We start from the raw sequence: 57671 nt of genomic DNA, 5'->3' as shown, positions 1-57671 counted from the left end.
AGATCGGGCGCACGCAATCAGGTAACAACAACGTCTACTGCCAGGACTCCGAGTTGTCTTGGATGGATTGGTCGTTCGTCGAGAAGAACGCCGATCAGTTGGCCTGCGCCCGCAAGGTGACGCGGCTTCGTAAGAAGCATCCGGTTTTTCGGCGGCGCCGCTTCCTCCGGGGCCGGCCCATCCGCAGCGGTGAAGCCGACATCCACGACATCGCCTGGCTGACACCGGCCGGTCAGGAGATGACCGAGCAGGACTGGGACAACGATTTCGGCAAGAGCATCGCGGTGTTCCTCAATGGCCAGGCCCTCCCCGAACCGAATCGCCGTGGCGAACGCATCGTCGATGACTCGTTCCTGCTGTGTTTCAACGCCCACGACCAGGAAGTCACATTTGTCATGCCGCACGGCGACTATGCACAGCAGTGGACAGTGGAGCTGGACACCACCAGCCCGACCGGCGTGGCCGAGCGGGTGGTCGATCAAGGTGACGAGGTAGCGCTGCCCGGCCGCTCCGTGCTCATCTTGCGTAAGACGTTGTGACGTATGCCTTTTCCGGTCTCGGCAACCTACCGGTTGCAGCTGCGCGGCGCGTCCAGTGGCTTCGCGTTCACCCTCGGCGACGCTGAAAACCTGTTGGACTACCTCGATGAGCTCGGGGTGTCCCATGTCTACCTGTCCCCCGTGCTGACCGCGACCAGTGGATCCTCGCACGGTTATGACGTCACCGATCCGACGACGGTGTCGTCGGACCTCGGCGGCCCGGAGGGGCTGGCCCGGTTGTCGTCGGCGGCGCAGGCCCGCGGTATGGGCGTGGTGATCGACGTGGTGCCCAATCACGTCGGAATCGACCAGCCCGCGCAGAACGCCTGGTGGTGGGATGTTCTGCGGCACGGGCGGGACTCCGAATACGCCGGATACTTCGACATCGATTGGACGCTGGACGACGCGGGCCGAATCGTGTTGCCGTTGTTGGGATCTGACGACGACGCGGCCGATCTGACCGTGGACGGCGACCTGCTGCGACTGGGCGACCTGGCGCTTCCCATCGCCCCCGGCACCGGTAACGGCGCCGGCCCCGAGGTGCACGAACGCCAGCACTACCGCCTGGTCGGGTGGCGCAACGGGGTCGTCGGATACCGCCGGTTCTTCTCGATCACCTCGCTCGCCGGGTTGCGGCAGGAGGACCGCAGCGTGTTCGACGCCAGCCACGCGGAAGTCGCGCGCTGGTTCAGCGAGGGCATCGTCGACGGGGTTCGGATCGACCATCCCGACGGATTGGCCGATCCGGCAAGCTATTTGATCTGGCTGCGCGAGTTGGTGGGACCCGAGGCCTGGATCGTGATCGAGAAGATCCTGGCCGTTGACGAGGCCCTGGAACCCACGCTGCCGGTCGCCGGCACCACCGGTTACGACGTGCTGCGGGAGGTGGGCGGACTTTTCGTCGACCCGAGGGGCGAAGCCGCGCTGACCGAACTCGTGGGGTCCGCGGGGGTGGATTACGGCGCGATGCCGGACATGTTGGCGCAACTGAAGATTCGCGCCGCCACCGACACGCTGGGCAGTGAGCTGGCCCGGCTGCGGCGCAGCATCGTGGCGACCGCGGGTGCCGATGATCCGCGGTTGCCCGACGCGGTGGCCGCTTTACTGACTCACATCGACGTCTACCGGTGCGACTACCAGTCGCTGTCGGCGATCCTGTCCACCGCCCTGGCGAAAACCCAAGCCGCGCAACCCGACCTAGGTCCAGCGCTGGCCGTGGTGGCCGCGGCACTGGCCCGCGGCGGTGAACCCGCCACCCGCCTGCAGCAACTGTGCGGCGCGGTGACGGCGAAGGCGGTCGAAGACTGCCTGTTCTACCGCGACGCCCGCCTGGTATCGCTCAACGAGGTCGGCGGCGAACCGCACCGGTTCGGTGTCGGCGCCGCCGAATTCCACCAGAGTTCGGCCACCCGGGCCCGGCTGTGGCCCTCGGCCATGACGACGCTGACCACGCACGACACCAAACGCGGTGAGGATGTGCGGGCCCGGATCGGGGTGCTGTCGCAGGTGCCGTCGTTGTGGACGGAATTCCTCGGCCGCTGGGAGACCCACGCACCGTCTCCCGATCCCGCGACCGGACAGTTCCTGTGGCAGAACATCTTCGGTGTCTGGCCGGTGAGCGGCGAGGTCACCGGGGAACTGCGCGACCGGTTGCATTCCTACGCCGAGAAGGCGATTCGCGAGGCCGCCTGGCACACGTCGTGGAACGACCCGGACTCCGACTTCGAAGGCGCCGTGCACCGTTGGCTGGATGCCGTGCTCGATGGGCCGGTGGCCGGCGAACTGACCAAACTCGTCGGGCAACTCAACCCGCACGCCGCCAGCGACGCACTGGGGCAGAAGCTGCTTGCGCTGACCGTGCCGGGCATCCCCGACGTGTACCAGGGCACCGAGTTGTGGGACGACAGCCTGGTCGACCCCGACAACCGCCGCGAGGTCGACTACGCGGCCCGCCGCAGTGCACTGAAAGACCTGCAGCACCCGAAGATTCGCGTGGTCACGACGGCGCTTCGGCTGCGGCGCTCACGGCCGGACTGCTTCCTGCACGGCGACTACGTGCCGGTGCTCGCCGCGGGTCAGGCCGGCGACCACATCGTCGCGTTCCGCCGCGGCCCCGGCATCCTGGTGGCGGTGACCCGCTGGACGGTGGCGCTTGCGGACACCGGCTGGGGCGACACCGTGCTGCCACTGCCGGAGGGGTCGTGGACCGACCGGTTGACCGGTGCGATGGCCAGCGGACCGACGTCGGCCGCCCAATTGTTCGGTGAGTTGCCCGTGGTGCTGCTGGAGCGTCTTGATGACTGAATTCAAAGTGTGGGCGCCGAAACCCGAGTTGGTGCGCCTGGACGTCGACGGCGCGGTGCACGACATGATCCGCTCCGACGACGGCTGGTGGCACGCCGACGTCGACGCGCCACCGGATGCCCGCTACGGCTTCCTGCTCGACGACGACGACACCGTCCTGCCGGACCCGCGGTCACCGCGCCAGCCCGACGGAGTGCACGAACGCTCCCAGCTCTGGGACCCGTCCAGTGCCGCCTGGACCGACGGTGACTGGGCCGGCCGGTCCGTCGAGGGTGCGGTGATCTACGAACTGCACGTCGGCACCTTCACACCCGAGGGCACCTTCGACTCTGCCATCGAAAAACTGGACTATCTGGTGGATCTCGGCGTCGACTTCGTCGAGCTGATGCCGGTGAACTCCTTCGCCGGCACCCACGGCTGGGGCTACGACGGCGTGCTGTGGTACAGCGTGCACGAGCCCTACGGCGGTCCCGACGGCCTGGTCAGGCTGGTCGATGCCTGCCATGCCCGCGGCCTCGGGGTGCTGATCGACGCGGTGTTCAACCACCTCGGCCCCTCAGGCAACTACCTGCCGAAGTTCGCGCCGTATCTGTCGTCGGCCAGCAACCCCTGGGGCGAGGGCATCAACATCGCCGACGCGGACTCCGACGAAGTGCGTCGCTACATCATCGGATGTGCGTTGCGGTGGATGCGCGACTTCCACGCCGACGGCCTGCGACTGGACGCGGTGCACGCGCTGGTCGACCTCACCGCGGTACACCTGCTCGAGGAGATGGCCACCGAAACCGACTGGCTGTCAAGGCAGTTGGGCCGGCCGCTGGCTCTGGTCGCCGAAAGCGACCTCAACGATCCGCGGCTGATCACCCCGCGGGACCGCGGCGGATATGGCCTTACCGCGCAGTGGGCGGACGACATCCACCACGCGATCCACACCGCGGTCTCCGGCGAGCGGCAGGGGTATTACGGCGACTTCGGCTCGATCAGCACGCTGGCTCAGACGTTGCGCCATGGCTTCTTCCACGCCGGCACCTACTCGTCGTTCCGGCGGCGCCGGCACGGGCGTCCGCTGGACACCGCCGAGGAAACCGGGATTCCGGCGACCAGGCTGCTCGCCTACACCTGCACCCACGACCAGGTCGGCAATCGCGCGCTCGGGGACCGCCCGTCGCAGAACCTGACCCCGGGGCAGTTGGCCGTCAAGGCCGCGCTGGTGCTGGCCTCGCCTTACACGGCAATGCTTTTCATGGGTGAGGAGTGGGGTGCGTCCACCCCGTTCCAGTTCTTCAGCTCGCATCCCGAGCCGGAGCTGGCCGAGGCCACCCGCAAGGGGCGCAAAGCGGAATTCGCCGAACACGGGTGGGACGCCGACGAGATCCCGGATCCGCAGGACCCCGAGACGTTTCAGCGGTCCAAGCTCAAATGGGGCGAGCTTCTCGGCGGCGCGCACGCCCGTCTGCTGGCGGTGTACCGGGAGCTGATTGCGCTGCGGCACAACGATCCCGACTTCGCCGACCCGTGGCTGGATCACCTCGTCGTCGACTACGACGAGGACCAGCGCTGGATCGTGCTGCGGCGCGGGGCGTCGGCCATCGCATGCAATCTCGGCGCCGAGGATGTGTCCGTGCCGGTCGCCGGGGAGCTGGTGCTGGCCTGGGACGCCCCGGAGATCGGGAAGGACCACACCCGGGTTCCGGCCCATTCGTTCGCCATCCTGCGCGTTGCGCGAGCAGGCGCAAAGGCCCCGTAATCCAGCCGGGTTCAGGTACTTTCGCGTCTACTCGCGGGCTGGCCCCGGTCCCGCCGGAACGGCTGGAACCACCAGGGTCAGGTCGTTGCCGCTGCGCTCCACACGCAGGCCGGCTCGGCGGGCGACGGCAGCGACCGCGCCCGCGTCACCGGGCTCGGCCCGGGTGGCGGCCAGGGCACGGGCCAGCCGGCCCTTGTGTGCCTTGTTGAAGTGGGTGACCACCGCCCGCCGGCCGTCGGGGTACTCGGCCAACACATTCACACTGACCGCACCGGATGCCCTGCCCAGCGCGACGTATGAGCCAGAGCGGAGATCGACGATCAGGTGATCGTTGGCCAACTCGGCGAGCAGCGGCTCCAGCACCGGTCGCCACCGCGCGGCCAGCGTGGGCCTGCCCGGCAGTTTCGACGTCGCCGAGAGCCGGTACGCGGGTATCTGGTCGTCGGCGCGAAGCAGCCCGAACAAGGCCGACCCGATGAACAAACGGGCGGATGCACGCTTGGCCTCCGCCCCGCGCAGCGAGTCGATGTCCAGCGCGTCGTAGAGGACACCGGTGTAGCGGCGGATGGCCGGCAGCGTCGGTGCCACCCGCAGCGCCGCGTTGCGCTCGATCTCGGCGACCTGCGACGCCGAGACGCCCAGCGCCGATCTGCTTGCCGCCGGGTCCGACGCCAGCTCGACAAGCTCCGCCACCAGCGCCGACCGCACCGGATTGAGCTGCGGCTGGCTCAGACTGCTGAGTCGCAGAGGTGGGCCGTCGCCACCCGCTCGCTTGGTCTCCGACGGCGGCAGCAGCACGATCACGGGTGCAGACGTTAGTCGGCGCACCCCGCGGCCTCCTGCCCGGCGTCAGAAGGCTCCAAGAATCCTTCAAGGGCTGTGCGTGACGGTATCCCCATGACGACGATCGCCCCGCAGTTCGTAGCCCCCGCCTCCGCAGTTGAGCGCAACGCGATCCCCAAGATCAGCGGCCTTGCGGTGATGAGCGTGGTCCTGGGCGTCCTGCAGTACCTCGTCGCCTTCATTCCGTGCTGGCTGGTCACGATCCCGTTCGGAATCCACGCGCTGCACCAGACCGACAAGCGCGACGTTGCCGGCCGGGCGGCGGCGATCGCCGGCCTCTCGCTGTCGGTGATTCACTTCGCGATCTACACGTTCGTCTTCATCTGGCTGCTCACCACCAACTGACTCACACGCTGGCGGGACCGGTGCCATGGATGGCTTCCGCGACGGCGTCAGCCAGCGGTTCGATCTCGTCGTCCTTCAGGTCCGCAATGGTGATGCGCATGCCCGGTGGTGTGTCCATCCGAAACCGCGTGCCCGGCGCGGCAGCCCAACCGGCGTTGAGCAGGCGGGTGATGGCAACCGTCTCGTCGGGCACCGGAACCCAGACGTTCAGGCCGGACCGCCCGTGCGAGACCACATCCCGCTCTGCCAGGGCGTCACGCAATGCTTTGCGATTCTTGGCATAGCGCCCCCTGGCCTGGTGAACCAGTTCGGTCGCCGCTTCGTCGGACCACATCCGCACGGCGACATCCTGCAGCAGCCGGCTCACCCACCCCGGCCCCAGCCGCAGTCGTCCATGGACCCGCTCGACGGTCCGGCGATCTCCGGCCAGCACGGCAAGCCGCAGATCCGGACCGTACGCCTTGGACACCGACCGGACGAAAGCCCAGCGCCGCGTGGCACCGGCCAAGGTGTGCAGCGGCGCACCGGAGATTCTGGCGCAGTGGTCGTCCTCGATGACCAGCACGTCGCTGGTTTTCGCGGCCAGCAGACTGCGCAGCGCCTTCGCGCGTTCCTTGGACAGCGCCGCCCCCGTCGGGTTCTGCGCGCGGGTGGTGACGATGACGGCCTTCACGCCGCGGCGCAGCGCCCGCGCCATGCTGAGCACCACCGGACCCTCATCGTCGACCTTCACTGGCTCCGGCGAAAGCCCCAGTGCCGCAACCAGATCGAGGAGATTCGCCCAACCCGGGTCCTCGACCGCGACCCGGTCCCCAGGCCGCAGGTGGGCGCTGAGCACCCGCTCGATCCCGTCGAGCGCACCGCTGGTCACGGCCAGGTGCTCAGCCGGCACACCGTCGGCGCCCAGGTCTGCCCGGGCACGCTCGACGAGTTCGGTCGCCATCGCCGACTGCCCGTAGAGCAATGGCCGGTCTTGCCGAACGGGAGTCAACTGCACGGTGGCGATGGGCAACAGCGCGGGGTCCGGATTGCCCGTCGACAAGTCGCGGGCGCCTTCGGGAACCGCGAGTCCGAGCAACGACCGCGGCGTGGTCGCCGGCCGGTTGCGCACTCGCGTGCCGCGCCGGCCCGCGGTCTCGACGGCCCCTCGATCGCGCAGCAGACGGTAGGCGGCGGCCACGGTATTGGCGTTGACCCCGAGCTGCGCGGCGACCTCCCGGATCGACGGCAGCGCGTCGCCCGGCGCGAGGGCCCCCTGGGAAATGCCCTCCTCGATGCTGGCCGCTATCGACTCGGCACCGGTTCCGTCTATGGTGTATCGTACTGGCACAGTGATAATTATGTACTAGAACAAAAGCAAAGGCAAGTGCATGGATACGGCATATCACCCCACCCCACGTACCACGCCAACCCGCTACCGGGACCGGGCGCGCTACGACCGCGAGACGGTGCACCGGATCCTCGATGAGTCGCTGATCTGCCACCTGGCCTACGTCAAGGACGGACTGCCGGTAGTGCTGCCGACCATCCACACCCGCATCGGCGAGACGCTCTACATCCACGGCTCCTCCGGCAGCGGACCGATGCTGGCTGCTCGGTTGGCCGGCATGCCGGTGTGCGTCACCGTCACCCTGGTCGACGGACTGGTGCTGGCCCGCGCGGCGATGCACCACTCGATGAACTACCGATCGGTCGTCGCGGTCGGCGCCGCGCGCATCGTCGAGGATCCGGACGAGAAGGCGCAAGCGCTGCATGCCGTGCTGAACCACATCCGGCCCGGACGCGCCGACGACTGCCGGCCGCCGGACGCGCGCGAACTCGCCGCGACCGCCGTCCTAGCCCTCGACCTGGACGAAGTCTCAGCCAAGATCCGCGAAGGCGGGGTGTCTGACGACGCCGAAGATCTGACGCTGCCGTACTGGGCCGGTGTGGTGCCGGTGCGGTTGACCGCCGGCGCGGCGGTTCCGGATGCCGATCTGGACCCCGCTACCCCGCTGCCGTCGTATCTCCGTTAGACCGCTGAGCAGACGCGAAAGCCCCCGCTTAACGTCGTGATGAGGGGCTCTTGCGTCTTTGCGGCATCAGAGCAGCAGGTAGCGGTACGCCGGCGACCCGGGCAGCAGCGTCTCGACGTGCATCTCCGTCGCCCGCATCCGGGCCAGCAGCCCGTCCAGGTCCGCGGCCGATCCCAGTTGAATCCCGACCAGCGCCTCCCCGGTCTCCCGGTTGTTGCGCTTGACGTACTCGAACAGGGTGATGTCGTCGTTGGGACCGAGCACCTCATCGAGGAACCGCCGCAGCGCGCCCGGCTCCTGCGGGAAGTCGACCAGGAAGTAGTGCTTGAGGCCCAGGTGCACCAGCGAGCGCTCCAGCACCTCGCCGTAGCGGGACACGTCGTTGTTGCCGCCCGAGATCAGGCAGACCACGGTGGAGCCGGGTTCGACATCGGCTTCCAGCAGACCGGCCACCGACAGCGCGCCCGCGGGTTCGGCGATGATGCCCTCGTTCTGATACAGGTCGAGCATCGCCGTGCACACCGCGCCCTCGTCGACCGTGGTGATGGACACCATGTCGCCGGCCGCGGCCAGGGCCCCGTAGGTCAGCGTTCCCGCCCGCGCGACGGCGGCACCGTCGACGAACTGGTCCACGTGTTCCAGGGTCACCGGCTCGCCGGCGGCCAGTGCGGCCATCATCGCGGCGGCCCCAGCAGGCTCGATACCCAGCACCGCCGTGTTGGACGTTCGTTCGGCGAGATAGCTGGTGATGCCGGCGATGCAGCCGCCGCCGCCGACGGGCACCACCACCAGGTCCGGTTCGTCGCCCAGGGCGTCCAGGATCTCGACGGCGATCGTGCCCTGACCGGCCATGGTGCGCAGGTCGTCGTAGGGCGGCACCAGGGTGGCGCCGGTGCGTGCGACGTCCTCGCGGGCGGCCGCGGCGGCCATGTCGTACGTCGAACCGCCCACGATCAGGTCGATGAACTCACGGCCGTGGTAACGGATGCGGTCCCGTTTCTGCTTGGGCGTCTTGGCCGGCACGTAAACCCGGCCGTGCACGCCCAGCGAACGGCATGCGTAGGCGAAGCCCTGCGCGTGGTTGCCCGCGGAGGAACACACCACGCCGGCGGCCAGTTCCTCGTCGGAGAGCTGGACCAGCAGGTTGTAGGCGCCGCGCAGCTTGTAGGAGCGCACCACCTGCAGGTCTTCCCGCTTGAGGTAGACGGTCGCGCCGGTGATCTCCGACAGACGGTCGCTGTATTGCAGGGGCGTCGGGGTGACCACCGGAGCAATTCGCTTTGCCGCACCCTCGATGTCAGCCGCGCACAGCGGCAGCTCGCGAGGGTTCTGGCTCAGTTCGGCGGACACCGGTTAATGGTGCCATGCCGCCGGGAGCAACGTCTCAGCTCACCGGGGTAAGAACTAGCACCGGAGTGCCGCAGAGTCGCTCTCACCCGGCGCTTGGATGAGGCTGCGATCCGTGCGCGCATCTTCGGCTGCGTTGCCGTGACGCTGCGCCCCGTTTAAGTAGTGCACTACTGCGGATAGCGGCATCGGTCGGCGCGAGGCTTGGTATCGCCGGTGGTTCGCGCGCCGCCGGCCTCGTCCGAATCGACCAGGCGAGCTCCACGTCCCGAGGTGGTGGCAGGCATGTCGCATGTGAGCGTCGCTCCGGACAGCTTGATGTTGGCGGCAGCCGATTTGGAAAACATCTCTTCCGCGCTCGACGAGGCCCACCGAGTAGCGGCCCCGCCTACCCTTGCGCTGAGTCCAGCCGCGGCCGACGAAGTGTCGGTCAGCATCGCGCAGCTCTTCTCGCGGCACGCTCAGGACTATCAGGTGGTGGCCCGAGAGGCTACCGCGTTTCAAGAGCAGTTGGTTCAGAAGATGACGGCAAGCGCGTCGTCATATGCCAGCGCCGAAGATGTGGTCGCCTCGTTGCTGCAGGCGCTGAATGCAAAGGTGAACTATTACACCGACGCCGGCAATGCCTTGGAGAGCATTCTCTTTAACTATCCTTTTAAGCTGGCCCTGAACTTTATTATTATATTTCCTCTGATACCGTTTGAGCCAATAATTATACCATTATTTGTATGTCTGCAACTAGCACAGCTGTTTTCTGAGGTCATCACCGGGCAACCCATAAGCTACCGGCCTCTTCCGTGAGCGGCAATCCCGTAGCTGTTCACGCTGGGCTGAAAGATGGTATTCGGTGCCGGCCATTCGGCCTGAGCGCGTCAGAAGAGAGATTGAGATACACACAGTGTGCGCAATGACGAATTACAGGCTCGCAATACTGAGAAGTGACAGCAACGCACGCGAAAAGGTCTGGCAACTGAGCCCTCGTACTGCCTGCTGATGTGTTACGTGCAGACTGCGTTCAATTTGCACCCCGGGGCCGCTGGTAGCGTACTCCCTTGCTAGTGGCACGAGGAACAAACTATTCCTGACGCCGGGCCAGCTCCGCGATCACATTGACCCGCCGGCTCGCCGTTGCGATCTCGTCGGCGAACTCCCGGCGGCGCTTGGCGATGTCGGCCTGGTCGGCCCCGTCAACCAACTCCCGATGCCGCGCGAGCCGTAGCGCGGTCTTGAACAGCTCCATCGACCGCGACTCGGCGTTGGCGATCCGGCGCTGCAATTCCCACTGCTTACCGACCTCGAGACACTCGGTGAGAAACGCGTCTTCGTCCAGCGCCTCGTCCTCGAGAGCAGCCAGGCGGTCGGCCACGATGTGGTAGGCGTCCAGGAACGGCCGCAAGACCAGATGCGCCAGCAGCAGATCCGCGGACTCCAGCAGTTTCCGGACGTCGGCCGCGATCACTTCCTTGGACGTGTCCTCTACCGGGCCGATCAGCTTGACCTCATCGGCGAGCTCCACCTCGAACTGGGCGCGTGCCGAGAACAAGAACTCGAACTTGAGCAACTCCCGCAGGCCGAGCGCTTCGTCGCGCACCGCGGCGGGCGCCACGAAGCCGTCGCCCGAGCTTTCGGCCGTTTCCGAGGCCGCCAGTAAGGCCATCTCGGCGATCGCCCGGTCGACCAGGATGTGGATGGCGGTGTTGCGGTAGAACGCCGCGACCAGATGCTGATCGGCGCCGATTCCCCATACCGCTTCGGTGCCGGCGTCGTACACGCTCACCACTCCGGAGTTGACCATCTGGTGCAGGGTCCAGCGGATCGTCGAGCGGTTCGTCAGGTCCGCGGCCCCGGCCACCGCCCAGTTGCGGGCGTTGATGTACCGAGCCAGCGGGCTGACCGTGGCCAGCACCTCGCTGATGGACAACGAGCGGTCGGCGCCCAGCAACGCCAGGCTGACCACCGCGGTGGGCGTCACCGGGGTGGCGCGGTTGATGCGGTGCTCGACGTCGAGCGCGATGCGTTCGACCACCGTGCCGGTTCCCGACGGGTCGGCCCGCAATTCCTCCAGGCGCTTGCGCAGCGGAAGTGGCTCACCGAAATCGAGATAGGCGCGGCCCAGTCGCTCCCCTTGCTGACGGGACAGCCGCACCAGGAAGCGCAGGTCCTCCGGGCGCTTGGTCGCCCCGTAGGCCTCGGTGGTCATCGCCTCCACTTCGTGCAGCTGGTCGTAGACGATTGATGTCGGCACCAAATACACTTCGGGCCCGTCGATTTCGTCGACGGCATCGGTGAGGTAGCGCAGGATGCCGAACACCGGCGGCCGCAGTTTGCCGGTGCGGGTGCGGCCACCTTCGATCGACCAGGTCAGGTTGGTGTGGTTCTGCACCAGTTGCGCGGTGTAGGCGCGCAGCACGAACCGATAGACGGGAATGTCCTTGGTTTGGCGGCGGATGAAGATCGTCCCGGTGCGCTTGGCGAAGCCGCCCATCGGGAAGAAGTTCAAGTTGGCGCCGCCGAAGGTGAACGCCGACGACAGGCGGTTGGCCGCGATCTCTTCCGGCAACAGCATCCCGTCCAGATAGGACCGATGCGAGAACGCGAACGCCAGCGTCGCCTTGCGGTCCAGCGACCGCAACTGCGCGATCTGATCCTCGTCGACCAACACGTCGTACGCCCGCATCAGCCATCGGCTGAAACCCCGCCACGCCTGCACCGCGCGCTCGTCCAGTGAGGCCGCAACCTCGCGCAGGTACCCGGCGGCCTCCACCCGCACGCTCTCGGGATCGCGCCCTAGTTCCGCGGCCAGCGCGTCCAGGCGCTCACCGAACCAGTCGGCATCCAGCAGTTGGGTCACCGCTTCCGGGTCGGTACCCAACGCCGTCGTCGACTCGTCGACAAATCCGGTGCGCTGCAAGAGCTTTCGGACTCCGCTGCGACCGACCTCCCGCGCCGTCATCGCCCCTCCCCTGTCACACCGGCGATGCCGTCGACGCGGTACTGGAAGTCCTCATGCAGCATGCATGGACGTTCGATTCGGCTCATCTTCCGCTCTCCTCGGCACCAGATCGCTTCTCATCGCTGAGCCTACGTCCGAAGTCACGGCTCACCGAACACGGGCGTATGTTGGCGTTCATGGGGCGGGACGGGATCATCGACGTCAGCGGCCTCTCGCCGCTGGAGCAGACCGCCTTACTCACCGAATATGCGCGCGCGCTGGACAGTCGTTGGGCGCGACCGATTCTCGGCGATGCACTCGCCGACCGGGTGATCAAGAAGATCGACTACGACTTCACCGGACTCGGGGTGCCCGACAGCGTGGCCTGCCAGTCGGCGCTGCGCGCAAAGATGCTCGACGACAGGGTCCGTGCATTCACCGCTGAGAACCCCGACGCCGTCGTCGTCGACCTGGGCGCCGGGGTGGACTCGGGTCCGATCCGGGTGGATCCCCCCGCCACCGTCGACTGGTACAGCGTGGATTTGCCACGGGTGATCGCGCTGCGCGAACAGGTTCTGCCGTCCAGCGAACACGCCCATTCCGTCGCGGCGTCGGTCGCCGACCACGACTGGCCGGCAGCCATCCCCGCCGACCGGCCGACGATGCTGATCGCCGACGGCCTGTTCGCCTTCCTGTCAGAATCGGTGATTGTCGACCTGTTCCGGCGAATCACCGAGTACTTCGGGTCCGGCGAAATCGCCTTCAACGACTACGGCCGCATCGGCTGGTTCAGCCGGCTTGCCGTAAAGATGGCACCGCAGAAAATGTTTAGCAGTGTCGGTAGCCAGTGGGGATACGCCGGATTCAAGGATGCGCGGGTGCCGGAGTCGTGGAGTCCGCGGCTGACGCTGGCTGAGGAGGCCAGTTTGGCCCGCGCCCCCGAGGTCGAGCTGTTTCCGGGCTGGATTAGGTTCGCTACCAAGGTATCCGGGAAGTTCGAGGCGGGGGCCCGCAAGGCCCGGATCCTGCGCTATCGGTTCTAACGCGTTGCCACCGGCAGAGCCCGGTGGATTCCACAGGTGCAGTCGTCGATCGACGGACAGGTGCAGCGCATCCCCCACTCGATGACCTCGCGCGCCCTAGCCAATGACGCCATCTGAGCGTCGATCTCGGCGAGCTTGGCCTCGGCCAGCGCGCGACTGGCCGGTCGCCCCGGTGCGTCGTCGGCGAACAGCAGCTGAATCTCTTCCAGCGCGAAGCCGGCGGACTTGCAGAGTCGGATCACCTCGAGCCGAGTCAGCACCGTGCTGTCATAGCGACGCTGGCCGCCTTGGCGCGCGGGCGTCGGTATCAAACCGATCTGCTCGTAGTAGCGCAACGTGGTCGCCGCAATCCCGGCTTGGCGGGCCACCTCTCCGATGGTCAGCCGCATTCGACACCTCCAGGGCTTGACTTCGAGTCAACTCTAAGTCGTTGACTATGGGTCATGCACACACTTCTGGACAACTCGCGATACGCACTGCTGCGGTCATTCCGCCGCGACGGCACGCCTGCCGACACCCCGATCTGGTTCGCGTTCGACGGCGACGCGCTGGTGTTTCGCACCAAGGTGGGTCCGAAAACCAAGCGGCTCAGCGCCCGGCCCGACGTCGAACTCGCCGCCTGTGACTATCGCGGCCGAGGCGCCACGGACTGGGTGCCGGGCCGCGCGACGGTCCTGTCCGGCGCCGACGCGCAGCGCGCCAACCGACTGCTGCACCAGCGCTACGGCTGGCAGTGGAACATCGTGCCGCTGCTGAAGATTCCGGGCGTCACGAACGTGCACCGCGACCTCGGACTGCGGGAGAAGCTGCGACGCGCACGGGACCGTGGCGTGTGGACTGACAGCGCCATCGTCCGGATCGATCTGTAAACCCAGCGTCGAGCGTGAAGCTGGCCGCACACTCGACGCCGAACGTGAAGCTGGCCGCACACTCGCGGCACCCAGCCGGCCTAGCTGCCCAGGCACCCCGGTCCGAGCAATTCCTTGAGATCACCCATCAACGCCGGTGACGGCGTCACCCGCAGCGACTGATCCAGCTCCAGCGTGGTGATCCGGTCACCGCTGATGAGCCGCAGATGTACCTGCGACGTCCCCGGGTGCCGGGCCAGCACCTGCTTGAGAGCGGTCACCTTGTCGATGGTGCACTGCCGGGTGGGCAGACTGACCGCCAGCGGCCGGTTCGGTTGCGCGTTCGAAAAGTCCGGCACCACAAGCTCATTGGCGATCAAGCTGATGCGGTCGTCGCGGATCGCGACCTTGGCGTTGACCAGCACCACCACGTCGTCAGCGATCTCGGCGCCGTAGTTGGAGTAGGTGTGCGGGAAGAACATCACTTCGATGCCACCGGTCAGGTCTTCCAATTGTGCTGAAGCCCAGGGCATTCCGTTCTTGTTGACCCGCCGGTTCACCGAGGCGAGAATCCCGCCCACCCGCACCTGGGTTTCATTGGCGACATCGCCGTCCAGAATCGCCGGGATCGCGGTGTCGACCTGCGTCGCCAGCAGGTGCGCCACCCCGTTAAGGGGATGCCCGGACACATACAGGCCCAGCATCTCGCGTTCGAGAGCGAGCTTGTGCTTGTCCTCCCACTCGTCGTCGGGCACCTTGATGGTGAACACCGACTCGGTGCACCCGTCATCCCCGCCGAACAGGTCGAACTGGCCCATCGCCTCGGCTTTTTTGGTGCCCAGCACCGAATCGACGGCGTCGGTGTGCACCAGGAACAGGCCCTTGCGGGCATGCTTCAAGGAGTCGAAAGCGCCGGCTTTGATCAACGACTCGGTGACCTTCTTGTTGCAGGCCGAGATGTCGATCTTGTTCAGGTAATCCGAGAAGTCGGTGAACTTGCCCTTCTCGTTCCGGGTCTTGATCAGCGAACCGACGACATTGGCGCCGACGTTGCGCACCGCGCCCAACCCGAACCGGATGTCCTCGCCGACCGAGGCGAAGTTCACCAAAGACTCGTTCACGTCGGGCGGCAGCACGGTGATGCCCAGCTTGCGGCAGTCGGCCAGGTAGACCGCCGCCTTGTCCTTATCGTCACCGACGGAGGTGAGCAGGCCCGCCATGTACTCGGCGGGATAGTTGGCCTTCAGATAGGCCGTCCAGTAGGAGACCAGGCCGTAACCGGCGGCGTGCGACTTGTTGAACGCGTAGCCGGCGAACGGAAGAATGGTGTCCCACAACGCTTTCACCGCTTTTTCGGAGAAACCATTGGTGGTCATGCCCTCGTAGAAGCCCTTGTACTCGGCTTCGAGCACCTCGAGCTTCTTCTTACCCATGGCTTTGCGCAGCGCGTCGGCCTTGCCCATCGTGTACGAGGCGACCTTCTGCGCGATGAACATGATCTGCTCTTGATAGACGATCAGACCGTAAGTCTCCGAGAGGATTTCGCGCAGCGGCTCCTCAAGCTCCGGGTGGATCGGCTTGATCGCCTGCCGCCCGTTCTTGCGGTCGGCGTAGTCATTGTGGGCGTTCATGCCCATCGGCCCGGGACGGTACAGCGCCAGCACGGCGACGATGTCATTGAACTCGGTGGGCTGCATGCGGCGCAGCAGATCCCGCATCGGGCCGCCGTCGAGCTGGAACACACCCAGGGTGTCGCCGCGGCCCAGCAGTTCGTAGGTGGGCTCGTCGTCCAGCGGCACCGATTCCAGGTCGAGGTCGATTCCCCTGTTGGCCTTGATGTTCTCCAGCGCGTCGCCGATGATCGTCAGGTTGCGCAGGCCGAGGAAGTCCATCTTCAGCAGGCCGATGGCCTCGCACGACGGGTAGTCCCAGCCGGTGATGATGGCGCCGTCCTGCGGCCGCCGCCACAACGGAATGGCCTCGGTCAGCGGCTCGCTGCTCATGATCACCGCGCACGCGTGCACACCGGCGTTGCGGATCAGGCCTTCCAGGCCCCGCGCCGTCTGGTAAATGGTGCGCACGTCGGGGTCGGTCTCGATCAGGCCGCGCACCTCGGCGGCTTCCTTGTAGCGTTCGTGGGCCGGGTCGGTGATGCCGGACAGCGGGATGTCTTTGGCCATGATCGGCGGCGGCAGCGCCTTGGTGATCCGGTCCGCGATCGCGAAGCCGGGCTGGCCGTAGTGGATTCGCGCCGAGTCCTTCAGCGCCGCTTTGGTTTTAATCGTGCCGAAGGTGATGACCTGGGCAACCCGGTCCTGCCCCCACTTGTCGGCGGCGTAACGCACCATCTCACCGCGGCGACGGTCGTCGAAGTCGATGTCGATATCGGGGGCCGACGGGCGCTCCGGATTGAGAAAGCGCTCGAACAGCAGGCCGTGCGGGATGGGATCGATGTTGGTGATCCCCATCGCGTAGGCCACCAGGGAGCCCGCGGCCGAGCCACGACCCGGCCCCACCCGGATGTCGACGGAGCGTGCGTAGTTGATCAGGTCGGCCACGATCAGGAAGTACGCCGGAAAACCCTTGTCGCAGATGACCTTGATCTCGTACTCGGCCCGGTCGATGTAGTCCTGGCCGACACCGGCGGGAAAGCGCCGCTGCAGACCCGCCATCACCTCGTGGTGCAGCCACGATCCCTGGTCGTGCCCCTCGGGCACCGGGAAGATCGGCATCCGGTCGCGCGGCGTCCAGACCTCGGCGTAGGACTGGACCCGCTCGCCGATCAGCAGGGTGGAGTCGCATGCTCCGGGGACCTGGCTGTCCCACAGCTGGCGCATCTCGGCCGCGGACTTGAGGTAGTAGCCGTCGCCGTCGAACTTGAACCGGTTGGGGTCCGAGAGCGTCTTGCCGGTCTGCACGCACAGCAGCGCCTCGTGATTATGCGAGGCGTCGCGGGTGACGTAATGACAGTCGTTGGTGGCCAGCGGCGGGATGCCCAACTTGTGGCCGATCTCCAGCAAACCTTCGCGGACCCGGTGCTCGATGGAGATCCCGTGGTCCATCAGCTCGAGGAAGAAGTTCTCGGCGCCGAAGATCTCCCGCCACTTGGCGGCCGCCTCCAGCGCTTCGCGCTCATGGCCGAGGCGCAGCCGCGTCTGCACCTCCCCCGAGGGGCAGCCGGTGGTGGCGATGATGCCTTCGGCGTGCTCTGCGATGAGTTCGGCATCCATCCGCGACCACTTGCCGAGTTGGCCTTCGAAGGACGCCAGTGACGACAGCCTGAACAGGTTGCGCAGGCCGGTCGCGTTCTCGGCCATCATCGTCATGTGCGTGTAGGAGCCGCTGCCCGAGACGTCGTCGGACTTCTGGCTGGGATCACCCCAGGTGATGCGCCGGGTGTCGAACCGGGAACCGGGAGCGATGTACGCCTCGACGCCGATGATCGGCTTGATCCCGGCCTTGGTGGCCGAGTTGTAGAACTCGCTGGCGCCGAACATGTTTCCGTGGTCGGTCATGCCGATCGCGGGCATCTCCAACCGTTGCGCCTCGGCCAGCATCGGCGAGATCTTCGCGGCACCGTCGAGCATCGAATACTCGGTGTGGTTGTGCAGGTGCACGAACGACGATTGGTTCATAGGGGAGCCAGTCTATGACCGGGCACCGACGTCTTTCGGGCGTGTCGCGCAAGTGTGTCTCGGCGAATTCAGGCGTACCGCTCGACGAACAATTGCAGTGACTTTTCTACGTCCCCTTTGACCGCCCGTGCCGCGGCCGAGCCGACCGGGCCGAACAGGGCACGCCCGCCCAGCTCAAGGCGCAGACCCATGGTCGAACCGTCCTCATGGGGTGCGACGGTGACGGTGACGCCGTACTTTGCTCCGCCTTTGCCCGACCCCGACATGGCGACCTCGTGGGGCGGGTTCCACTTGGTCACGGTCCACGTCACCCGGTTGCGAAGCCCCTTCGATCGCGCCACGCCGATGATCTCGGTTCCCACCGTGATCTCGTCGGGGATGTCGCTGCGCCATCCCTCGTGCATGACGAGCCATTCGCCCAACTCGGAGAGATCCGACACGCGCTCCCACATGTCCTGCGGGGCCATCGGGACGTTTGAGGTCAACTCAACGGAAGCCATCGGGAGAGCCTAGCGAGGGTCGCAAGGCCGGCGCAGCCGACCGCCGCGGGCCCGAGCCATCAACCCCGCGAGGGTCGCAAGGCCGGCGCAGCCGACCGCCGCGGGCCCGAGCCATCAACCCCGCGAGGGTCGCAAGGCCGGCGCAGCCGACCGCCGCGGGCCCGAGCCATCAGCCCAGCTGCCACGGGAAGTTCCGCCATGCCGTTACGCTCAGCAACAGAGGAGGGGCGCGTGGTCGAGGATCGGGCGGGTTCGCAGTTCGGGCCGTATCGATTGATCCGAATGCTGGGTAGCGGTGGGTTCGGCGAGGTCTACGAAGCCGAGGACACCGCCATGCATCGCACCGTCGCGCTCAAGTTGCTGAGCAACACGTACTCCCAGGATCCGGTGTTCCGCGAGCGTCTGTTCCGGGAGGCCCGTACCGCCGGACGCCTTCGCGAACCGCACGTGCTGCCGATTCACAGCTGCGGGGAGATCGACGGCCAGGTCTATATCGACATGCGGCTCGTCCGGGGCGTGGATCTGGAGACGCTCCTCAAGCGGGACGGGCCCCTCGATCCGGCACGAGCGGTGCGACTCATACGCCAGGTCGCCGCCGCCCTGGACGCCGCGCACGCCGAAACGGTGCTGCACCGTGACGTCAAACCGGCAAACATCCTGCTGTCCGGGGACGACTTCGCCAGCCTGGTCGACTTCGGTCTGGCCAGCGCGGCCGGCGACGCGCGCCTCACCAAGACGGGGAAAGCCGTCGGGACCTTCGATTATGTTGCGCCGGAACGGCTTTCGGATGCACCGGTAGACCATCGCTGCGATGTCTACGCGCTCGCGTGCGTCCTCTACGAACTGCTCACCGGGAAGGCGCCGTATGACGAGCACCGGGATCTGTCCGCGCTGATGACGGCGCACCTGACCGCGCCCATCCCGCGGCCCAGCCAGCAGCGCCCCGGTATCCCGGCCGCGTTGGACGACGTCATTGCACGAGGCATGGCAAAGAATCCCGACGCGCGTTACCGCACCGCCGGCGAACTGGCCGCCGCCGCGGAGAGCGCCCTGAACCCGGCCGCGCCGACGCGCGAATGGGCCGTCGAGCCACCACCGCCACCGATCCAGCACTCGCCCCCACCGCCTCCGACACACCCCGGGCCCCGGCCGCCGTGGGCCGAGCCGCCCCGCCGGAAACGCCGCAATCGCGCCGCGCTGGTCGTGGCCGCTGTCGCCGTCGCCGCCGTGGTGATCACGATCGGCATCGTGGCCGTCACAAACCGGCACGATTCCACTCACTCTTCCGCCGTCAGCACTCCGCGGCCCTCTTCGACGGTCCCGACGGTGTTGAAATTCCCCGACCTGTCGGCGGCGCGTGGCGTGGCGGTCAGTGGCGACGGAACCGTCTACGTGGCCGAGATGACCAAGCACTCGCCCGAAGGCCGGGTGCTCAAACTGGCACCCGGACAGGCCTCCCCCACGGAACTGGCGTTCGGAGACATCTACGGCATCGACGTGGCAGTGGATTCGGCCGCCAACGTCTACCTCGCCGACATTCACGCGCCCGGAGTGTGGAAACTCGCGCCCGGCGCCCGCGGCCCGATCATGCTGCCGTTCGGCCACGTTGGCCGGCCAGCCGGGATCGCCGTGGGAACGGACGACAGCGTCTACATGACCGACAACGCCCTCAAACAGGTGCTGAAGCTGGCACCTGGTGCGACCAGCGCCACCCAACTGATGCCCACCGTTCCGATGAACGGGCCTGGTGGCATCGCGGTGGATAAGGACGGCAACGTCTACATCGCGGACAGCGACGACCGCCGTGTGTTGAAGCTGCCCGTAGGCGCGGCCACTCCCCTCGAGCTACCATTCGCCGGGCTCGAAAAACCTTACGGTGTAGCGGTGGATCCGAAAGGCAACGTCTACGTCTCCGATTTCGAGGGTCATGGGATCTTCAGACTGGCCCCCGGCGCCACCAGCGCGACCCGGCTCGCCTTCCCCGGCCTGAATTATCCGCTCGGCATCGCTGTGGATCACGACGGCGATCTGTTCGTCGTCGACTGCCATCGCACCGACGAATGCGCGACCGGCAAGGTGCTGGAACTAGGGCCGCCGCAATGACCGACGATCCCACCGTCCGCCACTCATCGAGTTCGCGGGTCGGCACCCGCTTCGGGCCTTACCTGCTGCGCCGCTTGCTCGGCACCGGCGGTTTCGGCGAAGTCTACGAGGCCGAAGACACCGTCATGCATCGGATCGTGGCGCTGAAGCTGTTGTCCAGCAGCTACTCTCACAATCCGGCCTTTCGGGAACGGCTCTTCCGCGAAGCCCGCACTGCCGGACGACTGCACGACCCGCACGTGGTGCCTATCCACGGTTGCGGCGAGATCGACGGGCAGCTCTACATCGACATGCGGCTCATCGACGGGACCGACCTGCAGAGCACGCTGGAGCGCGACGGCGCGCTGGGGCCGACGCGGTCGGTGAACATCGTGCGTCAGATCGCAGCGGCGCTGGATGCCGCGCACGCTGAAACGGTGATCCACCGCGACGTCAAGCCGGCCAACATTCTGCTCGGCAGAGACGATTTCGCCTGCCTCGTCGACTTCGGCCTGGCCAACGCCGCCACCGATACCAAGCTCACCAGCGAAGGCACCACCATCGGTTCGTTCGCCTATCTCGCCCCCGAGCGGCTCGCCTCGGGCGAGGCCACACCAGCCGCCGATATCTACGCGCTGGCCTGCGTGCTCCACGAGTGCCTCACCGGAGCGTCGCCATTCGAGAACCGTACCGAGATCCCTGCCCTGGTCGCCGCCCACCTGACCTCGCCACCACCCCGGCCCAGTCAGCAGCGGCCCGGGATTCCGGTCGGGTTCGACGAGGTGATCGCGCGCGGCATGGCCAAGGAACCCGAGCATCGCTATCGAAGCGCCGGCGAACTCGGTGCGGCGGCCCAGCGTGCGCTGTCCACACCGGTGCCCAATCCATCGTGGCCGCCGCCCGCCGTCCCGCCCACCCAGTCCTGGCATCCGCCGGCGCCGACTGTGGCGCCGAGAACTCAAGTTCCTGAGCCATTTCGGCGCAATTCTCGTCGCCGCATCGCGGTCGTCATCGCTTCCGTCGCCGCCGTTGCCGCCATCGTCGCCGTCGTGGTGGCAGTCTCAGGAGCGCCGGACTCATCTCGGTCCGCCACCAGCGCCACCAACGCCGCACCCAGCACGAGCGCCACGGCCACCAACTCCGCACCTCCGCTGAATGCCACCCCGTTGACGACCATCGGGTACGGCGATCTGGGCGGAGTGACAGTCGATGCCGCCGGCAATGTGTTCGTCGTCGACACCGGTAACAAGAAGGTGTTCAAACTCGCCGCGAATACCAACGCGCCCACCGAGATACCGATCCGCGGGCTCACCAAACCCAAGTCGGTGGCCGTGGACTCGGCCGGGACCCTGTACATCACCGACTGGTCCACGCCCGGTACGGGTCAGGTGTGGAAACTTCCCCCCGGCGCCACCTCACCCGTCGAACTGCCTTTCGGCGCGATTCTCCCGTCGGGTCTCGCAGTCGACGGCGGGGGCAACGTATACGTTTCTGCGCGCGACCAGGTGCTGCGGCTCGCGGTCGACGCGCCCACGCCAACAGTGCTTCCGTTCGGGGGCGGGTTGTTCGAGAGTGTCGCGGTGGACGGCGGCGGCAATGTCTATGGCCTGCAGATGGGCCGCGTCCTCAAACTGGCGCCCGGCGCAACCAGTCCAACGCAGTTGCCCTTCGCGCAGTTAGGCCGTGCGCAGGGCATCGCGATCGACGCCAAGTCCACGATCTATGTGATCGACAACTCCGACAACCTGGGGAAACTCCTCAAGCTCCCGGCCGGAGCCACCATGTCGACAGCGCCCACCGTGCCCGAGAACCAGTCTTTCGACGGCATCGCGGTCGACGCCGCGGGGACCGTTTTCCTTACCGAGAACAATCGACTGCTCAGGGTTGGAGCCGGTTGATGGGCGACCTGAAAACCCAGCTGGCACAACAGGGCCCGCTCGACCCGGGCCGCGCGGTCGAGGTCGTCCGTCAGATCGCGGCGGCGATCGACGATGCCCGCGCGCACCGAGGCACGCACCGGGGCGTGACGACCGAAACCATTCTGTTGACCGACGACGGCTCGGCATATCTGGCGGACGAGGCTGGCACGACACCGTCCACCGAGCGCACCCGCACGTTGGTCACCGATACCGAAGCGGCGTACGGCGCGGACATCTCGGCACTGACTGCCGTACTCTACGAGTGCCTCACCGGACACCCACCCAACGCCTCGGCGATGCCGCCGAGTCAGCAGAAGCCGGGCGTCCCAATCGGTTTCGACGCCGTGATCGCGCGGGGTCTGGCGGCCAACCCCGGCGACCGGTACCGCAGCGCCACCGAGTTGGTCGAGGCCGCACAGAATGCGCTTTCGGCAGCGGTCACCCAGACGATCGATCTACCGCCACGACAGCCCAATCCTGCTCCCCCACAATGGGATCCGGTTTCCAACCGCACGGTGTCCTATCCGCACACACGTCCTGTGGTCTTTCCACCGCCCCTGCGCCGGCGACGGTACCTGGGGCCGGCGATTGCGGTGGTGGTGATCGTTGTGGCGGTGGTGGTGGCTGCCTTCGCGATTCCGAAACTCGTCCACCACTCAGGGAACTCCGCCACGCCCAAAACCACGACCACATCCACCCCACCCAAGCGCAGCTATACCGGACTGCCCACTGCCCTGCCGTTTCCCGGACTGGGCGTGACGACAAGCGTGGGCGTCGACGGTGCCGGCAATATCTACGCGCTGGCTTCCCTTGTCGGTGAGGGGTCATTCGACTCGATGCCGACGATGCTGTTCAAGCTGGCGCCCGGCGCCGGGGATGCGGCCGCCGTTGACATCCCTGGTGTGAATGTTCGCTCGGCAACGGACCTCAAGGTCGACCAGGCCGGCAACATCTATTACAGCGAGGGTGCCCAGGTTTGGGTGTTGGAGGCCGGCAAGACCAGCCCGATGCGGTTACAGTTCCGCGGGTTCAGCAAGATCGACGCCATCGCATTCGACGCGGCGGGCAACGTCTATGCGGTCGGCGGCATGTTGTCCTCCGACCTCAAACTCAAGTACGGGGTGAAGAAATTGGCCCCGGGCGAAAACCGGCCGACCGACCTGTCATTCAGCGGCCTGTACGTGCCCAAAGGCATCGCGGTCGATAAAGCCGGCAACGTCTACGTCAGTTCCGGCATCGAGAACACCGGCCACGGCAAGGTCGTCAAACTAGCGCCCGGCGCCACCTCGACGACCACGCTGCCCATTCCCGATATCTTGGAACCTCGCCAGATCGCTTTCGACAGCGCGGGCAACGTTTTCGTCGCCGACGGCTTCGGCAGGCGATTCTTCGAATTGCCGGCCGGTGGCGGCAGCGCTATCTCGATACCGATTCCCGCGAGCTCGCACGGTGTCGCTGTCGACTCGGCCGACAATCTCTACGTCCTGACGGGCGCGATTGCCGATCAATCGGACAAGTCCGTGCACCCGGGTCAGGTGCTCAAGGTCGTGCCCGAGAAGTAACCGCCCGGCGGCCGAGCTCAGTGGCTGGGGCCGCCGCGCAGTTTGTTTCCGATCCGGATCGCCGGCAGCAGCACGGTGCGCGGCAACAACCGGCCGGTGGTGCTCGCGACCTTGGGCACCAAACCCGGTACCACGCCCCGCTTTCCGGACAGCATGCCCTGAATGGCCTGTTCGGCGACCTCTTCCGGGGACACCTGCGCGAGCGGGACGCTGAACCGCTCGGCGTTGGCGATCTCGGCCCACTCGGTGGGAACGGGGCCGGGACACAGCGCGGTGACTGATACTCCCGTCCCGTGCAACTCCTCCTGAACGGCCTCGGAGAATGTCAGCACGAACGCTTTGCTGGCCGAGTACACCGCCATGAACGGAAGTGGCTGGAACCCGGCGATCGAGGCGATGTTGAGCACCGCACCCGCGCCCCGCTCCACCATGCCCGGCAGTACCGCGCGGGTGAGTTCCATCAAGGCCAGCGCATTGAGGGTGACCTGCTCACTCTCGCGCTCGGCGGGCAGCTCATAGAAACGCCCGCTGGTACCGAATCCGGCGCTGTTGCATAGCCCGGCAATGGGATCGGTGCTCAGCCGCTGCGCGAGCTTGGCTCGCGAATCGGCGTCCGACAGGTCCAGGGGCAGCACCTCGACTTCGACCCTGGCGCTGTCCCGCAACTGGTCGGCCAGCTCGTCGAGGCGCTCGCGGCGCCGGGCCACCAGCATCAGCGGAAAGCCCCGCCGCGCCAATCCTTTCGCGAGTTCAGTGCCGATTCCCGACGAGGCACCCGTGATGACGACCGTACTCTGCTTGCTGGGCTTGGGAAGGCTCATGACGTCACCAATGGATCCCTCTGGTCGCCTGCAGGAAGGTCTCGCTTCGCTTGTCGAGATCTTTTTCCTCGCCTGGCTTTTCGCTGCCCTTGGCCGCCGAGGAATCGTCGAACATGCCGAATGCGCGGTTACGCACGCGGTCCATCACGGCCGGGTTGACGGCGTCGGCGACCGCGGCGAACTGCCCGAACGGTGAACTGGCCCGCCGGGGCCGGTGAATGAGCGCGTCGGTGATCACCCCGGCCGCCTGATCGGGAGTCAGCGTCGGGAAGTGGTCGTACATCGTCGTCGGGCTGATCATGGGCGTGCGTACCAGCGCCATGTGCACGGTGGTGAACCGGACGTTGTCGCTGACGGTCTCCGCCTGCAGCGCATCGCACAGGCTGTCCAGCGCGGCCTTGCTGGCGATGTAAGCGCCGAAGCGCGGCGCACGCGTCTGCACGCCGACCGAGGACACGTTGACGATGTGTCCAAAGCCGCGTTCGCGCATGCCGGGAATGAATTTGAGAATCAGCTGCACCGCACCCAGATAGTTCAACTGAATGGTGCGCTGGTAGTCGTGGATCCGGTCGTAGGACAGTGCCAGCGAACGCCGGATCGAGCGGCCGGCGTTATTGATCAGGATGTCGACCCCGCCGAGGTCTTCGAGCACCTTGTCGGCCATTGTGGCGATCGCCTCGGTGTCGGACAGATCGCACGGGTACACGTGGGCGTTGCCGCCGTTGGCGCGAATGTCGTCGGCAACCTTCTCGAGATTTTCCAGAGTGCGCGCGACCAGCACCACCGTGCCGCCCGCCTCGGCGATCTTGTGCGCCGCGGCCTCGCCGATCCCCGACGACCCGCCGGTGATGAGCACAACCTTGCCCCCGACCGCGTCGCTGAGCTTGCGGCCCTGCACGGCGTCAAGCAGATTCCTCAGATAGAACGGCCGGTACCGGCCCGCGGAGTTCGGCGTGTTGATCATGTTCGAGACGGCCGCGAACGGTTTTTCGACCAGGTGCGTGAGGTCCCCGAGGTTCATCGGCAGTTGCTCCTGATGGCGGTGTGGAAGGTGTGACAGGGGGTCATTAAGCCAACCTAGGACATCGACCGGTGAATAGGTATACGGGTCACGACAGACCGAACGCCTTGCGCCGATTTGCGCCGGCGCCCGCCAAGACCGAGGCGGGCTCTCGCTGAGTCGAGCTGTTGCTGAGTCGAGCTGTTGGTGAGCGCCCGCATGTTGCCCACAACACGCCGCCCAGCCCGACATTTTCGGACCGTCACCAACAACACATCCCCCACGGCCTCTCCCCGGCCCGACGAGCGCCCGCGTGTTGCCCACAACACCTTCGTAAGTACGGTTTGTCAATGGGGTTGGGGCGGCTGCCCGGTCCTCGTCTCTACGTAGTGCGTCAAACGGGTTTGTTTTCCCGACGTCGTTCAATCGAGTTCGGTGAGGACGGGCGGGGCCTGCTCAGGGTGTCGTTCGAGATCTGTGTGCTCTACGCCGTGTGGAGCTTGGCCCCAACCTATTTCATGGGATCGGTCGTTAGTTACGCCGCTGAGGGTAGCGTGCTAGCGCCGGCTCGCTCAGCGTTCCAGGCCACGCGTTCGGTGATGATCACGTGCACCCAGCGCAATATCGCAGCGGCCAGTGCTGCTTTGGCCTGGTGATCGGACAGTGGGTTTTTGTCTCGGGTCCTCAGGTGCCGGTAGCGGGCGGTCATCACGGGATTGTGTCGTTGAGCACCCCATACTGCACGCCAGGCGGCTAGCCGCAGCCCAGGCCGGCCACGTCCAGAGATCCGTGATCGACCCGTGCTGGTGCCGCTGTTGTTCTCGCGCGGACACAGCCCGGCATGCTTGACCAGCGCACGGGGGCTATCGAAACGGGTGGGATCGCCGCTCTCGGCCAGAATCGCCGCTACTCCGGTCGCGGTGACCCCGGGGATGCTGCTGGCCAACTCGGTGAGCTCAAGGGCGTCAAGGATCTCTAGCATGCAAGTTTCCACCTGCGCCCGGCGAGACCTGATCGCGCGCCAATCCTCAAGCACCCAGCTGCAGCGCTCGAGAGCACCTCGGCGTTGCGCGCTCACTCCTGCCGGATCGGTCAGGGCGACAAAGACCGCGACGATGATCCGGCGCAGAGACCGGTTGCCACCCCAGCGCGGTAGCTCTCGACGCACCGCGGCCTCAAACCGTGCCAGACCAAGCCGTTTCAACCGCTCCGGACGGCCCTCGCAGCGTTGCAATACCACCGCCAAAGCAGCACACCAGATGGCCGAATCGAACTGTCGCACCGATGCACCCAGCACCGCCGGCCAGGCGCACTCCAGCAGATCCCGCAACTGCTGCACGCAGGCAGTCCCCTCGGTGATCAGGCGCTCGCGGCGCGCTCCCAAGTGCCGCAGTCGTGCCCACGTCTCATCAGCACGCTCAGGGGCATAACACCGCAACTGAGCCACCAGCCGTGCGATCAGCACCGCATCCTTGTCGTCGGTCTTGTCCCGGGTGTAGTCCTCAGATTCCCGGGCCCGCCCGGTCAGCAACGGTTGTACACACACCAGAGTCATCTCGCGTTGCACCGCAAGCTGATCCAGCACCCGCCAGCGATGCCCCGTCGGCTCGCAGCCGACCGTGACATCGGCGAAACCGAGCCGGCGGGCCTCCGTACGCGCCCAATCCAGCACCGGGCCCAGCTGCCACGTCTTGGCCTTCACCCGCTTACGCGCCAGCACCTGCGAATCATGATTAGCAACCACGACCGCCTGCTTCTCATCGGCCAGATCAAAGCTCACGATTGCGTTCTCAACCGGCACCAGCTCCCGCAATCTGGCCAACCGGGCATTGCGCCGCCTATCACCGCGCGACAAACCACTACTCTGGATCACGACGTCCTCCTGACTGTTTTGGGACACCAAGCCCTTCGACAACATCAGGAGGACGTCGCCTTAACATCAACAACACGCCCACTAGCCATAACGCTCTTAACACGCCGCCCAGCCCGACATTTTGCGGACCCTCACCAACAAGACGTCCCTCTAACGCCCAGCACTGCGGCGAAAGTCTGAACCGCTGTCCACGGCGTGTCGCGGAGGCGCTGTCGTCCGCAACCCGGTAGTCAGCAGGTATGAGACTGTTGGTCGTCATCCTGGCCGTACTGCTGGTGAGCGCCTGCGACGGCGGGTCCGGGACAACCCAGCCCGCATCGTCGTCGAGCACTACGTCCGCAACGACCACCACCCGGCCCGCCGCGCCGGCGATGACGTTCGACTGCGCCAAACCGGCGAATAAGGCGCAGCAAATGGTTTGTGATGAGCCACAATTGACCGACCTCGACCGTCGAGTGCAGGCGGCGTACCAAAAGGCGCTGGAACGACCGGGCGCCGACCAGGCGACGCTGACCACTGCGCAGAGCGCGTTCGCGACAACCCGCGACGGCTGCGCGGATTTCGTCGAGGTGCGGACCTGCGTGCTCGAGGCCTATCAGACGCGGCTGGTCGAGTTGACCATCGCCGACCCAGCCACCGTCGCGCCGCCGGTGGTCACCTACAACTGCCCCGCCGATGCCGGCACGTTGACCGCGCAGTTCTACAACCAGCTCGATCCGAAGACGGCGGTTCTGGACTGGAAGGGTGTGCGCGTGATCCTGTTCCTGCAGCCCTCAGGCAGCGGCGCCCGCTACAGCCGTCAGGGTTCGGAGTACTGGGAGCATCAGGGTGAGGTGAACCTCGACCTGGGCGGGACGAAATTCGTCTGCCACACACAGTGAGCGGTCAGTCGAAGACGACCACTGCCCGCCCGACGATGTCGCCCCTACCCAACGCCTCCAGGTTGTCGTTGATGTCGTTGAGTTTGATCCGGACCACGCGGTGCTTGATCAAACCTTGGCCGGCCAGTGAAAGTACCTCTCGAAGGTCGTTGTAGTTGCCCCAGAACGAGCCGAAATAGGACTTCTCACCGCTGACGAACGGAAACAACGGCAACTCGACGCGGTCGCCCATCAGGCCGACTTGGGACAGTGCCCCTTCGGTCTCCAGAATGGCTGCCGCCAGTCCCAGGGACTCGGACGACCCCGCGCAGTCCAGCACCGCGTCGACCGTTCGCCGCCCGGTCAGGTCCTCAAGTTCGTTCTGGACGTCCTCGCTCGTCTTATCACGCACGTTGACGGTGTGATCCGCGCCGTGTTCCCTTGCCACCTCCAGCTTTTCATCGCTCCGGGCGAATCCGAACACGGTGGCGCCTGCGCCGAGAAGTCGCGCGTACTGCACGCCATAGCTGCCGAGACCCCCGATGCCGTTGACGACCACCGTGCGGCCGGCGCCGAGCTTTCCCGCGTCTCGCAACTTCTTCATGCCGCGATAGGGAGTAAGACCGGCATCGGTCAACGGAGCAAGGTACTCGGGTTGTTGATCTGGTTGGCCGGCAACGGATAGGACGTGGTCATACGGGGCGACCATGTATTCGGCGAAGCCGCCGTTGGGCCCGAACCCGACGAGTTGTCCATTGGCGCACAGTTGTTGGTTGCCTTCGTGGCATTGCCGGCAGGTGCCGTCGCCCCAATTGGGGTCGACCACGACGAGATCTCCTTCGGAGATTCCGGCCGAATCCGGAACGTCAGGGCCCACATCGGTGATGGTGCCGGACACTTCGTGTCCGGGGATGAAGGGAAAGTCGACGGGCAGGCCGTCCCTGAAATAGCCGTCCATGAGCTGGTAGTCGCTGCGGCACATACCGGTCGCGGCTACCTTGATCAGCACCTGGCTACGCCCGACGTCCGGCACCGGAACTTCGTCTATCTCCAACGGCTGGTTATAGCCGTGCATGCGCGCAGCCCGCATTTTCATGATGTCTCCTTGGGGTCAGAAGCAGGGGAAGATGACGCGTGCCCGATAGTCAAAGCCAACCGGATCGACGCCTGTTGCGGTACCAGATTCCTGCTCGATGTCTGTCTAATTCCGGTACGGCCGCGGTCGCCGCGGGGGGGACACACCCTGCGGGCGGCATCGCGGTCAGATACCTTTTTTTGCAGAGCAATTCCAACCCGCCGCCGTCGATGCTCGAGGAGGTGCGGATCTGACCGCTACCGAGTACGTCGAGCACCGTGCGACGTACCACGAGCTCGTCGCCGAACTGACCACCCGGGCGACGCACGACGGCCCGAACATCGGGCTGTGGCCGGGCCTGACGATCTACCGCTTCAGCCGTCCCACCCAACCGGAGTGGCAGGAGATCCAGGGGCTGTCTATCGGCATCGTCGCCCAGGGCCGCAAGGCGGTGACCGAGAAGGGCAGATGCCATGTCTACGACCAGTTCCACTACCTGGTCATCAATGGCGATCTGCAGTTCCAGAGCGAGGTCCTCGAAGCCTCGCCGGATTGCCCTTGCCTGTGCCTCGTTTTGGAGATCGACCCCTCCACCGTGAGGGCCATCTCCGAGAACATGCCGGGTCGCAGCCGCGCCGAACCGGCATCGGTCCGTGAACTGGCCGACAGTTGCGTGGTCTCCGCACTCGACGACGAGGTGATGAGTTCCGTGCTCCGATTCGTTCGCGCCGTGGGCAGTGAAGTCGATCGGCGGGTGCTGGCTCCGCTCTATCTGCGGGAGCTCGTCTACCGGGTCCTGCAGCGGGAACAATTCGCCCGAATGCTGCACTTCGCCGCCCAGCAGGCGGCAGGTAATCCGATCGGCGCCGCACTCACGTACATCAATTCGCATCTGGGCGAACCGATAACGGTTGCCGCCTTGGCTGCTCAGGTGGGTTTGAGCCCGTCAGCGTTCACCCGTGCGTTCCGAGAGCTGACGGGTTCGTCGCCCTATCAATATGTCAAAGAGGTGCGGCTTAACCGAGCGCGGGAACTGGTGATGGATCGACGCGTAGGCGTGGCCGACGTCGCCCATCGGGTCGGTTACACCAGTGCCTCACACTTCATCAAGGAATTCCGCACGCGATTCGGCGCCACACCACGCGAATATGTCAGCGGCGCAGCCAGTGCGGGGGCATCGATATAGCAGAACGCTCAGATCGATAGCGGCTTTGAGGACGCTGACGGCTGGCGCGCATCAGTCGTGTGTTACGGGCGCGAGGGGGTCGGAATGCTGGGATCATCAGAGTGAGGTGACGCTCGACCTCGGCGGCACGGAGTTCGTCTGTTGCACACAGTGATTCACGTCTGATTGCCGGTGAGCGCGTCCAGCCTTCGCGTCAGATATCTGACGACGCCGGCGTCGGTGGTGAGCTCGACGGCGCGACGATAGGCATGCGCCGCGGCCTCGGATTCGCCGGCAGCTGCCAGCAGGTGAGCGCGGGCGGCCCAGGCCGGCTGAAATCGCTCGGTCGCGGTCATCGCGTCGAGGGCCCGCAGCCCTGCCTGTGGCCCGTCGACTTCGGCGTCGATTACCGCCAAGGCGACCGAAGCACCGAGTGACGGTGCAAGCCGAACCAGCGCGCGATACAGGGCGCGCAGCGCAACCTTGTCCACAGAGCCGTCCCGCGCGCGGGCGCAGTGCGCCGACTGGATCGCCGCCTCGTATTGATAGCGGCCCGGGCGACCGGCCCCGTGGGCCCGGTGTAACAAGTCCTCACCGCGCACGATCAGCGCCTCATCCCATAGCCGGCTGTCCTGCTCGTCCAGTGGTACGAACTCGCCGTCACCAGTGCGCCGCGCTGCCCGGCGTGCTTCCGACAGGCACATCAGTGCGGCCAATCCGAGCACCTCGGGATCGTCGGGCAGTAATTCGGCCAGGACCAGGGCCAGATGCAGCGCCTCGGCCGACAATGACTCGATCGGCTCACCGTCCGGCTGAAACTGCCAGTCAATCGCGAAGGCGCCGTAGACCGCTTCCAGAACGGACGGCAACCGGGCGTCCAGATCCGCACGTTGCGGCATGGCAAAAGGTATTCGCGCATCCCGTATTCGGCGTTTGGCGCGCACCAGCCGTTGCGCCATGGTGGCAGCAGGTACCGAGAATGCGCGCGCGATGGCCGCGGCGTCGATGCCGAGCACCGTCTGCAACATCAACGGTGTTCGGCAATTTGCGGTGATCGCGGGATGCGCGCATACCAGCATCAGCTCCAGCCGGCGGTCGGGAATCACGGCCGGCGCTTCACCCAATTCTGTTGTCGCAAAATCTGTTTCGGGCAGGGGATCGGACATACGGTAGGCGTGTGATTTCCACCGGTCGCGCAGGCGATTGCGGGCCACCGTGAGGATCCAGGCCTCCGGATTGGCGGGTATTCCGTCAATCGGCCATCGGGTGAGCGCCCCTTCCATCGCGTCGGCGATGGCGTCTTCGGCCGCGGGTATGTCGCCGGTGGGTGCGGCAAGCAGCGCCAGGTGCCGCCCGTACGAAGTACGAACGAACTGTCCCAGGCGGTCCCCTACCTCACTCAGGTTGATACCAGCCTTTGCCGCTGGCGTACGTCACGCTTACCGGCCGTATTTCGATCGTTCCCCAGGCCGCGGCCGGGCATCGCGCCGCCCACACCAAGGCGGCATCCAGATCGGGCACGTCGATGATGAACACCCCACCAAGACGTTCCTTGGTGTCGGCGAACGGACCATCTTGAATCTCTGAGGCACCGTTGCGTGTCGTGAACGTGGTGGATACGGCAGCCGATTGCAGCACCTGCGTGCCGATCAGGACGCCCGCCGCGTCCAGGTCCTTGGCGTACTTCGCGAAGGCTGCCCGCGCGGGTGCCATGTCTTCGTCGGTCAGCCCGATCTCGCTGCCCTCCTGATAGTGCATGAGCAAGCAGTACTGCATTAGGTGGTCCCTTCTCCGCTGGACGGTGTCACCTGTATGACGACCGACCCCGCGCCCAATCGACATCGGAGTCGTCCAGAAGACGAGAATGCCTGAAATGGGCCGAACATTCGACGACCTGGTAGCCGAAGCCGATTCGGCGCCGATCGATGGGTGGGACTTCTCCTGGCTGGACGGCCGCGCCACCGAACAGCGGCCGTCCTGGGGTTATCAGCGATTGATGAGCGAGCGGTTGGCGAACGTCTCGGCGGCATTGGACATCCAGACCGGCGGCGGCGAGGTGCTGGCCGGCGCGACCGAGTTCCCGCCGACCATGGCGGCCGTCGAAGCGTGGCCTCCGAACGCGGCGCTGGCCACCAGGCTTCTGCACCCGCGCGGCGTCGTCGTGGTGGCCGTGCCCGACGAGAGGACACTGCCGTTCGCCGACGAGGTGTTCGACCTCGTCACCAGCCGGCACCCCAACACCGTGCCTTGGCCCGAGATCCACCGGGTGTTGCGGCCTGGCGGAACGTACCTCGCCCAGCACATCGGCCCCGCCACCGTCGCCGAGTTGACCGAATTCTTCATCGGCCCCCAGCCGCAGGCATGGAGCCGGAGGGACCCGGAAATTGAGCGCGCGCAGGCAGAATCCGCCGGCCTGCGGATAGTCGACATGCGACTCGAGCGGCTGCGCCAGGAGTTCTCCGACATCGGCGCCGTGGTCTACTTCCTGCGCAAGGTGATCTGGACGGTGCCCGGCTTCACCGTCGAGCGCTATCGCGCGCGGCTGCGCGAACTGCACCAGCGCATCGAAGCCGACGGACCGTTCGTCGCCCACGCGGCCCGGGTTCTCGTCGAGGCCCGCAAGCCTGGGTGACAATGCTGTGCATGCGCTCGTTTGAGGATCTGGTCGCCGAGGCGGTAGCAGCGCCGGTGGAGGGCTGGGACTTCTCCTGGCTGGACGGCCGCGCGACCGAGCAGCGGCCGTCCTGGGGGTATCAGCGGCTGATGAGCCGGCGATTGGCTGGTGTTTCGGCGGCGCTGGATATCCACACCGGCGGCGGGGAGGTGCTGGCCGGTGCGGAGAAGTTCCCGCCGACCATGGCTGCGACCGAATCCTGGGCTCCTAATGCGGCATTGGCCAGTAAGCGCCTGCATCCCCGCGGTGTGGTTGTGGTCGCCACCGGCGACGAGCCACCGCTGCCGTTCGCCGACGAAGCATTCGATCTGGTGATCAGCCGCCATCCGATTGCCGTGTGGTGGAACGAGATCGCTCGCCTGCTGCGGCCGGGCGGCACCTACTTCGCGCAGCATCCCGGTCCGGGGACGGTGTCGGAGTTGGTGACCCACGTCGTCGGGCCGCAGCCGCAGCTGTGGGCGCTCTACGAGCCAGAGGCTCAGCGGGCGGGGGCGCAAGCCGCTGGGTTGCACGTGCTGGACATGCGCATGGAGCGGCTCCGGGCGGAGTTCTTCGACATCGGCGCGGTGATCTACTTCCTGCGCAAGCTGATTTGGACGGTGCCCGATTTCACCGCGGAGCCCTACTACTCGCGACTGCGCGAACTGCACGACCTGATCGCGGCCGAGAGCCGCTTCGTCACCCACCCGACCCGGGTGCTGGTGGAGGCCCGCAAGCCCGGCCGGTCAGCCCTCGGCGCGTAACACATCCAGGGCGTGCTGCAGATCCGCCGGGTAGGGACTGACGATCTCTATCCGCCGGCCGTCGGCCGGATGCGCGAAGGCCAACGATCGTGCGTGCAACCATTGACGTTCCAGCCCAAGCCTTTTCGCTAGCTTCGGGTCGGCACCGTAAACGAGGTCGCCGCAGCAGGGATGATGCAGCGCGGAGAAGTGCACCCGAATCTGATGGGTGCGACCGGTTTCCAGGTGCACGTCGAGCAGGCTGGCCGCGACGAACGCTTCCATCGTGTCGTAGTGGGTGATGCTGTGGCGGCCATCCCTGGTGACTGCGAACTTCCACTCCGGGCCGGGGTGGCGGCCGATCGGGGCGTCGATGGTCCCGCTGGACGGATCCGGATGGCCTTGCACCAGTGCGTGATAGCGCTTTTCCACCGTGCGCTGTTTGAATGCCCGCTTGAGCACGGTGTAGGCGCGTTCGGAAATGGCCACCACCATCACCCCGGACGTTCCGACGTCGAGACGATGCACGATCCCCTGGCGTTCGTGCACACCCGAGGTGGTGATCCGGTAACCCGCTGCCGCCAACCCGCCCAGCACCGTGGGCCCGGTCCAGCCCACCGAGGCGTGCGCGGCCACCGCGGCCGGCTTGTCGACGGCGACGATGTCGTCGTCGGAGTACAGGATCGTCATCCCCTCGATGTCGACGGGGGTGTTTTCCGGCGGTTTGGGCGGCTCCGGCAGCCGCACCTGCAACCAGGCTCCGGCGTTGAGGCGGTCGGACTTACCCGCCGTCACGCCGTCGAGTTCGACACCGCCGTCTTCGGCGATGGCGGCCACGGCGTTGCGGGACAGCCCCAGCAGGCGTGCCAAGCCGGCGTCCACGCGCATGCCCGCCAATCCGTCCGGGACCGGCATCGAGCGCTCGGTCAAGCCTGATCCTCGTTGTTTCCGTCTGCCTTCCGGCGACCGACGGCGTCGAAATCGAAGCCGAAGATGGACAGCACGACCAGCAGGATGGCGCCGCCCACCACCGAGGGGTCGGCGACATTGAACACCGGCCACCACCCGACGGACAGGAAGTCGACAACATGCCCGCGCAAGGGCCCGGGTGCCCGGAAGAAGCGGTCGACCAGATTGCCCATTGCGCCGCCCAGGATCATGCCGAGGCCCAGCGCCCACCAGGGCGAGACCAGCCGTCGACCCATCCAGAAGATGCCGACCACGACGCCGGTCGCGATCAGGGTGAGCACCCAGGTGTATCCGGTCGCCATCGAGAAGGCGGCACCGGAATTACGCACCAGCGTCCACGTCACGGTGTCGCCGATGATGGAGACCGGCTGGCCGGGCGGCAGCAGTTTCACCGCCAGCACCTTGGTGATGATGTCGAGCGCGAGCACCACCGCGGCAACCGACAGGAGCAAACGCAAACGCCGGGCCGGCGCTGGCGGTGCGGAATCCCCGGTTTCGCGGGCTCCGTCGGCGTCACCGGCTGAAGTCAGCGGATCAGCGGATCCTGTTGGTTCGTCAGGCACCCCACCATCATCCACTAATGAGTCTTCATGCCCGGCACGCGGATGGACCCGGCCCGCGTGCGGGATGATCCATTCATGGGCCGTATCACCGTGATCACCACCGGAGGGACGATCTCAACGACCACCGGCACCGACGGCGTCCTTCGGCCCGCGCACGGCGGCGCCCAGCTCACCAGCGGTCTCAGCCCGGCTTTCGACGTCGACGTCGTCGACCTGATGGCAATCGACAGCTCCGAACTCGTCACCACTGACTGGGACCGGATCCGCGCCGCGGTGCTCGCCGCGATCGACAACGGCGCCGAGGGAATCGTCATCGCCCACGGCACCGACACGATGGAAGAAACCGCGCTGTGGCTGGAACTCGGGTACGACGGCAAGGCGCCGGTGGTGTTGACCGGGGCCATGCGCAGCGCCGACGCCCCGGATGCGGACGGCCCGGCCAATCTGCGCGACGCGCTCACAGTGGCGGGTAGCCACAAAGCCCGCGGTCTGGGGGTGCTGCTGTGTTTCGCCGGTCGGGTGTTGCAGCCGTTGGGTCTGCGGAAGGCGGCGACGCAGGATCTGAACGCTTTCGCCGGGCACCTGCTCGGCACCGTGACCGGCGACATGACGCTGACCGGCGTCAAGGTGCGGCCGTTCGTCGGCGACCTGCGCGCCGCCGAGGCGCCGCGTGTCGACATCGCGGCCGCTTACCTGGGTAGTGACGCGGTGGCGCTGGACGCCTTTGCCGCGGCCGGTGCCCGGGGCGTGGTGCTCCAGGCGTTGGGATCGGGCAACGCGGGGGTCGCCGTTGTCGAGGGGGTGCATCGGCTCTGTCGCGCCGGTGTGGTGGTCGCGGTGTCCACGCGGGTCCCCGGTGGCTCGGTCAGCGCGGGATACGGCCCGGGACACGACCTGGTGCAGGCGGGCGCGGTGCTGGTGCCGCAGCTGGCACCCTCGCAGGCCCGGGTGCTGGTGATGGCGGCGCTGACGTCGGGTTTACCCGTTGCCGACGTCGTCGCCCGCTGGGGCTGACGGCGCCGGCACCGAATCCGGTTCCTGCTCGCGCAGTTCGCCGACATAGTCGGGCCAATCCAGGCTGTCGACCGGGTTGGCCGCGACGATGTCCGCCGTATCGATGGGAAACGTGCGGGCCGGGCCAGGTCCCGAACCACGGGTCTCGAACCGGACGGTGACGACGCCGTGGCCCGCCCCCTGCACCCACCCGTGTCCGAACTCGGGGTGCGTGACGTCGTCGCCGATCCGCCACGACGAGCCGTCCTGCCCGGTGAGCAGGGCGGCGCGCATCGTCTCGAAATCCTGGTGCGCCTCCGTCTCCGGTGACAGGTCCAGCTCCGGAAACAGCGATTCCTGGCGCACGTCACTGAGGCCCGAAAACCCAACGCCCAGAAGGCGAATCGGGCCGATCTGCAGCGGATCCAACAGCAGCCTGCGGGCCACCGCCGTCAGGGCGCTCGCTTCAGCCGTCGCATAGGGCAGCGTCGCCGAGCGGGTCAGGGTGCTCATGTCGGACTTCTTCAGCTTCACCGTCACCGTGCGCGCGCCACGACCGTCTTTGAGTAGCCGGCGGTGCGCGTGCTCGGCGATCGGCTCGATCGCCTCCCGCAACTGGTCCAGGGTGGTCAGGTCCGCGGCGAAGGTGGACTCGGCGCTGATCTGTTTGGCTTCGGCCCGTTCGGCGACCGGTCGGTCGTCGATGCCGCGGGCCAGGCGGTGCAAAGCCGGTCCGATGGTCGCGCCCAGAATGTTGGCGACTTCCGCATCGCTCAACGCGGCCAGTTGTCCGATGGTCTCGATGCCGAGCCGGTGCAACTTCTCCTCGGCGACCGGGCCGATCCCCCACAGCCGCCGCACCGGCAGACCATCGAGCAGCAGTCGCTCCTCGGTGCGGCCCACCACCCGGATGCCGTCGGGCTTGGCCAGGCCCGAGGCGATCTTTGCGATCTGCTTGCCAGAGCCCGCGCCCACCGAGGCGATCAGGCCCGTCTCGTCCCGGACCCGCCGGCGCAGCATTTCGCAGAATTCCGCCGCGTCAGAGGCTGACGCCCCGACGAGCTGCGACGGCTCCCCGAATGCCTCGTCGAATGACAGTTGCTCGACAACGGGCACCAGGCTGCGGACCGTGTCGAAGACGCGGCGGCTGGCCACGCCGTAGACGACTCCGCGCGGCGGTAACACCACCGCGCCCACACCGACCAGTCGGCGGGCCTGGTGCATCGGCATCGCCGAACGGGCGCCGAACACCCGCGACTCGTAACTCGCTCCGGCCACCACACCCCGGCCACCCAGGCCGCCCACCAACACCGGACGGCCCCGCAGGGTCGGCCGGGTGAGTTGTTCCACGGAGGCGAAAAACGCGTCCATGTCCAGGTGCAGCACCCAACGGGACTCCACGGGTACCGATGCTATTGGGCGGCGCCCAGGCGAGGTTCCCGGCGTGCGGTGGGCGCACACCCCCGGGCGCCACAAGCCGATTTGCGAAGAAGCTGCCGATTACCGGGGCGTAAATACTTCGTTATGCACACGTTTAAGGAGTCGTTTTCCGGGTCATTCAGGGTAGGCGAATGCGCTCTGCTCAAGGCATGCATCAAGGGAGATGGCTATGTCGGTGTTAATTGCGCCCGAATGGGTTGAGTCGGCGGCTCAACAATTGTCCGGAATTCGGTCGGCAATAGCCCAGGCTTCCCAATCCATTATCGGTTCCACCACCGCCATCGCGCCGGCAGCCGCCGACGAGGTCTCAGCTGCCATCGCAGCCATGTTCGGTGATCTCGGACGAGAATTTCAGGCACTCAATGCTCAGACCCAAGCCTTCCATGCCGACTTCGTCAGGACGCTCAATTCAAGCGTCAACGCGTATCTCGGCGCCGAAATTGCCAATGCCGAAAGGGCTTTGGCGGGCATCGCGCCGTTGGTGGCGGGGGCGCCGGCGGCATCGATCCTGGACGGTCTCGGGAACCTCGGCGCATTGTTCGGCAATCCGGGCGCACTACTGGGCGGCGTAGGAGTTTTCCCGCCCCTGCAATCTTTATTACCGGGAATTGTCGGTGCGACTCCCGGGCCCACTCCTCCGAGTTTGGCCGCGATCACCGGGCCGTACGAGAGGCTCGTTTCCAACACCATCAATAATCTGCAGAGCCTCGGCAATGGCCTGGCAGCTAACCCATTTCCTTTCCTTCGGCAGTTCATCACCAATCAGTCGAACTACGGGCACATCATCGCCACGGCGTTCACCAACGCGAGTCAGCACCTGAGCAGCGGGGCGGCCGCGAGCCAGATCCTGACCGACCTGGCTCCCATCGCCTCGATACCGGGCCGGATCGGGCAGAACGCGGTGAACGTGCTGGCAACCCTCACCGACTTCTCCTACTCGGTCGGCGTCAACCTCGCTGACCCGTTGCAGATCGGCGCCGCATTCTTCGGATTGCCGATAGCACTGGGCATCGACGTCATCGGTTCGCCCATCACCACGGCAGACGCCATCGCGTCGGTGGGCGCCGCTTTCAGCAGCGCAGTCCAAAGTGGGGACGGGTTCGGTGCCGCGGTCGCGGTTCTCACCGCCCCGGCTGTCGTCACCAACGGCTTCTTGAACGGCCAGTACACGTTCGGGGTGACCCTGCCGGGGGTGCCCCTGCCCGTGCTTGGCGGACTTCCCGCCATCACCGTCCCCCTGCACGCGAGCATCCCGGTCGGAGGGATACTGACACCCTTATCGACGGTGACGGTCAACATCGATCCGCTGCCCGGAAGCCCCATCGTCAGCGTGCCGATGGGCGGCACTCCCACCGGCGGAATCCTGCCCGGACTCCTGCTTTACGCACCGCAACAACTCGCACAGGCAATCGGCGCAGCGCCCCTGCCGAGCCCGCTCCTTCCCTTGCCACAGATCACGGTGCCGGGCGTGCCATCGCTGGGGTCGCTGCTCCCCGGGTTTAGCCTGCCCGGTCTGCCGTCTCTGCCCGGGCTGACGGGATCACCGCTTCCGCCGCTCCTATAACGGCGTCAAGTCGCCGCGAGCTCAATATCGTTGTCGGACTGACTCGTTGCCCAATCGACGTAGCGGTCGATGCCGGCCCAGATCTCCACCTCAGGTGCAAAGCCGATGCTGCGCGCCAACTCGATGTTCGCCGGATAGCGCGCTACTTCCCCGGGCCGCGCCGGACCCGTGGACACCCGCACCTGAAACTTGCCGGCGATGTATTCGGCGATGTCGCGCACGCTGGTGTTGATGCCGCTGGCGAAGTTGATCGCGCGGCCCTTGAGGCCCGGGTTGTCCAGGACCAGCAGGTAGGCGCGCACCACGTCACTGACATGGAGGTAGTCACGGGTGGCCGTGCCTTCACCGAAGACGGTGAGATCCGCGCCCGCCATCGCCTGACGCACGAGTATCGGGATCAACGCGCCGAACGCGCCGCTCTTCTGCCGCTCGCCGAAGATGTTGAACGGGCGGACCACGCTGACGTCCATGTCATAGGAACGGAAGTAGGAGTAGCACAACCGGTCTGCTGCGGCTTTCGATGCGCCGTACGGACTGTTCGGCATCAGTTCGGCTGTCTCGTCGAGGAGTTCGTCCTCACCCAGGTCCTGCCCGTCGCCGTACACCTCACAGGTCGAGGCGTAGACAACGCGCGATCCGCTCCGGCGGGCCGCCTCGAGGATGTTGTAGGTGCCCATCACGTTCGTGTCTAGAAAGCTTTTCGGATCGCTGAGTGATTTGTCCACGTTGACGTTCGCGGCCAGGTGGAAGACGACGTCGTGCTCCGGCACCGTCTTGGCGGTCAGTTCGGCGTCGGTCACCGAGCCGAAGACGACATCGGCCCGCTGGTCGGCCCTCAGACGGCCGGTGTTCCTCTTGGCGGCACTCGACAGGGTATTGAGAACGGTGACGCGATGCCCCACGGCGAGCAGCGCCTCGGCAAGGTGGCTTCCCTGGAAACCAGCTCCCCCAGTGACGAGAATCCTCACCGCACAATGCCCTTCACGAAGCCCTTCACGAAGCCCTTCACGAAGCCCCTCACATTGCCCCCACGTTCCGTGCCGTTCTTCGCTGAACCGGCTCATAGCTTAACGGCCCGTCGTGGCGCGCCGGGTTAAGCGGCCCCGACACGTACGGTGGCCGATAGAGATTGAAGGGGGTTCCTCGGTGTGTCCGTCGAATACCGGATCCGCTGACGTCGCGCTTGAAGTCCGTCAGGAGATCCAAGCCTGGGCTACCGATCCGGCCCTGGCCGAGCTGGTGCAGATGTTCGGCGGAGCCGTTCCGCCCGACCTCGGTCTCGCCGAACGGTTGGCATGGCTCGACGAGTTCAGCACCGTATGGGACTACCGGGCACGGGCCCGCGCTGGTGCGGGCCGGGTGCACAACCAGGACGCCGCCGGCGCCGTCCGGTGGCTGATCCCCCGGCTCGATATGCCTCCCGCGCAGCTGGACAGGGTCGTGGCGCTTGCGGACCAGCTGGGCCTTATCGGTGAATCACAGCCCAACGCAAACGATTTCGACTACCTTCTAGTGATCGGCGGCGGCCGGTACACCAATCGGCTGCGGGTCGGCTACGCACGCGAGTTGGCGACCGGGCGGCGCATCGGCCACGTGGTGCTGGCCGCGGCATCGCGCGGACTCATGGATTCTGAACGCGACGCCGTAGCCGTCATAGCCCCGCACGCCCGCACCGAGTTCGACCTGTTGGCCGCGGCGGCCGGTGAAGAGTTGGGGCTGGACATCCGACAGGTTCAGGATCACGCGCAGCGACGAATCGATCGGCCTCACCACGACCGGGCCGTCTGGCGATTTCCGCCGGACAGCAACGACTGGGGTGTCCCGGTCACCCTGCTGGAAACGCCGTCGCCGGACCCCGACAACCGCCGGGCGAACTCCGGCGACACCTATACTTTCGCCGCGCAAACGGTGGGCATGCACCGCTCGACGTGCCTGTTGGTAACCGGCCAACCAGTGGTTCCCTACCTGCACTTCGAGGCGCTGCGCACGCTCGTGTTGCCGTTCGGAATCCGTTTGGAATCGGCGGGATTCGGGGTCGAGCGCTACAACCGGCTCGGCGAGTTGGACGAGCAGCATCCGGCCAAGATTTTGCAGGAGGCGCGGTCGGCGATCCGGTCTGCACGCGCCGTGGCCGAACGGCTCACCCAGGAACAGTGATACCGCACGGCGTGGCCGCCGGATAGGTACCCGACACCGGCCGGGGCCGCCCCTGCGGCGGCCAGGGCAACAGACCCAGGTTGCCCAGATAGCGCAGCGGGCTGGTGTGCCTGCCGTCGGCATGGACTTCGAAATGCAGGTACCCATCGGCTGATTCGGCTTCCGGGCCGACGGTGCCGATCGATGTGCCGGCTGCGATTTCGTCGCCCACCCGGTGCTTGCGGTCGGACCGGAACACGTACACCATGTCGACGTCGGTGTTCGATACCACCACCTGCCGCAGCCCGTAATCGTCGAGATCGGCTGTGCGACTGATGGTCCCGGATAGGACCGCATGAACGGCGGCTCCGGGCGCAGCGGCGAGGTCGATGCCGGGGTGGAAAGCGCCCGCGCGCGGCCCGTAGCCCGCCCCGATCGCGAGGTGCTCGCGCTCGATCGGCAGGCGGGCGCCCACTTCGGCCGGATCGAAATCGCCCTGGACACGCCTGCGGTAGTCGGCCATGAGTAGCTCGACCTCCTCGCGGGCGTAGCCGAACAACAGCGCGCGGTCGTACGGCACGCCGTAGTTCAGCCGGCAGTCCGGATCGATTCTGCGGTAGTGATCGACCTTGGCGACGCGTTCGGCCAGCGTGGACCAGCCGTGGTGCACCAGGCGAACGTCGTACACCATGCCGATGCGACCGTGTTCGGTGATGTTCGCGGGCCAGTGCGGATTGTGGATCATCCTGGTCCCGGCCCGCAGTCCCGGTCGCCAGCGCCAGAACGGTCCGCGCACCGACTCCGCCGGCCCCATGATCGGGATCATCTCCGGGAATTCGGGATCATGCCACGTCGGAATCATCGGGCACATCAGCGCCGCGACATCAGCGGGGGTGCCTGCCAGCACCTCACGGACGTCCACGTCGGCTTCCACCACCTGGTCGGAATCGATCATCGCGATCCAGTCCGGGCGGCAGAAATCGGCCATCCGGTAAAGCAATTCCAGCCCCGGCGGTTCCGGAATGAGCCACGGTGTTTGCGGCAGATCCGACCGGGCCCGCACCAGGTTCGTCACCGCCGGGTGTTGAGCCAGGATGTCGGCGGAGTTGTCGGTGCTGCGGTCGTCGATCGCGTAGATGTCGTCACACCAGCCGGACAACGAATCCAGGACCCGGGGCAGGATATCCGCACCGTTGTGCACCCGGAACAGTCCCAGTACCCGCATCGGTCGCCTCCGTTCTTCTCTGCTTAAACCGATACCCGCGCGATGGAGACCCGAACCCCGTCGCCGATCTCCGCCCCGTCCGTGGGCTCACCGAATTCGAAACTGGTGGCGAGGATTTCACCGGCGATCAGGTCACGATGCGTCGCTGCCCACGCGGCCCGCTCACCAGGCACCGACATGACCACTGCGATGCGGTCGGACACCTCCAGACCGGTCGACTTGCGCAGCTCCTGCAGTTCCCGGATGCGGTCCTTGGCCCAGCCCTCTGCCTCCAATTCCGGCGTGACGGTGCCATCGAGCACCACGAGCCCGGCGCCGCCGGGCAGCGCCGCGGTGAATTCCGGGTCGGCGGCCACCAGGCGGGAGCTGTACTCCTCGGGCTGCAACACAGCGGGCCCTGCGGTCAAGGTGCCGTCCGGGTTGACCACGCCCTCACCCGCTTTGACGGCCTTGATGGCCGCCTGCACGTCCTTGCCCAGGCGCGGGCCGGCGACCCGGGCATTGACGGTGAGCTCGAACCGGCCGTAGGTGTCGATCGCGTCGGTCAAATCGACCTGCTTGACGTTGAGTTCGTCACCGATCAGTTCGGCGAAAGGCTGCAACTGGTCCGGGTTCTCCACGGCCACCGTCAGTTTTGGCAACGGCAACCGCACCCGCAGCTTCTTGGCCTTGCGCAGGGAGGACGCGGCCGAGCACACGTCCCGCACCTGGTCCATCGCGGCGACCAGATCGGGATCGGCGGGAACCACACCCGGCTGCGGCCAGTCCGTCAAGTGCACCGAACGCCCGCCGGTCAGGCCGCGCCAGATCATCTCGGTGATCAGCGGCAAAAGTGGGGCGGCCAGCCGTGCGGTCACCTCCAGCACCGTGTGCAGGGTGTCGATCGCATCGGCGTCTTCCACCCAGAACCGCGAACGCGACCGGCGCACATACCAGTTCGTCAACGCCTCGGTGAACTGCCGCAGCTGTTCGCAGGCGCCGGAGATGTCGCAGACGTCCAGCGAAGCGGTCAGGTCATCGCGAAGGACGGCGAGCTTGGCCAGGATGTAGCGATCCAGCACATGCGCTGAATCGGTGCGCCACACACCCACTTTCGGCGCGTACAACGCCAGGAAGCTGTAGGCGTTCCAGAACGGCAGCAACACCTGCCGCACTCCGTCGCGGATGCCCTGTTCGGTGACGATCAGGTTGCCGCCGCGCAGGATCGGCGAGGCCATCAGGAACCACCGCATGGCGTCGGAGCCGTCGCGGTCGAACACCTCGGTCACATCCGGGTAGTTGCGCAGCGACTTGCTCATCTTCTGCCCGTCCGAACCGAGCACGATTCCATGCGCCACACAGGTTTTGAACGACGGCCGGTCGAACAGCGCGGTCGCGAGCACATGCAACGTGTAGAACCAGCCGCGGGTCTGCCCGATGTACTCGACGATGAAGTCACCCGGATAGTGAGCTTCGGCGTCTCCCGCCGCCCCACCCAAGAACCAATCCTCATTCTCGAACGGGTAATGCACCTGCGCGTAAGGCATTGAGCCCGAATCGAACCACACGTCGAGCACGTCGGAGATTCGGCGCATGGTGCTGTTGCCGGTCGGATCGTCGGGGTTGGGGCGGGTGAGCTCGTCGATGTAGGGCCGGTGCAGATTGTCCGGCCGCACCCCGAAGTCACGTTCCAGCTCGTCCAGGCTGCCGTATACGTCGATGCGGGGGTAGGCGGGATCGTCGGATTTCCACACCGGAATCGGGGTGCCCCAGTAGCGGTTTCGCGAGATCGACCAGTCGCGCGCACCCTGCAGCCACTTGCCGAACTGCCCGTCCTTGACATGCTCGGGATACCAGGTGATCTGCTGGTTGAGTTCCACCATGCGGTCGCGGAACTGGGTCACCCGCACGAACCACGACGACACCGCCCGGTAGATCAGCGGGTTGCGGCAGCGCCAGCAGTGCGGGTACGGGTGCTCGTAGGTCTCGTGCCGCAGCAACACCGCTCGGTTGGCGGCGGCGGGGCCGCTCTGATTCTTCAGGTCGCGGATGATGTGCGGGTTCGCCTCAAAGACATGCTGTCCCTGGTAATCCGGGACCGTCGCGTCGAAGCGTCCCTTGGAGTCGACCGGCGTCACCGGCACGATCCCGACCGGGTCGGTCGTCGCCATGTCGTCCTCGCCGTAGGCCGGAGCCATGTGCACCAGCCCGGTGCCGTCCTCAGTGGTGACGAAGTCGGCGGAGAGCACCTGAAAGGCCTTGGGCGAGTCCAGGAAATAGGCGAACGGCGGCAGATAGCGAACGCCAAGTAGATCTGCGCCCCGGTAGGTGCCAAGCACTTCGGGCTCTTCCCCGAGTTCGCGGGCATACGCGGCGAGCCTGGCCTCGGCCAGCACGAAACGCCGATCGCCTTCCCGCACTTGGACATAGGTGACCTCGGGATTCACCGCGACAGCGAGGTTCGACGGCAGGGTCCACGGCGTCGTCGTCCAGATCAGCAGGTACGCGCCAACAAGTTCGTCGTAGGGAGCCGCGGCCTCGGTCACCTGGAAGCCGACGGTGAGAGCGGGGTCCTGGCGGCTCTGGTAGACGTCGTCGTCCATCCGCAGTTCGTGATTCGACAACGGGGTCTCGTCGCGCCAGCAATAGGGCAACACCCGGTAGCCCTCGTAGGCAAGGCCCTTGTCCCAGAGCTGTTTGAACGCCCAGATCACCGACTCCATGTAGCTGAGATCGAGTGTCTTGTAATCGTTGTCGAAGTCGACCCAGCGCGCCTGGCGGGTTACGTACTGCTGCCATTCGTCGGTGTAGCGCAGCACCGACGCACGGCACGCGTCGTTGAAGGCGGCAATGCCCATCGAGTCGATCTGAGACTTGTCGGTGATGCCCAGCTGGCGCTCGACTTCCAATTCTGCGGGCAATCCGTGTGTGTCCCAACCGAACCGGCGCTCCACCTTGTCACCGCGCATGGTGCGGTAGCGCGGAACGATGTCTTTGACGTAGCCGGTCAGCAGATGCCCGTAGTGCGGCAGGCCGTTGGCGAACGGGGGCCCGTCGTAGAACACGTACTCGGGGGCGCCGTCCCGGCGGGCGATGCTGGCGCGGAAGGTGTCGTCGCGGAACCAGTAATCGAGCACTTCGAGTTCGAGCGCCGGGAAGTCGGGCGCACCACTGGCCAGCTTCGGATAGGCCGTGCGGTCGGCCTCGAGTTCAGGGTTGTCGCTCACGTGGGTAGTCTCCGGTGCCTCGAGATGTCCAGGCACGGGGACGACGGATGCGCTGTTGCGCGAACGCCGCGGTACCACCCCGCTTGCCACGCTCACGCGTGACCACTCAAGAGGCTGTGACGGGCCCGCCCGTTCGGTTCTACTGGGCCGAATGGCTGTTCTTCCGAAAGCTCCCCGGTGATGGCCGGATCGATGCTGGTCTGGCGTTGATTCTAATTGCGATCGCAAACCCGGCGAAGCCGGGTGCCGCGGGTCGCAATCATCTGGACTGTAAGCACTCCAAGAGGCTGGCCCGCCGCAGGACGCACCTGCGGTCGGCTAGCCCCTTGGAGTGCCGGGTAGCGCACTGTCCATGGGCCTCACGCCTGGACTTCGAGCACGCCGATGCGCCACAGCGCGGCGTACATGTGCCGCACCGGGATGTGCAGCAGACGGGCGGCACCGGCCACCAGCGGGTCGCCGCCGGCGGACAGCACTTCTTCGGTGCGGCGGGCCTTCTTCGGCGCCGCGGCGACCGGCACGTCACGCACCACGTGCAGCGTGGGCGCAGCGGTTACGGTAACGACTTCGTCATACAGAGCAGCGGTCATGATCGCCTCCTAACAGGATCAAACGTTGACAGGTGGACCTTCAAAGATTCTTGGGAAGTCCCGTCCCGCAACGGTTCCGATCGGAGCGTGGTTGACGGCTCAGCCGAGAACGCCGCACCGGAGACCGGTCAGGGACGAAACACCGCCCGGATATCGACCCGGACTGCCACTGGAACTCATGCGTCCCTCACCTCCTCTCGGTTCACGACCCACGTGGGTATCCACGCGATCTGCTGCGCACGCGAAGGGAGACAGATGCCGGCGATCCGCCGGAAATCCGCACCCCTCTCGTCAGAGCTTTGGCACTACCCGACGTGTCCGGTAAACCGGAAGCCACCTGGGCTCAACCCTTAAGCCGGGAGGAGCTGTCCTGACCCGGGGCGTCTTTCGACGTTCGGGGTCAGTGGCCTGTGTTCGTGTAGCCGCCTCACCTAACGAGGTGCTTGCCTGACCGATAATGCACGACGTACGGGCCCCGGTCAACGCGGCACCCCCGGGTTTGGGCATCTTTATGCATTCGCTACGGACGCCCACAGCCATCCTTCAGCAATAGCGCGTCTGAGCTGGGAAAACAGCGGCTACCAGGAGGCGATCTCCAGGTTACATTTCGCTATGAGTTCGCTATGTCACATCGGTGAGCCGACCGATGGTGTCGATGTATTCCTCGACCATGTCGAGGACCACCGCTCGCGTCGGCCGGACCCGGTCCAGCGAGCCGACCACCTGACCGACGAAGTACGTCGCCAACTCCCGGGCCTTCGCATCGGGGTGGGCGGCGGCTTGGTTGATCCGCACCTGGGAGTCGGTGATCAGCGCCGTCTGCAGCGGCATCCCCAACGGGTCCGGGGTGTCGGGCCGTTCCCACTCTTCGGTCCAGGCGGTGCGCAGCATGCGGGCCGGCTTGCCGGTCATCGACCGGGATCGCACGGTGTCCGACGACTTCGCGGCCAGGAATTTGTCCTTCACGACCGGCGCGGTCTCGGCTTCCTCGGTAGTCAGCCAAACCGATCCGCACCACACCCCTTCAGCACCCAGCGCCATCGCGGCCGCAATCTGGCGCCCGCGGGCGATCCCGCCTGCGGCCAACACGGGCGTCGGCGCCACCGCGTCCACCACTTCGGGAACGAGCACCATGGTCGCGACCTCGCCGGTGTGCCCACCCGCCTCGGTGCCCTGAGCGACGATCAGGTCCACCCCCGCCGCCGCGTGCCGGCGGGCGTGCTCGGTAGTGCCGGCCAGCGCGGCCACCAGCACGTCGTGGCTGTGTGCCCGCTCTACCAGGTCGTGCGGCGGTGGCCCGAGCGCGCTGGCGATCAATCGGATGTTGTGGGCAAAGGCCACCTCCAGCAGCGGCTCATAGCCCTTGGGTGAGATGTTGAGCCCACCCCTGATCACCTCGTCCTGCTCGGCATGGGCCGCGACGCCGTAGCGGGCCAGGATGTCATCGACAAACGCCCGATGCTCGGCAGGCAGCAGATCCTGAGCTTGCCGTGAATTCACCCCACCGGAATCGGCGCCGACATACTTCGGCGGCAGCAGCAGATCGACCCCGTAGGGCTTGCCGTGCGTCTGCTCCTCGATCCAGGTGAGCTCGCTTTCCAGCCGCTTGGGGCTGTGGGCGGTGGCGCCGAGTACCCCGAAACCTCCCGCATTGGTCACCGCGGCCACTACGTCGCGGCAGTGGCTGAAGGCGCAGATTGGAAACTCGACGCCGAGCATCTCGGCAACTCTCGTTTGCATGCGGCCGACGCTACGCCCTACGAATCAGACCAGGGCCTACGGATCGAACGACGAGGGGCTCCGGCCGTCGGGCGGCCACGCGGCCACGCCCTCCTCCAGTGGAACCTCCAGGCTCTGCAGGATCGACGACACCATTCGCCACGCACCGATGACGGTGACCAGCTCGATGAGAACCGTTTTGTCGCCGCCCAATTCGCGTTCGCAGTCAGCCCAATTCGCGGCGCTCACCACGCCGTCGCGCACGACGTCATCGGTGGCCGCCAGCACGGCCCGCTCGGTGGGCCCGAAGCCGTTGTGGCTCCGCCAATCTCGCACACCCAGCAGGTCCTCGGCGGAAACCCCGAGACGGGAGGCCACCCGCCAGTGCTGGGTCCACTCGTAGTTGCACTCGGTCAGCCACCCGATGCGCATGATCACCAGCTCGCGCAGTCTGCGGTCCAGTGCGCCGTGCCAGAGCATGGTGGCGAGCAGGTCGTTGAACGGCCCCGCCAACTGCGGATGATTCAGCAGCGTCTGAAAGATGCTGAGCTCGGCCATGTAGTCCGGAACGCCGGCTTCATCGGCGGCGGCCTTGGCCTCGTCGACGGGCAGCAGCGGTATCCGGGCGGGCTTGCTCATGGCGGCCTGTCAGGCGTCCAGCCGGGCGAACGCCTTGTCCTCGTACATCTGTACCGACTGCTGCCGGCGAATCTTTCCACTGGTGGTGATCGGGATCGACCCAGGCGACACCAGCACCAGGTCAGCCACGTTCAGCCCGTGCGAGTCGAAGATGGCGGCGGTGATGTCTCGCTTGAGCACCCCCAGCCGCTCCGCGAATTCCTGCGGCGACTCGTCGGCTTTCTGCTTGATCTCGACGATGGCGGCCAGCTTCTCGACGCCGTCCTGAGAAATGGCGATCGCCGCGCACCGGCCGGCGCTGATCTCCTGGATGGTCGCCTCGATGTCGTCGGGAGAGTGGTTGCGCCCGTAGACGATCAGCAGGTCCTTGATCCGGCCCATGATGAAAAGCTCACCGTCGGAAAGAAATCCGGAATCCCCGGTGCGCAGCCACGGGCCTTCGGGCGTGTCTTCCGACGGGTTGACGATCGTCGCGCCGAACGTGTCGGCGGTCGTCTCCGGCTTCTGCCAGTAGCCCGACGCCACGTTGCCACCCAGCACCCAGATCTCACCGACCGTGCCTTCCGGGCACTCGGCGCGGGTGTCACCGTCGACGATGCGGACCAGTTGCGACTTCGGTACGCCGTAGCTGACAAGCGGTGTGCCGGTGCCGCTTTCGACCCGCACCGCCTGGCCGTCCGGCAGTTTCTCCGAGTCGAAATCCACAATTTCGGGCGGTTCGCCGACCTTGCGGGTCGCGATGTACACGGTGGCCTCGGCCATGCCGTAGGCCGGCCGCAGCGCCTTGGCGGCAAACCCGAAGCGGGCGAACCGGTCCGCGAACCGCTTGAGTGTCGCGGGCTGTACCCGCTCGCTGCCGTTCAGGACGGTGTGCACGCCGCCGAGATCGAATCCGGCCAGGTCCTCGTCGGAGGTCTTGCGCACCGCGATGTCGAAGGCGAAGTTCGGTCCGGCCGAAATGGTGGTCCCGTAGCGCGCCATCAACTGCGGCCAGCGGGCCGGGCGCTGCAGGAACGCCACCGGGCTGGTGAGCACGGTGCGCCGGCCGGCCAGGATCGGCATGATGGCCCCGAGCAACAGGCCCATGTCGTGGTAGAGCGGCAGCCAGGACACCACGTCCAGGTCCGCGGGCGGCACTCCCCCTTCGTTGATGAAGAAGTCGGCCATGATCTGCTCGAAATTGGCGAAAACGTTGGCGTTGGAGACCGTGACACCGGCGGGTGTCCGGGTTGAGCCGGACGTGTATTGGAGATACGACGTGCGCGAACCCTCGTCCGCAAGGCGTTCCGGGCGGGACGATTTCGGCCGGGAGTCCAGGTCCAGCAGGTCGACCTCGATGATCGCCGGTGGGTTTGCGCCGGCTTGCGGATCGACGCACTCCTTGACGTTGGTGATGGCCGCCGAGGTGGTCAGGATGACCGCCGGTGCGGTGTCGGCCAGCACCGAAATGGTGCGTTCGTCGTGTGCGCCACCGTAAGGCACCGACAGCGGAACCCCGATGAAACCGGCCTGCAGCGCGCCGAGGAATCCGACCACGTACTCAAGCCCCTGCGGGGCCAGGATCAGCGCGCGGTCGCCGGGCGAACCGTTCAGCTTGAGCTGCTCGGCGATGTTGAGCGTGCGACGGTGCAGCTGCGCCCAGGTCAGCGTCTCTTCGACGCCTTCCCAATCCTGGTCGTAGTTGATGTAGGTGAGCGCCGGGCCGTTCGGGTTCAGGCTGGCGCGTTCGCGCAGCACAGCAGGGATAGAAGAGCCAACCACGGGATCGCACACTACCCGTCGGAGCACGACCCACGTGGTCCGTATCGCCGAAGTCGAATTCCCCCTGCTGCCGATCGGGACCGCCGCATCGTCGCGCCGGTACCCGTTCCGGGGTCGCCCGACGGAGCCGTACCTCCGCTTTAGCCGATCAGCTTCGCCCGCAAAACTGCAGGAGCAGCGGACCTCGCTGAGCTACTGAAACGGGCCGGCCCGCGAAGCCCGTTCGCGTTCCCGAAGACAGGGAAGGGCATTTCGGAGGCCGCGTCGCCGGGCCCCTTCGGCACACCCGTCCCATTTTCCGGCGCAAGGGTCATATGCTGGCATTTTGCCGCCGTTTGCCACGCGCGGCGGCCAGCCCCGAAGCGGTGTGATTGACGTCACCTTGATCGAAATTTTTTGTACGTTCGCACGATTTTTCTACATGCGACGGAGCGACCCGATACGCTTCTGATCGCGCCCGACTATGACGTGGGCGCCGAAGTGTGGGGGTCGGCGAGTGCGTCCGCTGCTGCGGGTCGGCAGCAGGGAGCGGAGTTCGACACGAACTTGCCGGAGATGACTTGAAGCGCGGGCTAAGGAGATGACGTACGACCGTGGAAAAAGCACGCGTTACGCCGGTGGCGGTCATTGGTCTGGCGTGCCGGCTGCCGGGGGGCATCTCCTCACCTGACCAGCTGTGGCAGGCGTTGCTGCGGGGCGAAGACTTTGTCACCGAGGTGCCCCTGGACCGCTGGGACATCGACGAGTACTACGACCCCGAACCCGGCGTGCCCGGTCGCTCCCACTGCAAGTGGGGTGCGTTCATGGACAACCTCGGCGACTTCGATCCCGAATTCTTCGGCATCTCGGAGCGGGAAGCCATCGCCATGGATCCCCAGCACCGGCTGTTACTGGAGACCTCCTGGGAAGCCATGGAGCACGCCGGCCTCACCCCTGCTCAGATGGCCGACTCGCTCACCGGCGTCTTCATCGGATTCACCCACGCCGACTACCAGTTCGTGCAGGCCGAAACCGGCGCCCTGGAAGGCCCGTACGGCAACACCGGCACCAACTCCTGCATGGCTTCCGGCCGGGTCTCCTACGCGCTGGGCCTGCGCGGTCCCGCGGTCACCGTCGACACCGCATGCTCGTCAGGATTGTTCGCCGCGCATCTGGCCGCCCGCAGCTTGAGCGAGGGCGAGAGCGACCTGGCCTTCGCGGGCGGCGTGTACGCCATGCTCGAGCCGCGCCGCTTCGCCTCCGGTTCGGCCAACGGCATGCTCTCGCGCAGCGGCCGTTGCCACGCCTTCGACGTCGAAGCCGACGGCTTCGTCTCCGGCGAGGGCGCCGTCGTACTGCTGCTCAAGCGGCTCCCGGATGCGCAGCGTGACGGCGACCGGATTCTGGCCGTCATTCGGGGGACGGCGGCCAACCAGGACGGGCACACCGTCAACATCGTGACTCCCTCGGCCGACGCGCAGGAGGCGGTATACCGGGCGGCGTTGGCAGCCGGCGGCGTCGACCCCGCCACCGTCGGCATGGTCGAGGCCCACGGCCCCGGCACCCCCGTGGGCGATCCTCTCGAATACGCGAGCCTGGCCGCGGTCTACGGCATCGACGGGCCGTGCGCCGTCGGGTCGGTGAAGACCAACTTCGGCCACACCCAGTCGACTGCCGGCGCTTTGGGACTGCTGAAAGCCATTCTCTCCGTGCAGCACGGCGTGGTTCCGCAGAACCTGCACTTCCACACCATGCCCGACCAGATGGCCGAGATCGACACCAATCTCTTTATCCCGCAGGAAGTTACGCCCTGGCCGATCAGTGACGCCGACCAGCCCCGGCGGGCCGCCGTGTCGTCGTACGGCATGTCGGGCACCAACGTGCACGCCATCCTGGAACAGGCCCCGGAGCCGGCGGCCGAAGTCACCACGGTGTCAGAAGACGGCAGCACCGGCTTGGACGGGACGCTTGTTTTCCCCGTCTCGGCGAGTTCGGAGGAGGCGCTGCGCGAAACCGCCGGACGACTTGCCGAGTGGATCGACGCACAGCCGGATGTCGCGCTTCCGGATCTCGCCTACACCCTGGCGCGCCGTCGCGGTCACCGCACCGTGCGCACGGCACTGTTGGCCGACACCGCGACCGAGCTGTCAAATGCCCTGCGTGACATCGCCGTTGGCGAGCTGCCCATCCCGCCCGCGGTCAGCCAGGACGACCGCGGACCGGTGTGGGTGTTCTCCGGTCAGGGTTCGCAGTGGGCCGAGATGGGCAAGGACCTGCTGGCCCACGAACCGGTGTTCGCCGCCAAGATCGCCGAGATCGAACCGCTGATCGCCGCGGAATCCGGCTTCTCGGTCACCGAGGCGCTGACCGCCCCGGACAAGGTCACCGGCATCGACCGCGTGCAGCCCACCATTTTCGCCATGCAAGTCGCCCTGGCCGCCACCATGCAGGACTACGGCGTCACCCCCGGCGCAGTGATCGGCCACTCGCTGGGTGAGTCCGCGGCCTCCGTCGTCGCCGGCGCCCTGTCGCTCGAAGACGGCGTCAAGGTCATCTGCCGTCGCTCCAAGCTGATGACCCGCATCGCCGGCGCCGGCGCCATGGCCTCGGTGGAACTGCCTGCCCAACAAGTCTTTTCGGAGTTGCTGGGCAGTGGCATCACCGATGTGACCGTCGCGGTGGTCGCCTCACCGCAGTCCACCGTGATCGGCGGGGCCACCGAAGCGGTCCGCGAATTGATCGCCGCCTGGGAGGAGCGCGACGTGATGGCCCGCGAGGTGGCCGTCGACGTGGCCTCCCACTCCCCCCAGGTCGACCCGATCCTCGACGACCTCACCGAGGCGCTGGAAGAGATCAGCGGCCAGGAGCTCGAAGTTCCCTACTACTCCTCGACGTCCTTCGACCCGCGCGAGGAACCCTACTTCGACGCCTACTACTGGGCCGACAACCTGCGCCATACCGTTCGCTTCGCCGCCGCGGTCCAGGCCGCCCTCGAAGACGGCTTCCGGGTCTTCACCGAGCTCTCGCCGCACCCGCTGCTCACCCACGCCGTCGACCAGACCGCCCGCGGTATCGACATGACGGCCGCCGCCCTGGCCTCCGTGCGCCGCGAGCAACCACTGCCGCACGGCCTGCGCGGCCTCATCGGCGACCTGTACTCCGCGGGCGCCGCGGTGGACTTCGCCGTGCTCTACCCGAACGGCCATCTGCTGGAGACGCCGCTGCCGGCGTGGACCCACCGCCGACTGCTGCTCGAGGAGAGCACCGACCGGCTCGCCCACGCCAACACCGTGGCCGTGCACCCGCTGCTGGGCGCGCATGTGCGGCTGCCCGAGGAGCCCGAGCGCCACGTCTGGCAGGGCGACGTCGGCACCGAAGCGCAGCCCTGGCTGGGCGATCACCAGATCCACCGCGCCGCAGCACTTCCCGGCGCGGCGTACTGCGAGATGGCACTCGCCGCCGCCCGCGCGGTGCTGGGCGAGAACGCCGAAGTCCGCGACATCCGGTTCGAGCGGCTGCTGCTCCTCGACGAGGTGAGTCCCGTCGGGGCCACCGCGACGGTTGAGGCGCCCGGCGTCGTGCCGTTCGTGGTGGAGACCAATCAGGACGGCGAACGCTCCCGGCGGGCCTCGGCGATGCTGCATGCCGGACCCGATGGGGAGGCCGACGCGGCGCCGCCGGCCGCACACGACATCGAGGCTCTGCTGGCGTCGCACACCACCCCCGCCGACGGCGATGACCTCCGCCACGAGTTCGACAACCGCGGCATCCAGTACGGTCCGGCATTCAGCGGCCTGACCGCGGCGCACATCACCGAGGAAGCCGGTGACACCGTGCTGGCCGAAGTCGCCGTGCCCAGTTCGATCCGCGCCCAGCAGGGTGCCTACGGGGTGCATCCCGCACTGTTGGACGCCTGCTTCCAATCGGTGGCCGCGCACCCGAGCGTCGGCACCGCCGGGGGCGGCGGTCTGCTGTTACCGCTGGGGGTCAGCCGGCTGCGCGCCTACGGTTCCGCTCGGCATGCCCGGTACTGCCTGACGACGGTGACCCCGGACGGCACCGGCGTGACCGCCGACATCGACATCCTCGACGAGCACGGCACCGTGCTGTTGACGGTGCGCGGCCTGCAGATGGGCACCGGCGCCCCACCCGGCAGCGAACGCGACCGCGTGCTGGCCGAGCGGCTGTTGACCATCGAATGGCAGCAGCGCGATCTGCCCGACAAGACCGTGACCGAACCCGGCAACTGGCTGCTCATCAGCACTTCCGACGCCGCGGACATGATGGCGACCCAGCTGACCGACACGCTGAAGATGCACGACGCCGACAGCGCGACCATCTCCTGGCTGCTGAGCGACGACCACCAGGCCCAGGCGGGCCTGCTGCGCGATCAACTGAGCGCCAACGCCTTCAACGGGGTGGTCGTCCTCACCGCTCCGAAGAGTGCGGAGTCCGGGAGCCCGGTCGACCGGGGCCGAGAGTACGTCGAACACGTCGTGCGCATCGCGCGTGAACTGCCCGACATCGAGGGCCAGACGGCCCGCCTGTACGTCATGACCCGCAACGCCCAGACGGTGCTGGCCGACGACTGCGCCAATCTCGAACAGGGCGGCCTGCGTGGTCTGCTGCGGGTCATCAGCGCCGAACACCCGCACCTCAAGGTGACCTACATCGACGTCGACGAGCACACCGGCGCCGAGCAGTTGACCCGTCAACTGCTGCTCACCGAGTCCGAAGAAGACGAGACCGCCTGGCGCAACGACGAGTGGTACACCGCGCGCCTCAGCCCGACGCCGCTCGGCCCCGACGAGCGTCAGACCACTGTGGTGGAGCACGAGCACCAGGGCATGCGTCTGCAGATCCGCACTCCCGGTGATCTGCAGACCCTCGAATTCGCCGCCTTCGAACGGGTGGCACCCGGTCCCGGCGAGGTCGAGGTCGCCGTCGGCGCGTCCAGCATCAACTTCGCCGATGTCCTGGTCACCTTCGGTCGTTACCAGACCGCCGACGGTCAGCAGCCTCAGCTGGGCACCGACTTCGCCGGTGTCGTGACCGCGGTGGGACCCGACGTCACCGACCTCAAAGTCGGCGACCGGGTCGGGGGTCTGTCGGCCAGCGGCTGCTGGTCCACCTTCGTCACCTGCGACGCCCGCCTGGCGACCCCGATTCCCGACGGACTGACCGACGCCCAAGCGGCCGCGATCACCACCGCGTCGGCCACCGCCTGGTACGGCCTGCAGGACCTGGCCCGCATCAGGTCCGGCGACAAGGTACTCATCCACTCCGCGACCGGCGGAGTGGGCCAGGCGGCGATCGCGATCGCCCGCGCCGCCGGCGCCGAGATCTACGCCACCGCCGGCAGCGAGCAGCGTCGAGAACTGCTGCGCGGCATGGGAATCGAGCATGTCTACGACTCCCGCAGCGTCGAGTTCGCCGATCAGATCCGTACCGACACCGACGGCTACGGGGTGGACATCGTCCTCAACTCGGTGTTCGGTGCCGCCCAGTTGGCGGGGATCAAGTTGCTGGCCCGTGGCGGGCAGTTCGTCGAGATCGGCAAGCGTGACATCTACGGCGACACGAAGCTCGGCCTCTTCCCGTTCCGGCAGAACCTGTCGTTCCACGGCCTGGACCTGGGATTGCTGTCAGCCACCGATCCGTCCGCGGTGCGCGCGTTGTTGACCACGGTGTACAACGCGACCGCCGACGGCGTGTTGCCGGTTCCCGAGAGCACCAACTACCCCCTGGCCGATGCGGCCACTGCGATCCGGGTGATGGGCGCGGCCGAGCACACCGGCAAGCTGATCCTCGAAGTGCCGCACGCGGGCCGCAGCAGCGTCGTGCTGCCACCCGAACAATCGCAGGTGTTCCGTGGTGACGGCGCCTACATCATCACCGGCGGCCTGGGTGGCCTCGGCCTGTTCCTGGCCGAGAAGATGGCGGACGCCGGCGCCGGTCGCATCGTGCTCAGCTCACGCTCGGCGCCCAGCGAAAAGGCCTTGGAGACAATCGAATTGATCCGTTCGATGGGGTCGGACGTCGTGGTGGAATGCGGCGACATCGCCGCAGCCGGCACCGCTGGGCGGCTGGTGTCCGCCGCCACCGCCACCGGTCTGCCGCTGCGCGGGGTTCTGCACGGGGCCGCGGTCGTCGAGGACGCCACTCTGCCCAACATCACCGAGGAGCTCATTCAGCGCGACTGGGCGCCGAAGGTGGACGGTGCCTGGCATCTGCACGAAGCCATTCAGGAGGTCGGGAAGGGCCAGGACCTCGACTGGTTCTGCTCCTTCTCCTCAGCCGCGGCCCTGGTGGGGTCGCCGGGTCAGGGCGCATACGCGGCGGCCAACAGCTGGCTGGACGCCTTCACCCACTGGCGGCGCGCTCAGGGGCTGCCGGCCACGTCTATCGCCTGGGGCGCATGGGAAGAGATCGGCCGTGCGACGACGTTCGCCGAGCAGTCCGGGGAAGGTGAGGCCATCGGCCCGGACGAGGGCGCGTACGCGTTCGAGGCGTTGCTGCGGCACAACCGGGCGTACACCGGCTACGCGCCGGTGATCGGCTCGCCCTGGTTGACCGCCTTCGCTCAGCGCAGCCCGTTCGCCGAGTTGTTCAAATCGGCGAAGGGACGCTCGGGCACCAACAAGCTCGTCGCGAAGCTCATGGAGCTTCCGGTTGAGGAGTGGCCCGGCCAGCTGCGGCGCGTCATATCCGAGGGTGTGAGCCTGATCCTGCGGCGGGCCGTCGACCCGGACTGGGCGCTGTCGGAGTACGGACTCGATTCGCTCGGCAACCTCGAGTTGCGCACACACATCGAGACCGAGACCGGCATACGGCTGACGTCCAACGAGATCACCACGGTGCGCGACCTGGCCGACCGGATCTCCGAACGGCTTGCCGCCTCCCAGGATGCCTCGACGTCCGCCTGATCGGCCGCTGAGGACGCTGCTTCCGGTCCGCGTTGCGGACCCCTCGGCGGGCCGTCGCGCACCGCATGCCGACTCCGGCCAGCTACCTAAACCGACGCGCCCCGCAAGGG

At 66.7% G+C, this 57671-nt stretch carries 42 protein-coding genes and 1 riboswitch (1 of these 43 only partly in view); of the genes, 19 read left to right on the top strand and 23 right to left on the bottom strand.

Annotation, left to right across the window (positions count from 1 at the left end):
- The 3 genes in view from glgX to treZ are tightly spaced (at most 3 nt apart) and all read left to right on the top strand, a layout consistent with a single transcriptional unit that may run on beyond the window.
- Positions 1 to 539, top strand: partial view of a glycogen debranching protein GlgX gene (gene glgX, locus C0J29_RS13485; protein ID WP_120792629.1) — the 3' portion only. The gene continues 1657 nt to the left of window position 1, outside the view; only the last 539 of its 2196 coding nucleotides appear in the window; its start codon lies off the left edge, out of view; it ends in the stop codon at positions 537 to 539.
- A gap of 3 nt (positions 540 to 542) precedes the next feature.
- Positions 543 to 2843: a malto-oligosyltrehalose synthase gene (gene treY, locus C0J29_RS13480; RefSeq protein WP_120792628.1), complete on the top strand. Its 2301-nt coding sequence runs from the start codon at positions 543 to 545 to the stop codon at positions 2841 to 2843.
- Positions 2836 to 4590: a malto-oligosyltrehalose trehalohydrolase gene (treZ, locus tag C0J29_RS13475; RefSeq protein ID WP_120792627.1), complete on the top strand. Its 1755-nt coding sequence runs from the start codon at positions 2836 to 2838 to the stop codon at positions 4588 to 4590. Before treY ends, treZ begins: the two co-directional genes overlap by 8 nt.
- Positions 4591 to 4617: 27 nt before the next feature.
- Here the strand turns inward: treZ and yaaA are convergent, their stop codons facing one another.
- Positions 4618 to 5394 carry a peroxide stress protein YaaA gene (gene yaaA, locus C0J29_RS13470; protein ID WP_120792626.1) on the bottom strand — a complete coding sequence of 259 codons (777 nt, stop codon included), beginning with the start codon at positions 5392 to 5394 and terminating at the stop codon, positions 4618 to 4620.
- A gap of 93 nt (positions 5395 to 5487) precedes the next feature.
- Between yaaA and C0J29_RS13465 the strand changes: the two genes are divergently transcribed.
- Complete coding sequence (locus tag C0J29_RS13465) at positions 5488 to 5778, top strand: DUF4190 domain-containing protein (protein WP_120792625.1); 291 nt, start codon at positions 5488 to 5490, stop codon at positions 5776 to 5778.
- A 1-nt stretch (position 5779) separates the two neighbouring features.
- Here the strand turns inward: C0J29_RS13465 and C0J29_RS13460 are convergent, their stop codons facing one another.
- The gene (locus tag C0J29_RS13460) at positions 5780 to 7108 is read right to left on the bottom strand and encodes an aminotransferase class I/II-fold pyridoxal phosphate-dependent enzyme (RefSeq protein WP_120792624.1); all 1329 of its coding nucleotides are present in this window, start codon (positions 7106 to 7108) and stop codon (positions 5780 to 5782) included.
- A 40-nt stretch (positions 7109 to 7148) separates the two neighbouring features.
- Here C0J29_RS13460 and C0J29_RS13455 point away from each other — a divergent pair, with 40 nt between their 5' ends.
- Positions 7149 to 7793: a pyridoxamine 5'-phosphate oxidase family protein gene (locus C0J29_RS13455; RefSeq protein WP_120792623.1), complete on the top strand. Its 645-nt coding sequence runs from the start codon at positions 7149 to 7151 to the stop codon at positions 7791 to 7793.
- Between the two features lie 66 nt (positions 7794 to 7859).
- Here C0J29_RS13455 and ilvA read toward each other — a convergent pair whose 3' ends face one another.
- Positions 7860 to 9143, bottom strand: a complete 1284-nt coding sequence (gene ilvA / locus C0J29_RS13450) for a threonine ammonia-lyase (RefSeq protein WP_120792622.1) — start codon at positions 9141 to 9143, stop codon at positions 7860 to 7862.
- Between the two features lie 282 nt (positions 9144 to 9425).
- Between ilvA and C0J29_RS13445 the strand changes: the two genes are divergently transcribed.
- Positions 9426 to 9941, top strand: a complete 516-nt coding sequence (locus C0J29_RS13445; RefSeq protein ID WP_162951455.1) for a PE family protein — start codon at positions 9426 to 9428, stop codon at positions 9939 to 9941.
- A 274-nt stretch (positions 9942 to 10215) separates the two neighbouring features.
- Here the strand turns inward: C0J29_RS13445 and C0J29_RS13440 are convergent, their stop codons facing one another.
- The gene (locus C0J29_RS13440; protein ID WP_120792620.1) at positions 10216 to 12093 is read right to left on the bottom strand and encodes a lysophospholipid acyltransferase; all 1878 of its coding nucleotides are present in this window, start codon (positions 12091 to 12093) and stop codon (positions 10216 to 10218) included.
- Between the two features lie 176 nt (positions 12094 to 12269).
- Here C0J29_RS13440 and C0J29_RS13435 point away from each other — a divergent pair, with 176 nt between their 5' ends.
- Positions 12270 to 13115, top strand: a complete 846-nt coding sequence (locus tag C0J29_RS13435) for a class I SAM-dependent methyltransferase (RefSeq protein ID WP_065046518.1) — start codon at positions 12270 to 12272, stop codon at positions 13113 to 13115.
- Here C0J29_RS13435 and C0J29_RS13430 read toward each other — a convergent pair.
- Positions 13112 to 13504 (bottom strand): helix-turn-helix domain-containing protein, encoded by a 393-nt coding sequence (locus C0J29_RS13430; RefSeq protein ID WP_065046494.1) that lies wholly within the window; start codon positions 13502 to 13504, stop codon positions 13112 to 13114. The genes C0J29_RS13435 and C0J29_RS13430 overlap by 4 nt on opposite strands.
- Before the next feature lie 54 nt (positions 13505 to 13558).
- Between C0J29_RS13430 and C0J29_RS13425 the strand changes: the two genes are divergently transcribed.
- On the top strand, positions 13559 to 13984 hold the full coding sequence (locus C0J29_RS13425) for a PPOX class F420-dependent oxidoreductase (protein ID WP_065046496.1): 426 nt from the start codon (positions 13559 to 13561) through the stop codon (positions 13982 to 13984).
- An 80-nt stretch (positions 13985 to 14064) separates the two neighbouring features.
- Here the strand turns inward: C0J29_RS13425 and dnaE are convergent, their stop codons facing one another.
- Both dnaE and C0J29_RS13415 read right to left on the bottom strand, forming a co-directional pair.
- Positions 14065 to 17598, bottom strand: a complete 3534-nt coding sequence (dnaE, locus tag C0J29_RS13420; RefSeq protein WP_065046497.1) for a DNA polymerase III subunit alpha — start codon at positions 17596 to 17598, stop codon at positions 14065 to 14067.
- A gap of 68 nt (positions 17599 to 17666) precedes the next feature.
- Entirely contained in the window at positions 17667 to 18098 is a 432-nt protein-coding gene (locus C0J29_RS13415; protein ID WP_065046499.1) for a type II toxin-antitoxin system Rv0910 family toxin, read from the bottom strand.
- A gap of 231 nt (positions 18099 to 18329) precedes the next feature.
- On the opposite strand from C0J29_RS13415, the gene C0J29_RS34380 reads away from it, so the two are divergent.
- Genes C0J29_RS34380 through C0J29_RS13400 form a run of 3 tightly spaced genes read left to right on the top strand, consistent with a single transcriptional unit; the run spans position 18330 to position 23661 of the window.
- Positions 18330 to 20201: a serine/threonine-protein kinase gene (locus tag C0J29_RS34380; RefSeq protein WP_277950717.1), complete on the top strand. Its 1872-nt coding sequence runs from the start codon at positions 18330 to 18332 to the stop codon at positions 20199 to 20201.
- Positions 20198 to 22078, top strand: coding sequence for a serine/threonine-protein kinase (locus tag C0J29_RS34375; protein ID WP_120792618.1), 1881 nt, complete (start codon positions 20198 to 20200; stop codon positions 22076 to 22078). Before C0J29_RS34380 ends, C0J29_RS34375 begins: the two co-directional genes overlap by 4 nt.
- Complete coding sequence (locus C0J29_RS13400; RefSeq protein WP_120792617.1) at positions 22078 to 23661, top strand: hypothetical protein; 1584 nt, start codon at positions 22078 to 22080, stop codon at positions 23659 to 23661. The genes C0J29_RS34375 and C0J29_RS13400 overlap by 1 nt, the downstream gene beginning before the upstream one ends.
- A 17-nt stretch (positions 23662 to 23678) precedes the next feature.
- On the opposite strand, the gene C0J29_RS13395 is transcribed toward C0J29_RS13400, so the two are convergent.
- The 3 genes from C0J29_RS13395 to C0J29_RS13385 all read right to left on the bottom strand — a co-directional run bounded on the left by C0J29_RS13395 (position 23679) and on the right by C0J29_RS13385 (position 27262).
- Positions 23679 to 24482: an SDR family NAD(P)-dependent oxidoreductase gene (locus C0J29_RS13395; protein WP_065046508.1), complete on the bottom strand. Its 804-nt coding sequence runs from the start codon at positions 24480 to 24482 to the stop codon at positions 23679 to 23681.
- Between the two features lie 4 nt (positions 24483 to 24486).
- Positions 24487 to 25503 carry an SDR family NAD(P)-dependent oxidoreductase gene (locus C0J29_RS13390; protein WP_120792616.1) on the bottom strand — a complete coding sequence of 339 codons (1017 nt, stop codon included), beginning with the start codon at positions 25501 to 25503 and terminating at the stop codon, positions 24487 to 24489.
- Between the two features lie 514 nt (positions 25504 to 26017).
- The gene (locus C0J29_RS13385) at positions 26018 to 27262 is read right to left on the bottom strand and encodes an IS110 family RNA-guided transposase (protein ID WP_162951454.1); all 1245 of its coding nucleotides are present in this window, start codon (positions 27260 to 27262) and stop codon (positions 26018 to 26020) included.
- A 332-nt stretch (positions 27263 to 27594) separates the two neighbouring features.
- Between C0J29_RS13385 and C0J29_RS13380 the strand changes: the two genes are divergently transcribed.
- Positions 27595 to 28236, top strand: a complete 642-nt coding sequence (locus C0J29_RS13380; RefSeq protein ID WP_120792614.1) for an MliC family protein — start codon at positions 27595 to 27597, stop codon at positions 28234 to 28236.
- Positions 28237 to 28240: 4 nt separating this feature from the next.
- Here C0J29_RS13380 and C0J29_RS13375 read toward each other — a convergent pair whose 3' ends face one another.
- Positions 28241 to 29311 carry an NAD(P)-dependent alcohol dehydrogenase gene (locus tag C0J29_RS13375; protein WP_120792613.1) on the bottom strand — a complete coding sequence of 357 codons (1071 nt, stop codon included), beginning with the start codon at positions 29309 to 29311 and terminating at the stop codon, positions 28241 to 28243.
- 169 nt (positions 29312 to 29480) lie between these two features.
- On the opposite strand from C0J29_RS13375, the gene C0J29_RS13370 reads away from it, so the two are divergent.
- Positions 29481 to 30476 (top strand): AraC family transcriptional regulator, encoded by a 996-nt coding sequence (locus tag C0J29_RS13370; protein ID WP_308494767.1) that lies wholly within the window; start codon positions 29481 to 29483, stop codon positions 30474 to 30476.
- A 155-nt stretch (positions 30477 to 30631) separates the two neighbouring features.
- Here the strand turns inward: C0J29_RS13370 and C0J29_RS13365 are convergent, their stop codons facing one another.
- Both C0J29_RS13365 and C0J29_RS13360 read right to left on the bottom strand, forming a co-directional pair.
- On the bottom strand, positions 30632 to 31858 hold the full coding sequence (locus C0J29_RS13365; RefSeq protein WP_277950743.1) for an RNA polymerase sigma factor: 1227 nt from the start codon (positions 31856 to 31858) through the stop codon (positions 30632 to 30634).
- Complete coding sequence (locus C0J29_RS13360) at positions 31851 to 32231, bottom strand: YciI family protein (RefSeq protein WP_120792610.1); 381 nt, start codon at positions 32229 to 32231, stop codon at positions 31851 to 31853. The genes C0J29_RS13365 and C0J29_RS13360 overlap by 8 nt, the downstream gene beginning before the upstream one ends.
- Positions 32232 to 32328: 97 nt before the next feature.
- Here C0J29_RS13360 and C0J29_RS13355 point away from each other — a divergent pair, with 97 nt between their 5' ends.
- Positions 32329 to 33087 carry a class I SAM-dependent methyltransferase gene (locus C0J29_RS13355; RefSeq protein ID WP_120792609.1) on the top strand — a complete coding sequence of 253 codons (759 nt, stop codon included), beginning with the start codon at positions 32329 to 32331 and terminating at the stop codon, positions 33085 to 33087.
- Between the two features lie 11 nt (positions 33088 to 33098).
- Positions 33099 to 33872, top strand: coding sequence for a class I SAM-dependent methyltransferase (locus C0J29_RS13350; protein WP_120794713.1), 774 nt, complete (start codon positions 33099 to 33101; stop codon positions 33870 to 33872).
- On the opposite strand, the gene C0J29_RS13345 is transcribed toward C0J29_RS13350, so the two are convergent.
- Both C0J29_RS13345 and lspA read right to left on the bottom strand, forming a co-directional pair.
- Positions 33855 to 34781 (bottom strand): RluA family pseudouridine synthase, encoded by a 927-nt coding sequence (locus tag C0J29_RS13345; RefSeq protein ID WP_065163797.1) that lies wholly within the window; start codon positions 34779 to 34781, stop codon positions 33855 to 33857. The genes C0J29_RS13350 and C0J29_RS13345 overlap by 18 nt on opposite strands.
- Complete coding sequence (gene lspA, locus C0J29_RS13340) at positions 34778 to 35383, bottom strand: signal peptidase II (RefSeq protein ID WP_082994252.1); 606 nt, start codon at positions 35381 to 35383, stop codon at positions 34778 to 34780. The genes C0J29_RS13345 and lspA overlap by 4 nt, the downstream gene beginning before the upstream one ends.
- Before the next feature lie 75 nt (positions 35384 to 35458).
- Between lspA and C0J29_RS13335 the strand changes: the two genes are divergently transcribed.
- Positions 35459 to 36397, top strand: a complete 939-nt coding sequence (locus C0J29_RS13335; protein WP_120794712.1) for an asparaginase — start codon at positions 35459 to 35461, stop codon at positions 36395 to 36397.
- Here C0J29_RS13335 and C0J29_RS13330 read toward each other — a convergent pair.
- Positions 36362 to 37777, bottom strand: a complete 1416-nt coding sequence (locus C0J29_RS13330) for a DNA polymerase IV (RefSeq protein ID WP_120792608.1) — start codon at positions 37775 to 37777, stop codon at positions 36362 to 36364. The two genes, C0J29_RS13335 and C0J29_RS13330, sit on opposite strands and share 36 nt — an antisense overlap.
- Positions 37778 to 37985: 208 nt before the next feature.
- Here C0J29_RS13330 and C0J29_RS13325 point away from each other — a divergent pair, with 208 nt between their 5' ends.
- Positions 37986 to 39380 (top strand): PE family protein, encoded by a 1395-nt coding sequence (locus C0J29_RS13325; RefSeq protein ID WP_162951453.1) that lies wholly within the window; start codon positions 37986 to 37988, stop codon positions 39378 to 39380.
- Between the two features lie 5 nt (positions 39381 to 39385).
- Here C0J29_RS13325 and C0J29_RS13320 read toward each other — a convergent pair whose 3' ends face one another.
- Positions 39386 to 40348 (bottom strand): dTDP-glucose 4,6-dehydratase, encoded by a 963-nt coding sequence (locus C0J29_RS13320; RefSeq protein ID WP_120792606.1) that lies wholly within the window; start codon positions 40346 to 40348, stop codon positions 39386 to 39388.
- Positions 40349 to 40526: 178 nt separating this feature from the next.
- On the opposite strand from C0J29_RS13320, the gene C0J29_RS13315 reads away from it, so the two are divergent.
- Positions 40527 to 41537 (top strand): hypothetical protein, encoded by a 1011-nt coding sequence (locus C0J29_RS13315; protein ID WP_163761734.1) that lies wholly within the window; start codon positions 40527 to 40529, stop codon positions 41535 to 41537.
- Here C0J29_RS13315 and C0J29_RS13310 read toward each other — a convergent pair.
- The 6 genes from C0J29_RS13310 to C0J29_RS13285 all read right to left on the bottom strand — a co-directional run bounded on the left by C0J29_RS13310 (position 41521) and on the right by C0J29_RS13285 (position 50656).
- On the bottom strand, positions 41521 to 42741 hold the full coding sequence (locus C0J29_RS13310) for a peptidoglycan DD-metalloendopeptidase family protein (RefSeq protein WP_120792605.1): 1221 nt from the start codon (positions 42739 to 42741) through the stop codon (positions 41521 to 41523). The genes C0J29_RS13315 and C0J29_RS13310 overlap by 17 nt on opposite strands.
- A 23-nt stretch (positions 42742 to 42764) precedes the next feature.
- On the bottom strand, positions 42765 to 45947 hold the full coding sequence (ileS, locus tag C0J29_RS13305) for an isoleucine--tRNA ligase (RefSeq protein WP_120792604.1): 3183 nt from the start codon (positions 45945 to 45947) through the stop codon (positions 42765 to 42767).
- A 359-nt stretch (positions 45948 to 46306) separates the two neighbouring features.
- Entirely contained in the window at positions 46307 to 46537 is a 231-nt protein-coding gene (locus C0J29_RS13300; protein WP_065163804.1) for an Rv1535 family protein, read from the bottom strand.
- Between the two features lie 276 nt (positions 46538 to 46813).
- Positions 46814 to 46983, bottom strand: a riboswitch (M-box (ykoK) riboswitch).
- Positions 46984 to 47158: 175 nt separating this feature from the next.
- Complete coding sequence (locus C0J29_RS13295; RefSeq protein WP_065163805.1) at positions 47159 to 48277, bottom strand: NAD(P)H-dependent flavin oxidoreductase; 1119 nt, start codon at positions 48275 to 48277, stop codon at positions 47159 to 47161.
- A 36-nt stretch (positions 48278 to 48313) separates the two neighbouring features.
- Positions 48314 to 48895, bottom strand: coding sequence for a carboxymuconolactone decarboxylase family protein (locus C0J29_RS13290; protein ID WP_120792603.1), 582 nt, complete (start codon positions 48893 to 48895; stop codon positions 48314 to 48316).
- Positions 48896 to 48904: 9 nt separating this feature from the next.
- Entirely contained in the window at positions 48905 to 50656 is a 1752-nt protein-coding gene (locus C0J29_RS13285; RefSeq protein ID WP_120794710.1) for an AMP-binding protein, read from the bottom strand.
- Positions 50657 to 51249: 593 nt separating this feature from the next.
- On the opposite strand from C0J29_RS13285, the gene pks2 reads away from it, so the two are divergent.
- Positions 51250 to 57561: a sulfolipid-1 biosynthesis phthioceranic/hydroxyphthioceranic acid synthase gene (pks2, locus tag C0J29_RS13280; protein ID WP_120792602.1), complete on the top strand. Its 6312-nt coding sequence runs from the start codon at positions 51250 to 51252 to the stop codon at positions 57559 to 57561.
- Positions 57562 to 57671: the final 110 nt, after the last annotated feature.

It is taken from the genome of Mycobacterium paragordonae, assembly GCF_003614435.1.
Taxonomy (GTDB): Bacteria; Actinomycetota; Actinomycetes; order Mycobacteriales; family Mycobacteriaceae; genus Mycobacterium; species Mycobacterium paragordonae.
This window is presented reverse-complemented; position numbering and strand designations above follow the sequence as displayed.

Bases quoted from the DNA above. Each gene is read 5' to 3' on its own strand.
- treY (WP_120792628.1), top strand. From the start codon at position 543: ATGCCTTTTCCGGTCTCGGCAACCTACCGGTTGCAGCTGCGCGGCGCG.
- treZ (WP_120792627.1), top strand. From the start codon at position 2,836: ATGACTGAATTCAAAGTGTGGGCGCCGAAACCCGAGTTGGTGCGCCTG.
- C0J29_RS13465 (WP_120792625.1), top strand. From the start codon at position 5,488: ATGACGACGATCGCCCCGCAGTTCGTAGCCCCCGCCTCCGCAGTTGAG.
- C0J29_RS13455 (WP_120792623.1), top strand. From the start codon at position 7,149: ATGGATACGGCATATCACCCCACCCCACGTACCACGCCAACCCGCTAC.
- C0J29_RS13445 (WP_162951455.1), top strand. From the start codon at position 9,426: ATGTCGCATGTGAGCGTCGCTCCGGACAGCTTGATGTTGGCGGCAGCC.
- C0J29_RS13440 (WP_120792620.1), bottom strand. From the start codon at position 12,093: ATGACGGCGCGGGAGGTCGGTCGCAGCGGAGTCCGAAAGCTCTTGCAG.
- C0J29_RS13435 (WP_065046518.1), top strand. From the start codon at position 12,270: ATGGGGCGGGACGGGATCATCGACGTCAGCGGCCTCTCGCCGCTGGAG.
- C0J29_RS13430 (WP_065046494.1), bottom strand. From the start codon at position 13,504: ATGCGGCTGACCATCGGAGAGGTGGCCCGCCAAGCCGGGATTGCGGCG.
- C0J29_RS13425 (WP_065046496.1), top strand. From the start codon at position 13,559: ATGCACACACTTCTGGACAACTCGCGATACGCACTGCTGCGGTCATTC.
- dnaE (WP_065046497.1), bottom strand. From the start codon at position 17,598: ATGAACCAATCGTCGTTCGTGCACCTGCACAACCACACCGAGTATTCG.
- C0J29_RS13415 (WP_065046499.1), bottom strand. From the start codon at position 18,098: ATGGCTTCCGTTGAGTTGACCTCAAACGTCCCGATGGCCCCGCAGGAC.
- C0J29_RS34375 (WP_120792618.1), top strand. From the start codon at position 20,198: ATGACCGACGATCCCACCGTCCGCCACTCATCGAGTTCGCGGGTCGGC.
- C0J29_RS13400 (WP_120792617.1), top strand. From the start codon at position 22,078: ATGGGCGACCTGAAAACCCAGCTGGCACAACAGGGCCCGCTCGACCCG.
- C0J29_RS13395 (WP_065046508.1), bottom strand. From the start codon at position 24,482: ATGAGCCTTCCCAAGCCCAGCAAGCAGAGTACGGTCGTCATCACGGGT.
- C0J29_RS13390 (WP_120792616.1), bottom strand. From the start codon at position 25,503: ATGAACCTCGGGGACCTCACGCACCTGGTCGAAAAACCGTTCGCGGCC.
- C0J29_RS13380 (WP_120792614.1), top strand. From the start codon at position 27,595: ATGAGACTGTTGGTCGTCATCCTGGCCGTACTGCTGGTGAGCGCCTGC.
- C0J29_RS13375 (WP_120792613.1), bottom strand. From the start codon at position 29,311: ATGAAAATGCGGGCTGCGCGCATGCACGGCTATAACCAGCCGTTGGAG.
- C0J29_RS13360 (WP_120792610.1), bottom strand. From the start codon at position 32,231: ATGCAGTACTGCTTGCTCATGCACTATCAGGAGGGCAGCGAGATCGGG.
- C0J29_RS13355 (WP_120792609.1), top strand. From the start codon at position 32,329: ATGGGCCGAACATTCGACGACCTGGTAGCCGAAGCCGATTCGGCGCCG.
- C0J29_RS13350 (WP_120794713.1), top strand. From the start codon at position 33,099: ATGCGCTCGTTTGAGGATCTGGTCGCCGAGGCGGTAGCAGCGCCGGTG.
- C0J29_RS13335 (WP_120794712.1), top strand. From the start codon at position 35,459: ATGGGCCGTATCACCGTGATCACCACCGGAGGGACGATCTCAACGACC.
- C0J29_RS13325 (WP_162951453.1), top strand. From the start codon at position 37,986: ATGTCGGTGTTAATTGCGCCCGAATGGGTTGAGTCGGCGGCTCAACAA.
- C0J29_RS13310 (WP_120792605.1), bottom strand. From the start codon at position 42,741: ATGCGGGTACTGGGACTGTTCCGGGTGCACAACGGTGCGGATATCCTG.
- C0J29_RS13300 (WP_065163804.1), bottom strand. From the start codon at position 46,537: ATGACCGCTGCTCTGTATGACGAAGTCGTTACCGTAACCGCTGCGCCC.
- C0J29_RS13295 (WP_065163805.1), bottom strand. From the start codon at position 48,277: ATGCAAACGAGAGTTGCCGAGATGCTCGGCGTCGAGTTTCCAATCTGC.
- C0J29_RS13290 (WP_120792603.1), bottom strand. From the start codon at position 48,895: ATGAGCAAGCCCGCCCGGATACCGCTGCTGCCCGTCGACGAGGCCAAG.